We start from the raw sequence: 57,671 nt of genomic DNA on the forward strand, positions 1-57,671 counted from the left end.
GAAGGCATTTTGCTGTTTGAAGCAACAAAAAATATAGTTTGGGATCGCGCATCTGAAGATACCAGTGGCTTAAAGGTATTTTATGATAAAAATAAAGATAAATACCGTTGGGATGAAAGAGCTGTTATTCATTCTATAAATATTGATACCACGAATAAAAAATTAGCTGACGAAATTTATAAATTCGCAAAAAAGAATGCAATTGATAAGGTGATTACAAAATATGATCCGGATAAAAAATATATTTCCTATCAGAAATTTATAGCTGAAAAGAAATCTCCAGATTCTTATAAAGGAATCAACTTTTTAAAAGGATCCATTACGGACTTAACCTTAGACTCAGGACTTACCAGCTATTCCTTTAGAAAAGTAGAATCAAATCTTCCTGCTGGAATTAAATCATTGGATGAAGCCAGAGGGTATATCATAGCAGATTATCAGGATTATCTTGAACTTGTATGGGTAGATGAATTGAAAGCAAAGTATCCGATTAAAATCAATGAGGATGTTTTCCATAAGCTTATCAAAGGGTAATTCATAGAATGAATGAACAGAGATTTTTACATTTTTTTTACTGCTACCTTTTTCTAGGTTTTTCAATTATTGGTTGTAAACAATCAGAAAATTCTATACAGGAAGGTGAAGATCCGGTAATCATTAAATATGGAGGTCGTACATTGTATTATAGTGAGGTGCTTGAAAATACAATCTCTGAAATTCAAAGTTCTGATAGCGCACAAATTGTAACGAATTACGCTGAGAAATGGGTTAAAGATCAAATCATGTTAAATGAAGCCAATAAGCAAATTGGCAATCAAAAAGAAATAGAACTTTTAACAGAAACCTTTCGCAATGAGTTATTATTATTAAAATTTGAAGAAAAGTTAATTCGGGAAAAGCTAGATACCTTAATCTCAGATCAAGAACTTTCAGAATATTATAATAGTAATAAATCCAGATATAAATTAGAAAGTACCATCTTTCGGTTCATTTTCGTTAAAGTAAATAAACCTATTTCAGATTCCAGAAATCTTGAAAATTTATGGAAAAATTTAAATAATTCTAATCTTCAAATGTTAAATCTATATTGTCAAAATAATGCTGACATTTGTTTTTTAAATCCAGCTAAATGGTATAAATGGGATGAAGTAAAACAACACCTTCCTTCAAAAAATTTAACTGAGAATAGCATCCAAGCTGGTATTTCAAGAGATTTTGCAGACTTTAACTATGCCTATAAAATTAAATTTTTTGAAGTGGTACATCCAAATCAAGATCCGCCGCTATCCTTTTTTAAAGATCAGGCAACACAAGCAATTTTACATAAACGCAAAATTAAATTGTTAGATCAATTTAAATCCAACCTTTACGAGACTGAATTAAAATCAAAACGCATTCAATTTTTAAACAAATGATATTTTCAAAAATGAATCATTACATCCTTTTATGTTGTCTATTGTCTCAATCTATTTTGTTCTCTCAAAATAAAACGATTGATAAAATTATTGCAAAAGTAGGCGGCGAAGTAATTTTATATTCTGACTGGCAGGAGCAAGTTAGTTTTTTAAAAAACAAACAAAATGCATTTTCAGAAGATAACTCTTGTTCTATTTTGGAAAATATCTTGATTCAAAAATTTATGGTGAATCGGGCGAAAGTAGATAGTATTGAAATAAAAGATGAAGAAGTAGAGCAACAATTAAATGCAAGGATTGAACAAATTTTAGCATACTTTAATAATGACTATAAAAAATTCGAAGAATATTATGGACAAACTGTTTCTGAAACCAGGGATCGTTTTAAAGAAGATTTGAAAAATCAATTGCTAACTGAACGGCTCCAAAACAAAGTTATTGGGGAAATCCGAATCACTCCAGAAGAAACAGATGCTTTTTTTATTAGAATACCAAAAGATAGTGTTCCTTATTTTAATGCTGAAGTGGAATTATCAGAAATCGTTTATAAGCCCAGAATCAATGAAACCCAAAAGAAACTTGCAAAAGAAAAATTAGAAAAAATTATTTTACGATTAAAAAATGGTGAGGATTTTTCTAAAATTGCAACGATTCAATCGGATGATCCGGGTTCTGCAAAAAATGGTGGCGCATTGGGTTGGATGAAACGAGGTTCCTTAGTCCCTGAATTTGAAGCGGTAGCTTATGGTTTAGAAAAGGATTCTATTTCAGGTATCGTAGAAACTGAATTTGGTTTACATATTATTCAGTTATTAGAGCGAAGAGGGAATTCTATTTTAAGCCGGCATATTTTGGCAAAACCAAGAATTGAAGATTCTGATTTTAAATTAGCAGAAAAATATTTAGACTCTATCAGAAATAAAATATTAAAAGATACTGTTTCATTTGAAATTGCCGTAAGATATTATTCAGATAAGAAATCTGAATCTTATAATAATGGAGGGCAACTTATAAATCCTAAAACGGGAAATGCAAGTTTTGAAACTGGAGATTTAGATCCAGATGTATTTTTTGCAATTGATGGCATTAAGGTAGGAGAAATCACGAAAGCATTTTCAACAACTGAAGCGGATGGAAGTAAAACTTATAGAATTGTAAAGCTATTATCTAAATCCGCACCCCATAAAGCAAATATGAAACAAGATTATGCCAAGATTCAATTAGCTGCAAAAGAATATAAGAAAAATATTAAATTTCAAGAATGGCTTGGAAATAATGTACCCCGGGCATACATTGAGCTGGATCCATCTATAAAGGCAATCTGTCCGGGAGTTGGAAATTGGATGAATTAAATCTTCTACTTACAAGCATTTACAATTTTTATGAAAGTTCTTGTGAGCGCATAAACATCAAATTGTGTATGCATTGCCCTAAGACAATTGCTATTTATTTTAAAATTAAAAAATCTGAGAATTTATTCAACGGAGGGAACTCGGGAAATCGAAACTTTTTTGCTTGCATAAGGAAAACGCCTAGCGATAAAAAAAAGAGATCGGTTTATACCCCCCAGCAAACCGATCTCAAAAATTGTCTCGTATCCAATTCTTTGGGTACGTATCCGGTCACCCGGACAGCATTCAAAATGCATAAACCTTGCCAATTTTAATAAGAATCATAAAAATTTTACATATTTCTCAATTCTAACTAAATGCAAGAATATATTCTATTGATTTTCAATAGATTACTATTTTAGACTTTATCGTATTTTATTTATTTAAACTATGTAAAAACATGCTACTTTAATGCAATATGATGAATTTAAAATTTAATAGAAGCTCATAGTATTTTATGCAAGTATGGTTTGTTTGTATTACAGACCTTTAAAATGACAATAAATTGCTATAATATAGGTCAAAATGGCAGATTTTCCCATATGGCACAGGCTTTGACAAGCAAGTTCTAAACAATATAATCTATGCGTTCAGGTAAAATTTCAGTCAAAACGGAAAATATCTTTCCAATTATTAAAAAATTCTTGTATTCCGAACAAGAGATCTTTTTAAGAGAGCTCATTTCAAATGCTGTAGATGCAACTACTAAATTAAAAGTTTTATCGTCTAAGGGTGAGGCTAAAGGCGAATTAGGAGAATTAAAAATAGAAATTTCTATCCATAAAGAAAATGGAACGCTATCTATTAAAGATCGAGGAATTGGAATGGATGAAGAGGAAGTTAAAAATTACTTAAACCAGGTTGCATTTTCTTCTGCTGAAGATTTTATTAATAAATACAAAGGAGAAGCCAATATTATAGGTCATTTTGGATTAGGGTTTTACTCTGCTTTTATGGTTTCAGATAAGGTAGAAGTAATTACAAAATCCTATAAGGAAAATGCGGTTCCAGTAAAGTGGACCTGCTTAGGGGATACGGAATTTAATATTGAAGAGGTTATCAAAGAAGATCGTGGCACCGAGATTATTTTATATCTCACAGAAGATTGTAAAGAATATCTTGAAGATGCTAGAATTGAAGGTTTGCTTGATAAGTTTTGTAAGTTTTTACCAGTCCCTATTCAATTTGGAACCCGTAAAGAAAAAATTAAGGAAGGTGAGGTAGAAACAGAAATTGAAAAAGAGAATATCATCAATAATCCAAACCCACTTTGGAAAAAAGCACCAACGGATATCACGGATGAAGAGTATAAAAACTTCTATAATGAGTTATACCCCTATTCTGAAGAACCTTTATTCTGGATCCATTTAAATATAGATTATCCATTTAATTTAACGGGTATACTCTATTTTCCTAAAATCAAACAAAATATTGAAATTCAGAAAAACAAAATACATCTTTATTCCAATCAGGTATTTGTTACAGATGATGTAAAAGAAATTGTACCCGAATTTTTAATGTTACTACATGGTGTTATTGATTCTCCGGATATTCCATTAAATGTATCTCGTTCGTATTTGCAGGCTGATGCCCATGTGCGCAAGATTTCTGGTTATATTACCAGAAAAGTTGCTGAGAAGTTACACGATTTATTTAAAAAAGATCGAGCAGATTTTGAGAAAAAATGGTCGGATATCAGTACGTTTATTAAATATGGTTTAATTTCAGATGAAAAGTTTGCAGAAAAGACAATACCTGTAGTTCTTTTTGAAAATACAGAAAAGAAATTTTTTACAATTGATGAATATAAAGAACATATCAAACAATTGCAGACTGACAAAAATAATCGATTGACAGTATTATATACAAATGATCCTAAATTGCATTACCGCTATATTGCTGCTGCAAAAGAACAAGGATATGATGTATTACTTATGAATAATGTTCTGGATAATCATTTTATCCAACAAATGGAAATGAAAGCAGAACTGACTTTTAAACGGGTCGATTCAGATACTTTGGATAAATTAATAGAAAAAGAAGAAAAAACAGAATCTGTCTTGTCGGAAGCAGATCAAAAAACGGTGGAAGAAATCTTTAAATCCATTTCCATTAATAAAGGAAGTAATACCTTATTGAAAGCGCTATCACCCAACGATCCTCCTGTAATGATCGTGAAACCCGAATTTATGCGCCGAATGAGTGAAATGCAATATATGATGCATGCTGTTAAAGGAGAAGCTGATGATCATCCATTTTTAAATCATTACGAGAGTATAATTAATAGCAATCACCCGATTGTAGCAACTAAATTATTAGCTGAAAAGGATTCAGAAAAAAGAAAAGATATAGCAGATTATCTTTTTAAATTGGCCATGTTAGATCAACAAATGTTACAAGGCGAAGCACTTCATGATTTTGTAAAGAAGAGTTTGGAAAGTATGCATTAAGCTTTTGAGAAAGGTAATTTAAAGTCACCATTAAACTTGTTAAGAGCTTTCTTTTAAAACAAAGTTTAGCATATTCATAAAAGACCTTAAAACAATTTGTTGCTATTAACCTAATCGTCAATAAAAATTAAACAAAACAAATAATCGTCCCAACGTTTAATTCAGAATAAAAAAAAAGGAATTCCAAATTGGAATTCCTTTTTTTTTATTAATTCGCGAGCTTTTAATAAAATTGCGAATCTAAATATATTTTAATGCAAATTTATTTGCTCATTCCTTTTTGCTTATACATATCGTAAGCAGCCATTGCAGCAACTTTTGCTGACTCTAATTTATTTTTCCAACCATCTGCTTTTGTAGAAGCATCCATTACAGCACTCTTTAATTCATTAACTTGTGCCATAACATCACCTTCTAATTTACCTGCAGCTAAACCATCTTTTAAGCTCGCTAATTTACCAGACATTTCCTGCCAGCTAGTAGCAAAGGAAGTAACTTCTGAAGCTAATCCAGTAATTCCTTCAATTTGAGAGTTAAAAGCGATCTTCATGGAGTCCATAGATGCTATAACTTCTGGTTTCATTTTAGCAGCCATTTTAGGATCTACTACTAAACTATCTTTTAAAGCAGCTAAGGATGCTTGTGCAGCGCCTAACATACTGCCAGCTTCAGTAACTGAAGTTGTAGCTTTTTCCCAATCAGCTGATAATGCTTCTATTGGTGCACGAAATTGTTCAACGTTTTTACACGCGATAACAAATAAAACTGGAACAAGAATTGCAATAAATTTTTTCATTGTGTTTAAGATTTTTAATTGAGGCGACAAAATTACAACTCAAAAAAAGAATCGTTGTTAAAAGCTACTAACTTTTGGCTAATGGAACGTTAATGTTTGACTCTTTTTTCCTATGCTAACGCTTTGATATACAAATCTATATAACTTTTAATTAAAATTCTCTTGTATTGCATTACATACCTAGGATGTGCCAATGGCACAATGGTACCAAACCAATGATGACGTCCATTTAATTTTTTTAGCCATTTATAATTTTGGCCTTCACCCAAACAATATACTTCATCAAAATGCAAATTTAAATTTTTCAATCTGCCAATTTGAAATTCGATATAAGGCTCCAGTAGTAAATAAATTTTCGGATCATCATAATAATTAAAATTCTTTCCATCTTTTACAAAACCAATAGGTGAAACAGAACTAATAAAATAATTCTTATAAAATTTCTCCACACCACCATACGCTGTAATCATTTGATAAATAAATTCAGAGGAAGGTTCATAACATTGAATTTCAGTTTCAATATTACAGTTTTCAATAAGTCTTTTAGAATCTGTAAATGGCACCCCGGTCATACCTGCTCCTAATCTTCCAGGATTAATTCCTAGAATTAACTTTCTGCAATTTATATCTGAATAAAATGCATTATAGAATCTATCAGAAATAAGGCGGACAGCATCCGCTTCATAGGGCAATAAAAACTGAACGGAACTAGGTAACTTAGGCAGATTTATTTTAAACCCTTCTATATATTTAAAAATGGATTCTGAAAATAACATTTCTATAAATCGACTTCAAATTGCTATTAAAACGAATCGTTTATGCCGGATAGTTGTTGTATGCGAATTTAAAGAGATGCTTTCTCTAAGGAACTACGAAACATTCCGTTTTTAAAGTGCGGCATTCAATTGCTTAACAAACGCTTCAATCGTTTCTGATCCCTGATCACCAGATCCTTGTTTTCTTACAGAAATTGTTTTATGCTCAACTTCTTTTTCTCCAACGATCAGCATGTATGGAATTTTCTTTAATTCATTATCCCTGATCTTTTTTCCAATGGATTCAATGCGATCATCAATATCACCCCGGAATCCTGCAGCTTGAAGTTGAATCAAAACGTCCTTAGCATAATCTAAATATTTATCACTCACAGGTAAAATAGCAAATTGTTCTGGTGTTAACCAAAGTGGAAATTTGCCGGCACAATGCTCTGTCAATACGCCAATAAAACGCTCCATAGAACCGAATGGGGCCCGATGTATCATAACCGGTCGATGCTTTGCATTATCGGCACCTATATATTCTAATTGAAATCTTTCCGGTAAATTATAATCAACCTGGATGGTACCCAATTGCCAGGATCTCCCTAATGCATCTTTTACCATAAAATCTAATTTTGGTCCATAAAATGCTGCTTCACCAAGTTCAACCGTAGTTTCTAAATCAACTTCTTTCGTAGCATCTATAATTGCTTGCTCCGCTTTATTCCAATTTTCATCAGATCCAATATATTTTTCTTTATCCAATGGATCCCGCAATGAAATTTGTGCTGTAAAACTTTCGAAACCCAATTTTTTTATAACAAGCATGGTTAAGTCCAATACATTTAAAAACTCAGCTTTTACTTGCTCCGGAGTACAAAAAATATGCGCATCATCTTGTGTGAAAGAACGAACTCTTGTTAAGCCATGCAATTCACCACTCTGTTCATATCTATAAACAGTTCCAAACTCAGCGATCCGCAATGGTAGGTCTTTATAGGATCTCGGCTTATGTCCATAAATTTCACAATGGTGAGGACAGTTCATTGGTTTCAAAAGAAATTCTTCACCTTCTCTTGGTGTTTTTATTGGTTGAAAAGAATCTTCACCATATTTCTCCCAATGTCCACTCGTAATATACAAGTTTTTATGTCCAATATGCGGTGTAATTACAGGAGTATATCCCCTTTTAATTTGCTCCGCTTTGAGAAAATCTTCTAATCGTTGTCGCAATGCCGTACCTTTTGGTAACCAGATTGGAAGACCAGCACCTACTTTTTCAGAAAACATGAACAATTCTAATTCCTGGCCCAATTTGCGGTGATCTCTTTTCTTTGCTTCTTCTAAGAGCAATAAATATTCTTCAAGTTCTTTTGCCTTTGGGAAGGTAATTCCGTAAATCCGGGTAAGTTGTTTCCGCTTTTCATCTCCTCTCCAATAAGCACCGGCAATACTTGTAAGTTTTACAGCTTTAATAAATCCTGTATTTGGAATATGTGGACCTTTGCATAAATCTGTAAATTGACCTTGCTTGTAAAGCGTTATACTTCCATCCTGGAGTTCCTGAATCAATTCTAATTTGTATTCATCTCCCTTTTGCTTGAAATAATGAATCGCATCTGCTTTTGAAATAGATTCTCTTATATATGGATTATTCTCTCTTGCGAGTTCTACCATTTTTTGTTCAATTTTGATCAAATCATTGGATGATAAAACAGTATCTCCGGTATCTATATCATAATAAAAGCCATGTTCTATGGGAGGTCCAATTCCAAATTTGACACCTGGGAAAAATCGCTCAAGAGCTTCAGCCATCAAATGCGCTGAAGAATGCCAAAAGGTAGATTTTCCTTCTTTATCGCTCCACGTTAATAATTGTAGGGTGGCATTTGATTCTATAGGCCTGTTGGAGTCTACGATCTCGCCATTTACTTTAGCGGCTAGAACATTTCTCGCCAATCCTTCACTTATAGATTGCGCAATTTGAAAAGCGGTTGTTCCAATTGGATAATCTTGAATTCTTCCATCGGGGAAGCTAATTTGTATCATATGCTCGGATTTCAAAGCTCAAAGGTAAGAGTTTTGAAAAAAATAAACATTAAATTATATAATAATATATAATAATTTAATTTACAACTATTTAATACAATTAATTTAGTTAAAGTACCTCGAAGCTCAATTTTAATGAAACCCTGTATTCTTTCACTTTTCCTTTCTCAACAGTGACAGATTGATCCTGAACCCAGGCAGATTTTACATTCTTAAGGGTTTTTGATGCTTTAGCAATTCCAGTTGCAGTTGCATCTTCCCAAGATTTTTTAGAAGATGACATGATTTCAATAACTTTCAATACTGACATAAGGATAATTTAAAAATTAAATAGATATTTATAGATTGACTAACAAATAAAATCTACTAAAAGATCATTTTGAACAATTATATTTTCAAATTTTCTTATTTTGCATCAGAATAACATTTCTGGGAAACGAAATACATTATTTTATTAATTATCAACTTATGAACTTAAAATACTACGTTTCCCTTTTTTTTATGGTGCTTCTAACGATGAATCATTGTGATGAAAAAGATGCACAATGTGATCCTAATAAGCATAATAATAAAACCTATGAGATTACTGCCCCAGTTAGTGGACATGGAGGTGGTTTGACTTATGATACCTATGTAACGGGTGCTACCCGCGTTTATAAATGGTATCGAACAACTGACAATGTTTGTATTTTTAATTTGATAAGTATCAGTATTGGGGTGCGAACCTTTGATGAGTATAAAGCTTCAGATTTCAATATAAGTGCTTTCGAGCAACACAATATTCCTATTTCAACAACGACCATTCCTTTGGTAGCAGATGGAAAGCTTTTAATAGGAGCGGCAGAAGTAAATTTATTACCATCCTTTGTCGTTGGTAAGGGATCTTTTGATACTGTTGTTGAAATTAGTTTTCCAACAAGTGGAAATCCCGATCAGGACCAAATTTATTTGCTCGGTAAAGTAGCCGCTATAAGTTTCTTTTTAAAATATTCTAATAACTAAAAAACAGTTACCATCATTTTAGTTTTCGCAATGCAATTTTTGCAAGCTCCAAGGTAGAATCTAATTGCAAGGCTTGCTGGAAATCTGTTTTAGCTTGTGCATTAACTCCTTTTTGTTGATAAGCAATACCCCGTTGATAAAATCCACTGGCTTCGACAGGATTTAATTGTGTTGCTATGGTAAAATGTTCAATTGCCTTATCTAAAGAATCTAATTCCAAATAAATAAATCCAAGATTAAAAAAAAATGGCTCATAATTCGGAAATTTCAAGCAGCTTCTTTTATAAAGAGCGATAGCTTCAGCCGTTTTTCCAAAACTATATAATGCAAATGCTTTTTTATGAAATATTTCCGGATCGATACTGTCTAATAGGATAGCATTCTGATAATACGATATCGCTCTTGGATTCTTTAAATCGGAAAGCACATCACCCAATTGCACCCATGCTGCACGCATATCTGGATTAAAATCAACAGCCTTTTGATATGAATTTACTGCACGACCGGTATCGCCCATTTCATAAAATATATGCCCTGCTAAATAATAAGCCTCCGCATTTTGTGGGTCTCTTATAAAAATTTTATTCAAGGTAGCTAATGCAGCCATATGTTGTTTTAAAATCAATTTTATTTGAGACGATTTTAAAATAACAGAGATCTCATTTGGAAAATAAATCAAGGCTTTATCAATAATTTCCACAGCTTCCCTTGATTGGATATTTGCCAAATAAACATCTGCAAGTAGCTGATAATAAGCTGGCTTAAATGTTGAATCAATCGACAATGCTTTATTTAAGTTAACAATTGCGACTTCGTAAGAATCTCTTTCAAAATAATAAAATGCCTTATAAAAATAGAGGGAATCATTTTCAGGATCTTTTTGAATGGATTCATTTAATAACTGCAATTCAGGATCCACCGTTTGCAATGTATCTAATTTAGAATCTGGATTTTTACAAGAATTATAAACAAATAAATAAATTATTACTAAAAAAAAGATTCTGTATAATTTCAACATATTAAATTCTATAAACATTTCTTAAATCAAATTTTTTTAAATACCATGCAAAAAATTAAGTGCTCATTTTAAATTCTCATAAAATACAATTTAGAGAAGCAGAACACCATTTTTACAAAGTATTTATTCATGGATTGTATCAAATTATAATTTGATGTCTATTATTTTTTTAGTTTTTCTACTTCTTTCTGCAGCAAAACCTAATATATGACTTTCAATGGAAGCGTCAATTGTCGAAGTCAGTAATTGTGCATTTTGTTGACCTACAGCTTGTACCCAATCTCTCATAAGGCGGTAATCGCCACCACCATGTCCTTGATTTTTATAAACCCCTTCTTCAAACGATTGAGAATCCCAGTTTGTTACTTTTCCAGTTCGAAAATCTGAGTGAACAAATTTTTCCATATCCCCATAAAGATCACCCATACTTCCCATGACCCGAGTTCTTCTACCGTGGTAAGAAGTAAATGCTTCCATATTAAAACTAGCTGTTATACCTTCCTCAAATAACAAACTCATCACATAATGATCACACTGATCATTATCCATGCGATAAACACATTTGCCATAATTTGTAGTTTTTAAATAATTCATAATTGCATCTGGTACTAATTCTTTTTTTTCCGGAAGATCAAATACATAGGTATAACTGTGCTCCCTTAAATAAATCTTAAGTGCTGAATACGGGCAGGTAGATTCTATTGCACACCCTTCATGACAACGACCTGTGCTTCCTTCGGGTGCATTTTTTTTGGTAAACCATTTTAAATTACCAAATGCAGCAACACGCACAGATGGTTTATTTACCAACCATCTTAAAATATCAAGATCATGACAGGATTTGGCTAAAATAATAGGTGTTGTTTCTTTGCTATTATGCCAGTTACCTCTAACGAATGAATGCGCCATATGCACATGTTGAATGGGTTCGAAATGCTGGATACTTAATAATTCACCGATAGAACCATTGTGGATTAATGCTCTCAATTTAACAAAATATGGTGCATATCTGAGGACATGACATAAGCCTACAATGCGACCGGTTTTTTTCGATTTTGCTAAAATATCCCTACACTCTTTTTCAGTTTGTGCCATTGGTTTTTCCAAGAGTATATCATAGCCCATTTCAAGTGCTTTCATGCAAGGTCCATAATGCAGATGATCAGGTGTTGTAATAATAATAGCATCCGCAAACTTTGGTTTTAAAAAAACATGTTCCCAGGTTACAAACCGGTGATCCTCTTTAATGGAATGCTTTTTTGTGTATCGATCATTTCTTATTGGAATGGGTTCTGCAACACCTACGATTTTTATTTCTTCCGGATTTTCAATTGCATAATTTCCATAAACATTGCCACGAGCACCTGCTCCTAAAGTAATTGCTGTTATTGGTTTTGATAATTTGACATGCAGTGGATTCGGAGTTTCACCCAATAATTGGGACAAATCTGGAATCTTAAAAACGGATGCCCCTGCCACAAGACCAAGTGCTTTTAATGTTTCCCTTCGGGAATAAGGATTTGACATATAATTTTTCTTAAAGGTAAAAATTTATTGATACTATCAGAGCCAGATTGTTTCGTTCAATTTAAAATTAATTAGATTTATAAAATTTATTATCTTTTAAATTAAACCGGACTGAACTATGATTGAATAAGCTGGATTATAAATACAAAATACATAGTATTCCAAGCTCCAAAAGATCTTAGACCTTTTAAAATAACAAAACATTTAACATCCGGAATTATTCATCTCCCTCTAATATGCCTAATAAATTTCTTGCTTGCAAAAACCCTGCAACGTGTTCGCTGATTAATATTAAGCTGATGTTGGATTGTTTCAATGTAAATCTGGATGTTTTTGATGCTACTTTTCTTAATATTGTTTGAAAAGCTTTGGTTTCAAAAAATGGAGAAGCCGGATTCGAAATAAAATAACATTGCAATTTTTTCTTTTTCAAAACAACCCGCTCAAAACCTAAACGTTTTGCAACCCATCGCAAACGTAATCCATTTAATAATTCTTCTACTTGTGAAGGTATTGGACCAAAACGATCTTTAATTTGTTCACAAAACTTCTGGATAGCTTCTTCGTTTTCTAGTTTATCAAGAGATTGATAAAGGTTTAACCGTTCCTGAATATTAGAAACATAAGCATCCGGTATCATCATTTCGATATCACTATCAATGGTTACATCCCGGATATAAACCTTCTCTTCCTTTTTGTCATCAGCAAATAATTCTTTAAAGTCCGTTTCCTTCAATTCTAAAATTGCTTCTTCCAATATTCTTTGGTAGGTCTCATAACCAATGTCGGCTATAAAACCACTTTGTTCTCCACCTAATAAGTTACCAGCTCCCCGAATATCTAAATCGCGCATAGCAACATTAAAACCACTGCCAAGATCTGAAAACTCCTCTATTGTTTTTAATCGTTTTCTGGCTTCCATAGTCAAAACAGAAGAAGGTGGTGCAAACAAATAACAATAGGCCTTTCTATTGGAACGACCAACACGACCTCTTAATTGATGGAGATCACTCAATCCAAACTGATGTGCATTATTAATGATAATTGTATTTGCATTCGGAATATCCATACCTGTTTCAATAATATTGGTACATACTAATACATCAAACTTATTATCAATAAAATCGACCAACACTTTTTCAAGTTTTTCCGCTTCCATTTGTCCATGTGCCACTTGAATATCTACGGTAGGACATAATCGATGCAATGCTGCAGCCATTTCACCTAAAGTTTTTACCTTATTATGTACAAAAAAAACCTGGCCACCACGATACACTTCATGCATTATAGCTTCTTGAATTAGGTGGTCATTAAATACTCTGCGCTCTGTATGTATCGGTTGACGATTTGGAGGAGGCGTTTGAATGACACTCAAGTCTCTTGCCGACATTAATGAAAACTGTAAGGTTCTTGGTATTGGTGTAGCAGTCAGGGTTAAGGTATCAACATTATGTTTGAGATGTCTTAATTTTTCTTTAGAAGCAACACCAAATTTTTGCTCTTCATCGATAATTAATAATCCGAGATCTTTAAATTTAATTTTAGCACTTAAAATACTAATCGTGCCAATAATGATATCTAATTTTCCATCATTCAGATTTTTTATAATCTGATTTTTATCTTTTGTTGTCCGAAATCTTGAAACATAATCCACATCGACTGGAAACTCCTTGAGGCGTTCTTTCAAGGTCCTATAATGCTGCATTGCTAAAATTGTAGTCGGTACTAAAATAGCAACTTGTTTACCATCTTGGACCGCTTTGAAGGCTGCGCGAATAGCCACTTCCGTTTTCCCAAATCCGACATCTCCACAAACTAAACGATCCATTGGGAATGGTTTTTCCATATCGGCCTTTACCTCCAGCGTTGCTTTGTATTGATCCGGAGTATCCTCATACATAAAGGAAGCTTCCAGCTCTGCTTGTAAATAATTATCTGGATGAAAAGCAAATCCCTTTGCCGCTTTTCGCTTTCCGTAAAGTTTAATTAATTCCTGCGCAATGTCTTTAACTTTTTGCTTCGTGCGTTGTTTCAAAAGTTTCCACTGATCAGACCCTAACTTACTTAAGCCTGGCTCTGTTCCTTCTTGCCCTACAAATTTTGAAATTTTATGCAATGAATGAATACTCACATATAATATATCATCATTCCTATAAATCAGCCGAACGGCTTCTTGTAACTGTCCATTAATATTCAATTTTTCGAGCCCAGCAAATCGACCAACGCCATAATCCATATGGGTTACAAAATCTCCAGCTTGCAATTCCCGCAATACTTTTAAACTGAGGGCCTGATCTTTTGTATATCCTTGTTTTATTTTATATCCATGAAATCTTGAAAATATTTGATGATCTGTATAACAAGCTATCTTTAAATCATGATCAATAAATCCTTCCCGGATAGACTTAAGCTCCGGAAAATATTTGATATCCGCTTTTAGATCTTCAAAAATATTATAAAAACGTTCTATTTGTGCTGTGCTATTCGTACAAATAAAACAGCTATAGTTTTTTAAATTTAACGCCCGGATATCTTCAATTAATAAATTGAAATTTTTATTAAAACTGGGTTGTGCCTGACTGTGAATTGATAATGATATTGTTGGTATGCTTTTATCTGGTTTCTGATTATAAAAAATCAATTTATAATTTTCAATGCCTGAAATAAATTCGTCTCCATTGATATATTCTTTTCTGTGAATTAATTGGATAAAACGATCTTCATCATAATGTTTCATTTTATCTCCTTGTCGGTTAGCTGCTTCAAAACACTTGTTTAACGATTCGGTACATGCATGCAAATCCTTAATCCAAATCACAGTATTCATTGGTAGCAGCTCAAAAAGACTCATTTTAGCTTCTGTTTCATAATCAGAATGCATATTAGGAATAATAGAAAACCGTGCAATACTTTGTTGAGAAAGTTGCGTCAATGTTTCAAATCTGCGGATACTTTCCACAACATCATCATTTAATTCAATTCTATAAGGAAGATCCGATGCATAAGAAAAAACATCCAGAATTCCACCTCTTACAGAAAACTGTCCGGGTTCATAAACAAAATCAGTTCGATTAAATCCGAATTGATTCAATTTAATCAATATATCATCTAAATCCAATTTGGATCCAGTTGCAAATTCAACTTTTGACTTCTCAATAGCTTTTCCTGAAATCATTTTTTCAAAAATCGCTTCCGGATAGCTTACAATAATACCCTGTGCATTTTGATTTAATTTGGAAATGGCATCCACTCGTTGTTGTATCTGAAATGTATCCATTTCTTCAAATTGAGCTGGCCTTCTAAATGAATCCGGTAAAAAGTAGACTTTGGTTTGCTTTGAAAATTGTTCAAGATCGTTTTGTAAATATGCTGCTTCTTCTTTGTCTGAACAGATTATTAAAAATGGATTTGCTTGATTGAGGAAGCTAGATAAAATCAAAAAGCTATCCCTGGATCCACAAAGACCCTCTATGCTAATTTTCTGATTCTGATTTACATCCAAAAGTTGCGCTAATTCTGCCCCTTTAGGATCCCGCATAAGATAATCACTTATACGGATGATGTCCTGCTCCACGGTTCAAAGATACAGGGATATCTATTATCACCAAGCTTAATCAAGTACTTTTTGTATGTTTGTTTTTCTATGACAAGGCACAGAATATATCCTTCAAAAATATTATTAGCAGGTGAATATACCGTCTTAGCAGGCCATCCAGGGCTTGCAATTCCAAATATTGAAAGATTTGCAAATTGGAATAACAAGCAAATGATTGAAGACCCTGTTTTGAGTTCGTTTTATAAATTTCTTTTAAATACTCCTCTTTGTAATACCTTGATCCAGCTGGATGAATTCAAACATTATATTTCACACGGAGGATATCTTGAAACGAATATCCCCTTTGGTTATGGTTTAGGAAGTTCCGGTGCGCTTTGTGCTGCCGTTTTAGATAGATTCTCAACCATAGATAAATCAAATACAAAGAATGTACATCAAATTTTAAAAGAAATGGAACATTTCTTTCATGGACAAAGTTCGGGTTTAGATCCTATGATATCCTATTATAATCGTTGTATCCTATTAGATCATAATGAATTGTATGTTCTGAATTTAATTCAACAAAATATTTTATCTGAATATTCCTTACATTTAATTGATAGTAAGGTAATCCGGAATACACAATATTTAGTATCTCTTTTTAAACAAAACTGCCAACAGTCAGAATACAAATTAAAAATAGAAACCGATTTAGTACCTGCAAATAAAAAACTAATCGAGGCATTTAAAGAAAATGCTGTCCATGATTTTCAAAATCACTGGATTCAAATTAGTATTGAAAGTATAGAAATTTTCAAACTCATGATCCCAGATAATATTTTAAAATTTTGGGAAGCAGGATTACAAAATGGTGCATACTATTGCAAACTTTGCGGAGCCGGCGGTGGTGGTTTGTTTTTAACAATGGTTAAAAATGAGGAGGTTTTTAAAGAAGCATTAAGCTCACATTCTTTAAATGAATTTATTTAGACTGCTTTACAAGGTAGAAACGAAACGCAAATTTTAATTTTTTTACCTTTTGCAATACAAACTTAAAGATCTGCTTAAAAACTTGGGGAGTAGGACTCTTAGAATACCTTAAACCCAGATCCCCAGGAATTGAGTACAAATTCCATTTTGACCAGGTATTGTCAATTTTAAAAAACGATTGTTCTCCAGAAAATTAGCTTGACCCTTTTAAAGATCAAGAAATATCATTTTATTTTTTTGAATGCATTATAAAAACAGGTGGAATATTTAAAGCAACAAAATTAACTTTCGTGCTTCCAAATATTTCTTCATACATTTTCTTCTTTAAAAGTGAATAATGAATTTGAATAAAATCTCCTCCATTTTTTAAACATTTTTTGCATTCATATAAAATAGATTGTGCCAAATCATCTGGTAACATAACAAATGGAATTGCTGAAATAATACAATCAACAAAATCTATATTCATCGTATGCAAATAATCGATTAATTTTTCAGCAGAATCATGAATAACGATGATCCGATTATCATTGATTTTATTTAGAATTTCACAAAAGGGTTTATTCACTTCGAAAACAATTAAAACTGCATCTGGAAGCATCCTGTCGAGAATGTGATGCGTAATGGCACCATCACCTGCTCCCAATTCAACAATTACTTTTGCATTTTGGAAGTCGACTAAATCTGTAATTGCTTTACTTGTAAAACGGGATGTACGAATTACAGTACCTATCGTTTTCATGTTTTTTAAACTTTCCTGTAAAAATTCTAAACTTCCCATCATAAGTTAATTGTTCTGACTTTTTAAATAATTCAAATAAAGTAACAAATCAGAATCCTGTAAAACAAAATCAATAATATCTGCTCGATTTAATGGTACCCCATTTCGAAATGCCTTAATCTCAGCTTTAATACCAAATTGTAAAATTGCTTGTTTTAAAGCTGCCTCTGCTTCAGTAAAGCGCTTATAAACGCCTGCATAATATTGATAACCTGTCTGCTTTTTTTCCATAAAATATGGAGTCTCGGAATCTTGAATCAAAGGATGATTTAAAATACTGGATGAACTTCCCAAATATAAAGAATATCGAATTCCTAATCTGGAAGTTCGAAATGAACTTTCCTTTTCTTGCCTTAAAGATTCTGGTATTGGGATGCTTGAATAATTTATATTCAATAAACTTGAATCTGAATTTTCAAAAAAGAAATCAATTCTTTTATTTAATTTTTCAGAAACCGCTGATTTATTTCCATTGATTGTTCTTTTAGCAATCGGAAAAGAGGAACCAAGTCCATAACAATGAATTCTATTCGGAGCAATTTGATTTTCAATTAAATATTTTTCGATAACTTCAGCTTTTTTAATTGAATAATAAAGATTTATAGGATCTTGAGAATCTTCAAATGCATGTCCGGCAATTTCTATTCTTAACGCAGGATGCATTTGAAGTATTAAAATATATTGTTCTAATAATTTTTTATTTTTACTTTCCTTTAGAAAGTCATCATCTTTATAATAAATGGATTCAATATAATATTCCTTAAACTCTTTTGTTTCTTTTGTTTTATATCCTGTATTTGAATTGGTATTTATTAAAAGACGATCGGCATCGTTTGATTCATCCATTAAATTACTCAATGGACTTCCATTTTCTAATGTAAGCTGTTCTTCAAGATCCTCTTTGAAATAAGCCATGAAAATATCTTTTCCACCTTTATTATCTGTTTTACGGTCGGATGTAAAAATGCCAGCTAAACCATCCGGAGTCAATCTAAAATGGGTGTCATTTCCAGCAGAATTAATTGGAATCCCTAAATTAATTGGTGATCCCCATTGATTTGCTTCTGGCCAAAATTTGGTTTTAAAAATATCATATCCTCCTATTGACAATAAGTTATCGGAAGAAAAATATAAGGTTCTACCATCCTTTGTTATATAAGGATAATCTTCATTAAAAACTGTGTTGATTGTTGGACCAAGATTAATCGGCTCCATCCAATGTTCATTTCTTTTTACAGAAATATACAAATCATAAGCACCATAACCACCCAACCGACAACTAGAAAATATCATTAAGGTATCTTGAAAAATGCTCACTCCATGATCTCCAATATCGGCTATCATCGGACTGTTAAATGACGCTTGAGTAAAATTTATGAATGGATTATCCAGCGTATCCAGTAATAAGGATCCTTTTTCATCATTTAAGGTTCTGAAAAAAAGCAAAATTTTCTCATTCTCAATGATTTCCAGAACATGATCATGCATACTGGAGTTGATTTGCTTTTGAATTTTCGTTGGTGTAGTCCACCCACCATTTAATTTTTCAATTTGAAAAATATCGGATCGCAAAAATCCATTTTCTGAATCCAAATATCCTAATTCATTTCTTAGGCCCCCTTCATTTTCATCGCGAATAGCATTTAAATAAAAAATATTTGAATTTGGCAATGGAACTACTGCATATTCATCTTGAATCGTATTAATTCCTCCACTAATCGGTTCAACAATAGCAATTGGTGTTTGTCTGTTATATTTTAATCCCATGGCACATCTCAAGAGTTCATTTTTTATAAATGCTTTCTGCGGATCGTCACGGTCTGTTGCTTTTAGATAATTTTTATATTGAAAAATTGCAAGCTCAAATTGATTCTGATGCTGGTATGACTTTGCAAGATACCAAGCGCCTAATTTTGAATATTTATTGGATCTTGATAATAGTTTTTCAAAACAACGGATGCTATAATCTAAGGCATTAGATTCATAACAACTAATACCTGCTTGCAATAATAAATCAGGATCCTTCTCTACGATGTTCCAGGAAGTTTTATAAATTTCAGAAGCTTCAAAATACTTCTTCTGTTTATAATATTGATTCGCACTCTTTAGATTTTGAGTAAACCCAACACAAGAATACAAACATGCTAAAAAAATCAGCAAGAATTGATATAAGTGATTAGACTTAATTAGCATTAAATGGTTTGATTAATATCAAACTGTTCCAGATAGTCTCCAACACGTTTTAAAAAAGTTCCACCCAAAGCGCCATCAACCACTCTATGATCATAAGACATTGATAAGAACATCATATGACGTATCCCAATAGTATCGCCAGAAGGTGTTTCTATTACAGCTGGTTTTTTTCGGATTGCCCCTGTTGCCATAATAGCAACTTGCGGTTGATTGATAATAGGAGTACCCATTACATTTCCAAAGGTACCTACATTCGTAAGTGTGAATGTACCTTCCTGAATATCTTCCGGTTTTAATTTATTAGCACGCGCTCTGGCTGCTAAATCGTTTACTTGATACGTCAAGCCTACTAAATTCAAACGGTCTGCATTTTTTATAACAGGAACAATTAAGTTGCCACTTGGCAAAGCAGCTGCCATGCCAATATTTATATCCAGTTTTCGAATGATCTGAGTTCCCTGAACAGATACATTGATCATTGGAAACTCCTTAATGGCTCTTGCAATAGCTTCAATAAAAACAGGCGTAAAGGTAATTTTCTGATTATACTTTTTTAAGAAACTATCTTTTATACGATCTCTCCATTGGACTATTGGTGTTACATCAACTTCAACAAAAGAGGTGACATGAGGTGCCGTGTGTTTACTCATTACCATATGATCAGATATGAGCTTTCGCATCCTATCCATTTCAATGATTTCTACATTGCCTGAAATAGAAACTGCCGGAGCTGCTTGAATTGCAGATGACTCTTGAAAAGGCTTTACATTTTCAGCATTTGTTGCCTTTTGAGGCGTCGCATTTGAAAGATATCCTATCAAATCCCGTTTTGTTAAACGTCCATCTAAGCCAGATCCAGGAATTGATTCTAACTGGCTTACTGCAATATTTTCTTGTTTTGCAATGTTTCGTACCAGGGGTGAGAAAAACCGGTTTGATGTTGATTTTTCAACACCTGTTGTGCTCGAAGTTTGCTTTTCTATCGCTGCTTTTAATTCTGTTTTGCTTTCATTTTTAGCAATCTCTGGCTGTGTCGTTGGAGAACTTAGATTTTCAGCATTGACATCTGTTTCAATATAAGCTATTACTTTGCCAATAGCAACAACGTCATTTTCTTTAAAAAGCAATTTTGAAATAACGCCTTTAGAAGGTGAAGGAATTTCACTATCGACCTTATCCGTAGCAATTTCCAAGATTGTTTCGTCCATTTCGACAGCATCCCCTTCTTTTTTAAGCCATTTTAGGATGGTTGCTTCAATGATACTTTCCCCCATTTTAGGCATAATCAGCTCTACCTTAGCCATAGTCAAAAATTTATGCAAAAGTACAAAAATTAAAGGTCAAGATTCCAAAAAGAGAATAGACTCCCATTAAATTTAATGTATTAAACGGTCTAAATAAGTCCATTTAATGGGATATATACTAATTAGCGATCGAAATGTAATCTGCCATTTTAGGATACCCGCAACAGTGCTTTCTTACTGGTAATATCTATTTTACTTCTTTTAGATACTTCCAAAATAAAATCATTGCAAATGTAGCAGTTGCTTCAATATTCCGAATTCGATCTCTGAAAAAGCGGAGTTTCTTGGTTTTTATAATATCTTTTGTACCATATGCAATCCAAACGGTACCTACTGGTTTGTCCTCCGTACCACCCAATGGACCAGCAATCCCACTAGTTGCAATTGCATAATTAGAATCCAATTCCGAACAAGCTCCTTTGACCATTTCAACTACACATTCTTCACTTACCGCCCCAAATTTGGCTAAAACTTCTTCTGAAACCCCTAATAATTTATGTTTCATTTCATACTGATAAGCAACAATTGAACCTTGAAAATATTCCGAAGCCCCAGGTACGGAGACTATTTTATGAGCCAAGTAACCTCCTGAACAACTCTCCGCCGTACTTAAAGTCCTTTCTTGTTTAATCAATAGTTTTCCAATCTCTTCCTCTAGGCTGGTATCCCCAAAACCCAGGATATTATCAATTAAGGTATCCTTTATAATTTCTTTATAAGTCTCAATTTTCTCTTTAAGAAAGTCCAGACTTTCGTGTTTTCCAGTCAATCTTAATTTCACCTGACCTTGAGAAGGTAAGTATGCCAAAGAAAGATAGGATGGCAATTCACCAAATTTAGGTTCTATCAAGTCTGCTATTTCCGTCTCCCCCATACCTATGGTATGAATGGTTTGATGGTAAACCTGAATGTTCTGCTTGTTTTCCCGGAGCCTGGGGACAACGCCATGATTCATAATAAATTCCATTTCGTAGGGTACCCCAGGCATCGAAAAGTACATCTTAGAATGTGCCTTAATATACATACCCAAAGCAGTCCCTAATTGATTGTCTAATAGGATTGCATTCGCTGGCAAATAACATTGTTGCAAGTGATTTGGTGTAATTTTCATATTTCGAATTTGCAACATCTTTTCAAGATGAATTTTATTTTCATCACTAAAAATTAAATCAACTTCAAAATAATCTGCTAAGGTTTTCTTGGTAATATCGTCTTTGGTAGGGCCTAATCCTCCGGTCATTAAAAGAACATCCGCATCTTGTGAAGCTTCGTGCAAGGCTAAAAGGATTTGATCCGATTTATCAGCTACGGTCCATTTTTTATAAATTTCCAGTCCTTCCTTATAAAGAATCCTGGCAATACTTGTTGCATTGGTATCCACTACTTGTCCAAGTAGTACTTCATCTCCGATAATGATTAAGGCGATTTTCATGTATTCAGAAAAATTAATATTAACTTACTACGTTGCCGTATTTTATAAAATAAAAAATCACTCCTGTTTGGCCGTGGGGTGAACTTCAAAAGTAAATGATTAAAACTAAAACTTAAGGGAATCTATTCTTTACAAATCTAAAAATCAAAGAAATTAAAATTAACCGTACTATCCTTTCTAACAATATGTTTATATCCCAATTTAATCTGATAGAAACTATTTCCTAAAAATCAAAATTCATCTTATCGATTGTCATTCTAAATCCGCCACTAAACCAAACAGATGCATTTGATATCTTTTCAATTTCATTCTTTCTGTAATGAACATTAAAGTCTAACCAAGCTCTTTGAAATAACTGATAAGAAAAATTCAAACTTAAACCGATCACTTGATTCTGAATACCCTGCCCAATTGTATGATTGAAATCCGTATTTCTTGTGTTATAATTTAAGAGAATATTCCCACCATTATTGATCCCGCTACTATCTAATCCCTTTTGATAAATCAAACATTGGCCTGTAAGTTGATATCTAGGATGTGGAACATAGTGCAGCCTGAAAATAAATTCCTTGAAATTTGCACCTAAAGGATGTGCTAAAGCCTGAAAGAAATGAGTATAATTTGAAATGCTATCTCTAAAAGTATAAGTATAAGGTCTCACCAGATTAAATTCAGCTTGAAAATCCAAATTTCGAATATTAAATGCGTTTACATATTTTATACCTGCTTGAATGCCATATTTATTTCCCCACCAACCATTCTGTTTCACAAACTCTTTCAATAAAAATTCATCAATCATCAATTGACCATAAACAGAAATGCGTTTTGCAAGCAATAGATTGGAATGAAATCCTAATAAAACATTATCGGGGCTGCCTAATGCATGCTCAATGAAACGGTATAAAATAACAGGATTTAGGTATTGCAATTCAAATCCTTTAGCTCTTGAAAATACTACAGATTCAAATAAACCTACGTTCCAGTTTTTAGTAAGATTCATACTTAAATAATGCGTTGCCATATATTTTTTTGGCAGCAATCGGTTTCCTTCATCGCCCAAACTTTCCGGACTCAATTCTGCAAAAATATTTTGGTAATGTAGTCTCCAAACATTGGTATTAAACTTTAAATAAAAATGAGGAGTAGCAAAATCTGATAATAATAAACTCCGTATTCCACTTCCAATAAAATGTCTTCCATGACCAAGACTCAAAGAAACATGTTTTGCAATTCTTACTGAAATACTAGCTTCTGAAATTAAAAAGTCATAGGCTCGGTTCAATGTAAAAAGTTTACTCTTAAACGATTTAAACAAACCCGCTCCCGGAAAACTTTTATACAATTTAATGTAGTCTTCGACATATAAAGGTGTCGTCAATTGGGTCTCAATAACATCCGCATGAAATGAAATTATTTGATCTACCGTTCCTTGAAAACGAAGCCCTCTGCGATTTGTAAATAATAACTCTGAATTATGTTCTTCTTTTCCAAATTTCAAATCTAATATAGGATCTAGTTGCAACTGGAAACTTTTCTTATAAACACTTAACCAATGCGATCCGTCCTTATAAAAATATTTTAAAATAGGCTTTTTCCTGAATGAATTTCTCAACTCCATTGATTTCTCCTGGTCATTCGTATATAGATTTTCAACATTATCCAGGATTAATTTATTTAAGATTACGCTGTCGTCTGAAGTTGACTCAAATTTCAATTTAAGTAAGGTATGCATGCAATTTCCTTGATCCAAAGGAATATTCTGCAAATGATTCGCAAATAATCTACCCGATTGGATTTCCAATCGATCTAACTGAAATTTTTGATTCTGGTCTGGATTAAAATAAACTGCCTGCAAAAATGCAGTACTGGCAATGTGACCAAAAACTAAAATTAAAAGGAACCTCATATTTTAAATTCAAGTAGATAGTCTTTAATAAAATTATTGAATTCCAATTCATGATAAAATTTCACGTGTATTGGAATCGCATAGACTTCTATATTTCGCAAACTGAAAAAATCTTTAAATAAAGCCAATCGTGTGCCATCCTTTTCAGTTGTTAAAATCATTTTATTAGGATGCGATATTTGTTCATGTTTTAACAAAATTGATTTTAATTCTGATTCCCTAAAATAATGGTGGTCTTCAAAATTGATATCAACTACAGAGGCTACATTGCCTGCAAGATAATTTAATAAATAACTGGATTGTGCAATTGCACTTATTAAGGTGATATGCAAACCTGGATTTAATAAAAAGAGTTTTTGCGGATTAAAAATCTGAAAAGGTACTCCATATTCAATTTTAGAGAAAAAAAGTCTTTGATGTTTTCTTAAACTGAGATTGTTTCTCCAACTTTCAAAATGATTCTCTGTAAGGTTTTCAGGACATTTACTTACGATAATGACATCGGCTCGAGACGCCCCATATCGCCACTCGCGCAATCTTCCACTGGGCAATAGAAAATCTTTAGAATATGGGTTTGCATATTCCGTTAATAAGATATTCAAGCCAGGTTTTACAGCCAAATGCTGAAAAGCATCATCCAATAAAATTAATTTTAGATCTGGAAAATTCCGGATCAATCTTGGGATACCAAGGGATCGACTTTCTGAAACGGCAACAGGCACATTGGGGAATTTATCCTTGATCTGTTTAGGTTCATCACCAACTTGTTTTGCATTGGATTCAGAATCTACTAATAAAAATCCAGATGTATTCCGTTTATAACCTCTACTTAAAACGGCGAGTTCAATATAATCTTTTAGAAGTCGGATTAAATATTCAATATGAGGTGACTTTCCAGTTCCTCCAATGGTCAAATTTCCAATAGAAATGACGGGAAAGCTAAATTTTACTGGCTTGATTAGGCCACTAAAATACAATGCCTGGTAAATACTGACACCGATTCCATATAAAAATGAAATGGGAAACAACAGTAAAGAAATTAATTTTTGCAAAATATCGAATTAGAAATAATAGTGAAATCCCAATTGTGGCATTGCAATTGTAAAATTACTAGCTGGACTTCGTAATCCAGGTTTTTTTTCTGTTTTTTCTATATCCGTTAATGAATAATCGGGCCTAATCAATAAACTGACATTCATGTTTTCAAAATTCATTTGGATCCCGAGTGCAAGTACAATTTCAATAGGCACCGAAGCATAGCTATCTTTTACATCGACATAACCCGGACTATAGTATAAAAAGTTGCGATCTCTTGAACTTAAAGCTTCTGTGAGCAGACTAAATTGGAAACCTGCTTGTGCAATAAAAGATAATTTACCTAATGGTTTATGCGTATAGCAAAACAAAACTGGGATCTTCAAATAGCTTAAATCCGTAGTATAATTGGCATTTGTATTGCCTGCTGTTGTATACTTTTGACCTTGTTGAGAATACAGAATTCCTGTCTGTAAACCATAGTTTGGTGTAAACTGATATCCCAAATCCAAACCAAAAGCAGTTCTAAAAGTAGTTTCAAAGTCCAAAATACCTCCTTCATCAAAATCAGTAGAACAGAATATCCAAGTATTTTGAATTGCACCATTTAGACCTGCATAGAATTTCTGCTTTTGTGCTGAAACAGAAATTGTTAGAATTAATGCCAAGTTTAATAAGATAAAATGTTTCATATGTTTATATATTTTATTATAATTTGAAATCAATCTTAAATAAAATCGAAAAGCTCTGTATTTATAATATTTAGAAATAAAAATTACAGTACGCATCAATGTTTACAAATTAGTTTAATCCTTGTTTACAAAGATTAAATTGAAAGCAAGGGATGCATATTTGTAGTAGTAATTCAGAATTTACAAATATTATGTCCTGGGATTTTTCAGAATTTCATTGCCAATTAAGCAAGAGGTACATTTTTTTTCGTTACAATAACGCTGATATAATTGAATACCTCCCTGGCTATGACCTGCGTGATCAAGTGTAAAATTATAACTTTTCCACATATGTACGATATGATTTTTTTCTGTTTTTAATTTTTGAAGGAAAAACAAGGCTTTTTCTTTTAATTCTTCCCTATTTTGAATGACACCATAAGCAAATAATATAGGAACTATTACATTGATTATAAGTATATCCCGTGTTAGGGTACCAATTTTGGCATGTTTCCATTCTTTGGATGTTTTCCCGAAAATAAAATGAGAATTCCAATATTCATTTGGCGATTCATCAAAATAACCATAGATTTCAATTAATGAATCTGATTCTATAATTTTAGAAAACAATTGATGTTCTTTATATAAAAAAGCTGCTAACTGAGCAATTCTAAGGCTTGGAAAATGGGAAGGTCGCAGTCGCAAAAATTTCCATTCAATTGCATTTATAGGTACGATTCCATATTTTAACTGCAGATGTTTAAATTCACTTTGTAAACCTTGATAATAAGCATCTTGGTGATCTTCAACAAGCATACCTGCTGTGCCAAAAAGCATTGCTTCTAATATAGTGTGATCGTGATATCCCTTTATAAGCAGTTTCCAAGTCAATATTTCACATAAATGAGCCATTGCTTCACTATTCATAGGAGCTACCATATAATGGGCCAATTTTCTATACAGTAAGGCTTCCCAATCCCATTGAAGTAGCTGCAATTCTTGCTTCATTTTCTCTGTTTTATTTTCCAGGCGTTCTATCATCATGCGCTCCAGCTGAATCGACTTTAAAGAATCCGGGATATAATTTAGAAATGGGCTACAAGCTAATGAACGCTCATTTTGCATTAGTCCCTGGTAGTTTCGGACTAAAACTGGATCTACCAGATCTTTCAGCTCCAAACAAGCTAAAGGGCTTTGGTTATAGAAAATATCTATATCATGCTGCCAAACCACATGAAGGATGATATTTTGATAATTTGGATCCAACTGATGCTTGTGTAAATTCCAATCTGATGCTTTAACATGTATTTCTACATGTCCTGCCCATAGGACACCATCTAATAAAATTTTGGCAAAGAGAAAATCCGGTCCTTGATTCGTATTAAATAAACCGGGATGCAACACTTCAATAAGAGATCCATTGCTTGTAAATAGTTTGTTAGAAAGCAAGACTTTAGATCTCCAAATAAATTGAATAAGATCTTCTTTCATGATCTGAAATTTTAGGGGGTCAATAAATAGGGTGTGTGTACTTTTAGTGCTTATTTTTTCTCATAAATCAAAAATGAATAGTTCATGTTATTTTTCTCATCCTTCTCATGATCTTCTCTTGAAAAAAGGGACCATTGTTCTTTATCAATTTCCGGAAAATAGGTATCCCCTTTGCATGGAAAATCTACAAGTGTTATGTATAATTTATTCCAAAGATGCATCGATTGTTTGTAAATTTCACCACCTCCGATAATAAATAGTTCTTGTTCGCCATGTTTTTTTGCAAATAAAATGCCTTCCTCAATGGAATGCACAATAAAGCAATTAGACACTATAAAAAAAGGATCCCGGGTAACAATGATATTTGTCCGTTTTGGTAATGGAATACCAATACTTTGATAGCATTTTCTACCCATTAAAACCGTATGGTTAAGGGTCACTTTCTTAAAATATTTTAAATCTGCTGACAGGTACCATGGAATTTGATTTTCGAATCCAATAATACGGTCAGCATTTAAAGCTACAATTGCTGAAATAATCATGGTTTTGTTTTTTTGGTGATCAGATCTTTGCGCATCATTCGTTCCTGTAAGTCGGGTCTTGAGATTTTTCGTTTTAAATATTTCTCAATCATTAATGAAGCTATAGGAGCTGCCACCGTACCTCCCCAGCCTGCATTTTCAATATATACAGCAATTGCTATTTTAGGTTTATCTTTTGGAGCAAAAGCAAAAAAAACGGAATGGTCTTCACCATGTGGATTTTGAGAAGTGCCCGTTTTTCCACACGTTGCAATTTCAGGATTAAATGCCAGGGAAGCAGTTCCCGCTTGAATAGCCAATTCCATACCTTCAATCACAGGTTCGAAATATTTTTGATCAATCGGTACTTTATTTTGAATTCTAAATTTTTCTTGAATTTGGTTTTGATTTCCACTAAACGCTTTTACTAAATGGGGTGTATAAAAAAAACCTCTATTTGCCAGGATCGCTGCCAGGTTTGCCATTTGGATTGTAGATAATTGCAATTCTCCCTGACCAATCCCAACAGAAATAAAATAAGTCGATCTCCATTGATCCGTTTTATATAATCGTGTATAATATTCAGAAGTTGGTATATACCCTCCACTTTCTGTGGCTACATCTGTATAGAGAGGCTTACCCAAACCAAAATCACCAAGATATTTTACTAATAAGTCTAATCCAAATTGGGGTTTATTGAATCCTTTTATTTCAATTAAGTCTCTGAATGTTTGGAAAAAATAAGAGTTACAGGAATGTTGTAAAGCGACCGATAATTTATATGGACTCGGATGATGATGACAACCATAAGAAAGGTTTTTATAATAATATGCACCTGTGCAGGTATGTGCTGTGTTTTCATTTATTACACCTTCCTGCATAGCAATAAGCGCTAGTATCGGTTTAAATATGGAGCCCGGTGGATATTTAGCATTGGAGGATCTGTCAAAAAGGGGTTTTAGGGAATCTCGCAATAAATATGCATATGCAACGCCTCGATTATTATGAATAGATAATAAATTTGGATTATAGGTAGGGGATGTAATCTGGCAAAGGATTTCACCGGTTTCTGGTTCAATAGCTACAATTCCACCTACTTTATTTAACATGAGGCTATCTCCAAATTTTTGAAGTTCAATATCAATACTCAATTGTGCATCCAGACCAGAAACTGCTTTTCTATCTAATTTTCCAAAATCAAATTGACCTACTTCCCTACCGAGATTATCTTTCAATACAAACTCAACACCATTAACTCCCCGAATAATTTCTTCATAAAATTTTTCTAATCCAGACGTTCCGATATAGTCTCCTAATTTATAGATACCTTCTGAACGTTCAATTTCTTCTTTGGTAACCTCACTTATGTAACCTAAAAAATTGGCACCATGAGGCTCTGGATATTCCCGGATTGATCGGAGCAATCCTTCAAATCCAGGAAACCTAAATACATTCTCTTGAAATGGCAGAAAAACTTCTGGAGGAATACTTTTTAAAAATACAAATGGAACGGACTTACTGTATTTTCCAGAACGCCAATCTTTTTCTAGATTTTCCTGAAAACTGCTCATTGGAATATTAAGCAGTTGACAAAATAATGCAGTATCCATCTCTTTACTTACCTCTTTATAAGTTACATAAAGATCATAGGTTGGATAATTAATTACAAGAAGTTTTCCATTCCGGTCATAAAATAATCCTCTCGATGGATAAATGGTATTTTGATTCAGCGTTGTTGAACTTGCTTTATTAGAATAGTACGGATTGAATAATTGAATTTTTGCGAGTGTAATAACAAGAATGGATGCACATAAAATCATAAAAATTTTAACGATCCGAAATCTTAATATTTGCTTCTCTTGCATCCTTTAATTGTTATGTTTTGAAACTAAAAAATAGTTGTAACAAAAAAATAATAATACTCGAGACAAAAAAGCTAAGCATGGTTTTAATAAATATTTCTCCCGCATAAACAAATGTAAAAATTTCAAGAATAAAGTAAGCAAGGAAAAATACTAATAGCAGAGCACTTGAATATTTTGCAAACCAAACAATTCCTAAATCCCCAATTGTTGGACTCATATCTGTTTGATATCCATTCTTAGGTTCAAATATTCTAACAACTAATGGCCGAAATACTACCATCCATAAACAGGCTCCAGCATGAACGCCTGGTGACATATAAAACAAATCTACAATAAAGCCAACTGAAAAGGCAATGAGTAATACAAAAAATTGAGGTATCTGAAACGGGAGGGTTAAAATTGCAATTTGGTAAATAATAATAAAAATATAATTTTCATTCGCACCCGTAAGATTTATTTCTTTGAGTACAAACACCTGTAAGGCGATATATAAAATAAAACGGATGAAATTTGTAGTTAGGATATTACTCATATCGAACCGATTTTTTTTCTAAGTTTTCCTTTTCTCCTTTATCATGACTTAAGATTACATAAACCTGATCAATATTCGTCATGGACTGACTTAATGCAACATTTATTTTAAAGGTAAAGGAACCTTCTTCAACTTTATACATGTCTACTGTACCAATCAGAAGATTTTTTGGAAAAACGATACTATAACCGCTTGTAACAATGGTATCGCCAAGTCTAACATCTGCATACTTTTGAATCGCTTGCAAGTTCATAATCGATGGATCTTTTCCATTCCAAATAAGGGATCCAAAAAATCCGCAACGTTTTAGTCGGGCACTAATATTTGTATTACTATGTAAAACAGACATCACCAGTGAATAGTTAGAACTGGTATCCGTAACGATTCCAACAATTCCTTTATTTGTAATTACGCCCATTCCTGGTGCAATGTTATGTTTTCCCCCTTTATCCAGGGTAATCATATTATTCCTTTTATCAAGTGCATTGTTAATAACTCTTGCCGGGATCAACTGATATAATTGATCCTCTGATTTATGGTTAATCAGACTGTCTACTTTTTTTTGAGAATTTGAAAATGTATTTATTTGATTACTCCGCAATTTTGCATTTTCAACTGCAATACTATCATAGCGTTCTCTAAGATTAAAATAGCTAATTAAATATTGATATTTGGATTGAATACCGCTGGCCATTAATTGATAGGAATGCAAATAAATTTTTTGTTGATTTTGATTGAATTTTACAATCCAAAACAAACAAAGAGATTGCAAGATCACAAACAAAACCAGAGAACCATTCTGAATAATTATTTTGGCTATTCTCCACATTCCCTTTTGTGTATGCTTAATTTAGAAAAGCGATGTTGCTTTTACTAAACTCGTATAAAACTAAATACTTTTTCGGTCTATCAAGAATGAAAAACGATCTGTGTTTTTTAAGGCAATACCGGTACCTCGTACAACAGCTCTTAAAGGATCCTGGGCTACTATTACTGGTAATTTAGTTTTTAATGAAAGTCGTTTATCAAGTCCTCGCAAGAGTGCTCCGCCTCCCGTAAGATATAATCCCGTGCGATAAATATCGGAGGAAAGTTCCGGAGGTGTCATTTCCAAAGCCTTTAAAACAGCCTCTTCAATTTTCATAATAGATTTATCTAAAGCTTCCGCAGTTTCTTCATATCGTATGATAATTTGCCTTGGAATCCCTGTCATCAAGTCACGACCATTAATTGGGAATGGATCTGGCGGATTTTCTAAGGTTTTTAGTGCTGATCCAATATGAATTTTCATTTGTTCGGCAGTGCGTTCCCCAATCAACATATTGTGTTCCCGACGCATATAATCTATAATATCGCCTGTAAATTCATCACCTGCTACTCTTATGGATTGATCACAAACGATACCAGATAAAGCGATTACTGCGATTTCTGTAGTACCGCCTCCAATATCAATGACCATATTTCCGATTGGTTCTTCTACATCCAATCCAATTCCTAAAGCGGCAGCCATCGGTTCATGAATGAGATAGGTTTCCTTAGAATCTACATGGTCGGCTGAATCAAAAACGGCTCTTTTTTCCACTTCCGTAATGCCAGATGGAATACAAATAACCATTCTAAGATGTGTAAAAAAGCGACGTTTGCTTCCAATCATATTGATCATCCCCTGAATCATGGCTTCAGCAGCTTGGAAATCAGCGATAACACCATCTTTTAAAGGCCGGATCGTTTCAATATTTTTGTGGGTTTTTTCATGCATCTGCATGGCTTTATTACCGACTGCTATTACTTCTCCGGTTTTTTTATCTACGGCAACTATCGACGGTTCGTCAACAACTACTTTATCATCTTGTATTATCAGGGTGTTTGCTGTGCCTAGGTCTACAGCCAGCTCCTGAACAAATAAATTAAATACTTTCATGTACAATAATCGGTCTAGTCAATGAATCAAAAATCAATCCAAATAAGATGGATTCCTTTAAATCGGAACTAAGTTCTAGGGAAAGGTTGCAAAATTACAATAAAACTGCGAATTAAACTCAAGCACCTGCTGTTACTTGGCTCATTTCTTCTATTCTAAGATATTTTTCAGCTAAATTTTTCAAATTATTTGGTTGGACATTCAATATTTCTTCTAATAATTTATGGAATGACTCCGGACTCCCGTATTCGGTTACTAAAACTTTCAGGAAAACCATGGTTTGAAAAGGACCATCCATCATCCGCATAATATTACCACAGAGGTAGTTTTTGACTAAGTTCAACTCTTCATCTGGAATCAACTCTGTTTGAATCCTTTTGATTTCTCCTTTGATGAGTAGAATTGCATCTTCTGCCTGTTCCGGATTTAACTCTGCGCTAATGTAAAAACAACCATCATAAACTTGCGCATCTAATGCAGCATGAATATCGTAGGTATAACCCTTATCTTCTCGTATGTTTTTCATCAGCCTGGATCCAAAATAATCGCCTAATATGGTATTTAGCACATACATCCCATAAAAATCGGGATGTATCTTTTGATGCCATCTCAAGCCCATTTTAAGACTTATCTGAGCACAATTTTCAATAGAAAAATGCTTTTGTTCAGCAGGGCAATAAATATTTGGAAAGACTATACTCTTATTAGCATTTAAATTCCTGAATTGTAAAATAATTTGTTCCAAAAAGCCTTCTATGGCTGGTTTTATATCACCACAATAGAATACATACATAAAATCTGCTACATAGTTTTCTTGTTGATATTTCAATAAATCTTCACGCTGTAAGTCATCAATTAAATGCTGATTGGTATTATAACCATAAATTGAGGAACTGCCATAGATTAAGGAGGTAAATTCCCGATATGAAACATAATCTGGTTCTGTTAACTGATGGTGTAACTGAGATTTTAAAAACAACTTTGCTTTTGCCAAATCAGATTCTCTGTAAGCAGGATTTAAAATAAGATTTGTTATGAATCCTACCAAAAACTCAAAATGCTTTTGAAGACAGCTCATCGAGATCACGGTAAAATCAAGATCTGAATGAATTGTTAAATTCGCCCCATAATAATCTACCGTATCAGCAACCTGTTCCGAACTCAATATCGCAGTACCTTCTTGTAGTTGGTTAGCTGCCATCCTGGAACTCAGCTTCTTATGTTCCGTACACCGCCCATTTCGAAATACTATTTCAAAGGAACTTAAGCCCGGTTTATTGGATTGAATCTGATATAATTGGGCTCCATTATTAAAAGACTTTTTTTCATATGCTGGCAATTTCAATTTTGTCCAATCCAGCTCTACTATTGGAATTTTTAAACCGGATTTACCCATCTTTAATCTTCGAATTTATTGCTAGTTAAAATAAATGTATTTTTGTCCACCATTTAAGATGTAAACATATCAAATGGATACTAAACGCATTGCATAATTATCAATTGTATGCTTTTTAATTTAATTAATAAATAAAGGAGTTCATGAAATTCAGTATTTCTTCAGGTAGTTTGTTAGACAAACTTAATAAAGTTTCATCCGCTTTGGCCTCAAATCCTGTCATTCCAGTGTTAGAAGATTTTCTTATCACCTCGAAAGGAAAGGCTTTAAGTATTACTGCTTCTAACCTTGAATTAACCATTACTACAGAGGTTGAAGCCGAGGTAAGTAAAGGGGGTACCATAGCAATTCCCGGTAAAACTTTATTGGAAACTTTAAAATCATTGGCCGAACAACCCATTTCTATTGAAGTAAATGAAGCCTCTAATGGAATTACAATAACTTCTCAATCAGGTATTTATAAATTAGTTGGAGAAAAAGCCGACGATTTTCCAGAATTGACATTACCAACCAATGAAGATAAAATTACCATTTCTTCAGATCGTTTAATAAATGCCATTGATCGCACTGTCTTTGCTACGAGCAATGATGAAATGAGACAAGCCATGAAGGGTATTTGCCTGAATATTGATTTTAATAGCTTGACATTTGCTGCAACAGATGCCCATAAACTTGTAAAATACAGTTTATTAGATGCAACGAGTGAAGCTTCTTCTACCATTATTTTAACAAAGAAGTCTTTACTAGCGCTTAAATCGATTTTACCAAAAGATGGTGAGATTACTATACATTTTGGAAGATCTAAAGCGTTTTTTAGCTTTGATAATACGATTTTATCGACTCGATTGATAGATGCTAAATATCCGGATTACAATGCAGTTATTCCTACAAATAATCCATTTCAACTACAGGTGAATCGTTTAGAATTGTTATCTGCTATCCGAAGATTAATTGTGTATGCTAATAAATCGACGAATCAGGTAGTCTTTAATATCCAGGATAAAAGTTTAACGATTTCATCTCAAGATCCTGACATGTCAAATGAAGCCACCGAACAATTAACGTGTTCATTCTTAGGTGAACCTATGACGATAGGATTTAATGGAAAATTTTTAGCAGAAATGCTATCTGCCATGGGTAGTGAAAACATAACAATTGAATTATCCCAACCAAATAAACCAGGAATCCTGCTTCCATCAGAACAGGCAAAAGGAGAAAGTTTGTTAATGTTGATTATGCCTATTTTATCAAATTATTAATTTTAAATGAACATTGGATTGTTTTTTGGATCCTTCAATCCAGTTCATACAGGGCATTTAATAATTGCCCAACACATTGCAAACCAAGTAGAAATTGATCAGGTTTGGTTGGTTGTGAGCCCTCACAACCCATTAAAATTAAAATCTACCCTGGCCGCTGATTATGATCGTTTGCATTTGGTAAATCTCGCTTTAGAGGATAATCCTAATATTAAAAGCTGTAGTGTAGAATTTAAATTGCCACAACCTTCTTACACAATAGATACCTTAACTCATTTGAATGAAAAATATCCACAGCATCGCTTTCATTTAATTATGGGAGAAGACAATCTTCAAAGTATAAAAAAATGGAAAAACTATGAATTGATCCTTGCAAATTACCAGATTTATATTTACCGAAGGCCAGATTCGGAGCATACTTCCGAATTTTTTACACATCCCAATATCCGGATTTGTAAAGCCCCATTATTAGAAATTTCATCAACTGCAATCCGCGATTTAATCAAAGAAGGAAAATCTATTCGTTATCTTGTTCCAGATAAAGTATTTGAATATTTAGAAGGAAGCACTTTGTATAAAAAATAAATTACCGATTCATAAAACTTCGTTACTGGGTTCGCAATTTATTACTTTTATATCTACCAAGTTTTATTAACAATTATTTTTAATCCAATATAAAAAACAGGGTAAACCCAGATTGCTCAGATTTAAATTTTCAGAATCCAATCAAAAATGAATGGCTCCGTGCTCGTGACAAACTGTTCGAAATAATAATTTTGAATAATTTTAAATTTCTGCCAAATTAATATTATATAAACCAATGCAATAACTGTTGAATAAGCAATTCAAATCTAACGATAATACAGGAAGTTAAAAATTCAAATTACAAAGTGATACTTACCAGCAGAAAAAAAGTATTCATTGATTTGTTTCCGTTTAAAATGACTTTTTACTGGGATAAAAAGGAGCATTCATAAAAAATAATAATGACCTTAATATTCACAAATTGAAGGTGATTCCACCAGGCAAAAAAAAAAATACTGCTCCCTAAATCCAAAATCATGACCCTCTCGTATGTATCCATATTAGTAAAACAAAATTAATATCATACGAAATGAAAAATCCATTTGTAATTCTTTATCCGATTGCTATAGCAGCAATTATTCATATTAGTTGTAATCAAAAGACAAATCTAAGTCGGGATGAAACAAACATTCGAAAAGCATATGCAGCTTTAGAAAAAAAGGATTTCGCAACATTTGCCAGTCTTTGTTCTGATGATTATAGGGAACTTGGTTTGTCTCCGCAGCCAATCCAAGGAATTCAAGCATGCATTGCCCAATATAAAGTATTTCTGGACGCGTTTCCAGATACGAAATTTGAAATTCAATCTATCACTCCTGCAGGCAAAAATCGCTACTTTCTACAAATTCATATGACAGGAACAAATACTGAAAAATTCTTAATGTTGCCACCAAATGGTAAATCTTATGATGCCTTAGATGTCGATATTATTGAACTTAATGATGCTGGAAAATGCATATCTCATTGGAGTGCAAATGCAGATGCCCCTTTAGATCAAATTGGCTATAGTGCTATAAACAATCCAACTACCGGAATCGCTATGAGTGCTTACGAATATTTCGGTAAAGGAGCCATAAATGCGCTTTTAGAATTATGTTCTAATGATGTAGTTTTCGAAATTCATGATCGCACGCTCGATACTAAACCTCGTTGGTTTAAAGGAAAAGAAGAAGTCGCAAAATTTTTTACCGAACTGAATTCAAAAATAGTGTACTCAAAGTTTGAACCCGTAATGTTTCTTGCAGATGGTGATGATCTTGCAACAAGTGTAGATGTAGAATTCGTCCAAACAGCAACCAAGAAAAAATTTAAAGGAAATTATGCACATCGATTTAAAACCAAAGACGGCAAACTCATCTATTTTAAAGGTATGGATGATATGTGCGAATTAATTCCATAATAAATAGATTGATTTCACTCCATATCAAAGCTTTGGTTGTCATAAACACGAATTTTATAAATAAATTAAATTCTCATTTTAAAAAAAATAAATCATAAAAAATGAAAACAAAAAATGTATTTTTAATTCTCTTAAACCTGTTTGTAATACACAGCATTTCCTTTACACAGGAAAAAAAAGCAGGTAAAATAATTACAGACTATTTCACCTGGGTGGATGCAGGCAAAATTGAAGAAGTTGGAACTTTGCTTACAGAAGATTTTATTGCTACCGCACCATTCTCACCAAATTCCATGGATAAAATGGCTTGGAAAGGAATAGGCCAGGGGTTTAAAACTGCATTTCCAGACATGAAACATGAAATCATCGATTGGTTTGCAGATGAGAATAAAGTTGCTGTTAAAGGAATCTTCAAAGGCACGAATTTAGGGAGTATGATGGGGAATCCTCCTACCGGTGGAAAAGTTGCTGTTGCATTTAATTCATACTTTGAATTGAATGGGAATGGGAAAATCAAAATGATAAACATCCAATTTAATATGAAAGAATTTGAAATGCAATTACTTGCTAATGTACCAGATCTTAAAATAATAAATGAGAAAACAGTACGGGATTTATTTCAAGTAATGGATGGCGGTCAAACCAATCTGTTTTCAAACTATTGCAGCCTAGACTTTAAAATTAGCAATCCTTTTCTTCCTGCACCTTCACCAATACAGGCATTTCAATCGATAATACAAGCTCAAAAAGCTGGTTTTCCTGATATGAAACATGAAATCTTAAAAATAATTTCTGATACTTATCATGTTACTACATTTGGAAATTTCATCGGTACAAATACTGGAAGCATGATGGGTAACCAAGCAACTGGAAATAAAGTCAAAGTTGCTTTTCTAGTATTAGATGAAATGGATGGTCACGGTAAAATTAAAAACCGAAACGTACAATTTGATTCCAAAGCATTTGAAGCACAATTAATGGCAGGTATAAATCCAAATGCCCAAATTGAAAAATCATTTTTGCAAATGTTTGAAGCAGCCGATAGAGCAGATACAGCAAGTTTTATTAGTTATTGGAGTATGAAAGCGAAAAACTATTTTGCAGGAATCGAAAACTCCAATGAAGATTTCAAAAATAGATTATTATCATTTAAAAAAGGATTTCCAGATGTAAAAAGAACAATTGATGAAATTCAAATTAATAATAATAAAATTTCAGTCCGCGGTTGGTTGTCTGGAACGAATAAAGGTTCATTTATGGGAAGACCTGCAACAAATAATAAAATAAAGGTTTCCTGGTTAGGACTTTATCATTTAAATTCTAATGGAAAAATTGAATCCGGTTGGGTTGAATTTGATACAGCAACACTTGAAAAGCAATTGATGCAAAAAACTAAAAATAATTAATTGCACTTTTATTCAAAATTTTATATTGACTTCGAAATAACAGTACTAAAATTAAATTAAAAAGGGGTTTAAGCCCCTTTTTATTTAATAAAAACTTATATGACATAAAACTTTTCGTTTGACAATTTCAATTACTAAAGAGTTTATTTAAAATAGTCTCAATAAACTCTTTGTAACATATTGATTATCAATATACTTATAACGGTTTTACCAACTATTTTTGAGTATTAGACCTAAAATTCAACAATATCCCTTCGTATTCATGCTTATAAAAAGCATTTTTACATTTTTACAAATCGCTGCTTATAAGGTCTCCGGTTATTATTCTTAAATTCAACAATGTAAATTCCAGAAGTAAATTGACTTACATCCAAATTAATGAATGCTTGATCTTTGATTTCAATTTGCTGAAGTTTGTTTCCTTGCAAATCTAAAATCTGTATCAATCCATTTTTTGGTAATTCTTGCGTGCCAAAAAATATTTGAACTTGATCTGCAGCTGGATTTGGCCTGATGTAAAATTCCACTTCATGATTTATATCTTTATTAGAAGTTAAGCACTTCCATCGATTTATAAACCCTTCACCTGCAGCATACAATTCACAAGTAATTGTTCCACAGGAATCATATGTTTCTAAAGATCTTACTACTTTCTGCAAATGATTTGTTGTAAACCAATTCGTTCCATTCCATTCTGCTACCCCATTTATGAATTGATTTCCAACTTGCGAAAATTCACCTCCTACATATAATTTATTATTGTATTTTATGAAATCATTTACAGCCTCCGTAGAATTTTGAAAATCACCACCTGAAACAGGCAACCAATTTACACCATTCCAATGCGCTATATGTTGCGTCATGGGTACATTATCAGCATTTAAAAAATGGCCTCCAACAAACAATTCGTTATTAAAAACATACTGTGCATTGACTCCATTATAGGGTACATTATTGACCAGATTAATACCACTTGCCAAATTGTTCCAAATGGTTCCATTCCATCTCGAAATATTGAGATGTGGTAAGGTAAATGTTCCAGCAGCATATATTTGATTATTGAATTGTCGAAGTGTATAAATCGGTCCGTTAAAACTCGAATTAAAATTTGAATTTATCCATGAAGATCCATTCCACGCTGCAATATTATTCGTTGAGATGTTTGCAGTCTGTCCTGCAGTCTGAAAGGAACCACCAACCACTAAACCATTTAAGGTACTTAATAAACTTCCAACAAAAACAGAGCCCGTGCCAGTTACCCCATTATCCAAATGAGCCCAGTTACTTCCATTCCAAGCTGCAATATTATTTACATTGGTTAGTGTACCAGCTGCCGTAAATTGTCCACCGACATATAAAATTCCATTATGCACAGCTAAGCTTCTAACCGTTCCATTTACACCTTGATTTAAGGCTGTCCAATTTGTTCCATCCCAAGCAGCTATATTATTAACGATTGTATTTCCAATTTGCAAAAATTGTCCGGCTACGATTAATTTACATTGAAAAACTGCCATATCATATACCTGCGTTACACCACTTGCAATAGCTTGCCAAGCCATGTTTCCAGATACACACGAACTTTGATTACAGAGCGTATCCTGGGATTGCGGACAATCAAAACTATAATAAAAACTACAGGTATCTTTTAACCCACCACTATTGATAAAATAATGGATGGTAATAGTATAAACTGTTGAACCTGACACACAAAAACTTCCAGGGTTTATTGAACCCGCAGGAATAAATCCGTTGTTGGGATTTATATAAAAATCAGTCGGCCCATTGGAAACAATTGTATAACCATTCGTAGCTTGTACATTTGTAAAGCTTCCTGCACTTAATAAAACTTGAATATTTGTAAAACAATTTTGTGTTGGTACAATTCCTTTAAGTTCATAACAACAAAGTCCTGGCAAGGCAGATGTTTGATTTACAAAACTTTTAAGGGAATCACAGGTACATGTTTTTGGAATCGATGGACAGTCAAAGGTGTATTTAAATTGACAGGTATCTGTCACGCCATTATTATTGTAATAGTATGTTACAGTAATAATATAAAACGTAGATCCTGTAACACAAAAATTTGCTGGCATAATCGGTCCGGATGGTATACTCCCTGAATTGTGATTCAAGCTAAAATTTTGAAGTCCACTGGATATTGCATTCCAACCAGATCCTGCTTGTATATTTGAAAAACTTCCGGAATTCAAGGAGACTTTAATTTGTGTATAACAATTTGAGCTTGGCACATTTCCTTGTAAAGCATAGCAACATAATCCTGGAATTACAGATGTTTGTATAACACTATTCTTTAAAGAGTCACAACTACAGGTTTTTGGAATAGACGGACAATCAAATGAATATTTAAATGAACAGGTGTCTAGTGCTCCATTATTGTTGTAATAATAAATTATAGTAATACTATATAAACTTGCACCCTTCACACAAAATTCTGCAGGATTTATAGGTCCTATTGGAATATTTCCTGGATTGTGATTCAAATAAAAATTCTGTGGGCTATTGGTAATTACATTCCATCCATTTCCAGGTAAAATATTTGAAAAACTTCCTGCACTCAGGACTACCTGAATTTCCGTAAAACAATTTGCTGAAGGAATATTTCCCTGCATTTTGTAACAACAGGTACCCGGGATTGCTGAAGTTTGGAGCAGTGTATTCTTTAGTGAATCACAATTACAATTTGAGGGTGGTTGCGGGCAATCAAAACTATATTTAAACAAACAAGTATCTGAAAGTCCACCATTATTAAAATAATAAATTAAAGTTATTGTATAAAAACCAGATCCCGTTACACAAAATGAAGCTGGGGTAATAAATCCTGATGGAATGAAACCTGCATTTGGAATCAAATTAAAGTCTTGCGAATTATTAATACTAACATTATAACCAGCATTCGCAACAATATTTGTAAATGTCCCTGAACTTAAGAGTACTTGTATTTTTGTATAACAATTTCCAGTGGGTACATTTCCTGTAATATTATAACAACACTTTCCTGGAACGGTAGATTTAGGGATTACAAAACTTTTAAGAGAATCACAGGTACATGCAGGTGGAGGCTTCGGACATTCTCTTATAAATTTCTTTTGACAAGAATCTAGTTTCATTCCATTTGCATCTATAAAATCAACCGTTATTGTAAACGGATTCACAGCACTTGTTACGCAAAATGTGCCAGGATTTATAGATCCAGGCGGCACGAAGATTCCATTTGGAATAAAACAAAATCCGCTCGGTGTAATGCTACTTGTCCATCCTGCATTTGGAATGATATTACTAAAGTTGCCGGAGTTGGTTTTAAAACAAATTTGTGTAAAACAATTTGATTTAGAATTTGTAGCTCGAAAATCATAACAGCAAGCTGGTTGGGGTCCAAAAGACAAAAGTTGTGCTGTTAAAGAATCACAACAAGTTGGAATTGGGTTCGTTCCACCCGGACAATCAAAAATAAATTTAAATACACAACTATCTGTGCCTTGTGTTGTATTGAAATAATAAAGTATCGTTACGATGACCGGATTATTTGCAACAGTCACACAAAAACTACCTGGTTGACTTTGTCCTTTCGGTATAAAACCAGATACGTGTGTTAGACTAAAATCTTTGGGCCCACCAGGAATTAAATTAAATCCCTGACTCGAATTTGCAGTTACATTATTAAAGCTTCCTGAGCTTAACAACACTTTTATTTTGTTAAAATTATTGGGTATTGGATTATCCGTTTGAATATTAAAACAGCAAAATGCAGGAAGCGTATGTTGCTTTTCGAGGTATGTTATTAATGAATCGCATTTAGCGGGTCTTGGAGCTTGTGGGCAATCAAAAATATACGAAAAAGTACAGGTATCTTTCAATCCAGATTTTGTAAAAAAATAGCGCACACTGATCGTATAATTCGAAGCACCATTTACACAAAAGTTACCGGCATTAAAATTTCCTGGTGGAATAAATCCGGAATTATGTGAAAATTGTAGAATCTGAAATCCTGGTTGAGAAACTGACCAACCTTGATTTGTGTTTGCATTCACATTTGCAAAACTACCTGAACTTAAGTGAACCTGAATGGAAGTAAAACACGTTGATGAGGATACATCGCCAAGTACATCATAACAACAAGCTTGTGGAGATGAACGATTTGGCTTTATCTGATTTTTTGTAAATGAATTGCAAGCACATTCCTTAGATATCACGCATATGGTATCAATACATCGACTTATACAAGAGCCTTCCTGAACCCCAAGTTGTATTGGAAAGCATCCTGGTAGATTATAAATCACCCACAAACTATCGGTTCCAGAAAAATGCAAAGGAATTAAATTACCGATGTCAATTATCCAATCGAATTTGGTGTTTGGTCCACCATTCCCGGTATAATATATTAATGCAGTATCACCTACTGTAATCGTATCAGGAAATTTAAATGAACATGTTAAATTACATCGGAAATTTACACATACTGTATCAATACAATGTCTGTCTGAAATGACCGCACAATAACAGCCATCCTGAGGCGGTGCAAAACATTGACTTGTCGATAAAACAGTGGTTGTATTACATGCAAACCAATGATAAGTTAAATTTGGTGGTGATGCACATAATTCATTATGGATTTGATCTACGGTTGCATTTATTGGAAGATTTACCAGAACCGATTCTTTACTAATTAAATTTGTATTTGTACAAAATTGATCGGCCAAATTAGTCAATTGGTAAACGGTATTTACAACCGGACAAACCTGCAAAGAAAAATTAGGAATGTTACTTGTGTGTCTGGTGCTTACATTATTTGCAAGAATTTCAAATGAAAATGGGCCAGTTCCTGTAAATGCAATACTAAGCGTCGTACAATTTCCACGACAGATAGTATCTTCCAAGCGATTGAAACTTCCGGTTGGAATTGGAAAAACTTCTATTTGGACAGCACATGTTTCCGGAGCTTGACCTGGTTCTTGCCAAATAACTTGAATGGAACATAAACCAGGTGATAAAAAACAAGCAATATGTGGATTTTTTTGATCCGGGTTGGATATGGTTCCACAGCTTATTGACCAGGAATACGTTGCAACATCAGAGCCTGGTCCAATGTATTCAATGTTCTGGCAATCGCCAACACACGCACTGCTGATTCCTGAAATACAATTCGTTTGTCCAGTTAAAACAATACTGGTACTTAAAAAAATAATAAAACGTAAAATAAAATAAAGACTGTGTCTCATCATAGATTTTCTCATGATAGGGTTCATTAAAGTGAAAGAAAAAGCTTGACGAGGTGTTATAGATTCATTACAAATATAGTATAATTTTCCAAAATACCCAGAAAAGGAAAAAGCAAAATTGCCATTTTCCAAGTTTTTACTTTAATAAGGTATGATTTGATTAGCCAAAATAATAATTTTAAAAATCAATTTTTCGGGATCATACTTCACAACACCCATATCAATTTACAAAAAAAAACCTGACCATGTGAACATGATCAGGCAATAACACTGCATTTACTCAATCCTTATCAACGGATAAGAATTAATCTTTTTGTATCTGTAAAGTCTTCGGTATTCATTTGCATGTATAACATTCCGAATGTATTTAATTCTGTTTGCTTCAATTCAAATTCATGATAGCCTTTCGTGTAGTGCTTCGTTACCCGATGTATTACTTTTCCATTCATTTCGTAAAATATAAATTCTACTTCCTGTGCTTTTGATATCTCAAATCCTATGTTCGTAGATTCCTGAAACGGATTTGGTTTGTTCTGATATAATACGGTTGCTATTTCTCCTCCACTTCCATTGGATCCTCTACTCTGTAATGTTATCGGATGAATCTTAACTTCTGCATCATACCATTGTGCAGTTAGGATTTCCTCTTGCATCCGGATTTGATTCGTAAGTTTGATTTCTGCTTCCGATTTTACAACCAAGGTAAATAATGCTGTTTTCGGTGTTACTATTTTACCTTTGTTTTGTGTTACCGACATGACCACTTTGTTTCCATTGATTACATACTCATCGGCTGTAATTTCCAATTGTCCACTTTCTATACTTTCAATTTGTACTTTTTGTGCATCCAACTCAAAGGCCATTTGCATTCCTTCAAAACTCATCCCTTCCGTTGCATAGATCGCTATCCTTTGTGTATTGCTTGCTCCTAACATTTGCTCCTGATAATACAGGGGCATTTGATTGGCATTCCTACTGGTGCTGTTCTGCGCATTTCCTGCATCTACATCGATATTAATATCTCCCATCTTGATTCCATAAAAATCAGCATTCATTTGATTCCTATTAATCAAACTATAATTAATTGAATGTTCAAATCCACATGGGTTATCTGTTGGTACGATGCTATTCGTTGGTACAAATTTCCACGATGGACTTTGTGCAAACGCATTGATCTTTCCTAATATTAATCTTCTGATTTCTGATATATCCGCGGCTGTGATTGAACAGTTTGCATTTACATCGGCTGCCAAATATTTATACGGACTATCAAATGTTTGGATTCCTAATATATGTCTTTGGATTAATACGATATCATACGTACTTACACCATTTATAAAGCCCGTATTCTTTTCTGCTTGTATCGTATAATTCATTCCTGCCGTTAAGCTTGGAAATGTAAATACTCCATTCGCATCCGTATAGGTCGAATTCGTTCCTGCTGGTGTTTGTCTTTGCCAACTCACGATCGCATCTTTTACGGCTCCATTCGCAATCGTTACAATCTTACCTTGTACTGTCAGTCCGGTAGGACATACATGATTCGGATCCTGTATTTCTAAGGTCGCTTCGCAATAATCTGAATTGCCGGATGAATCCACTACATATACCCGCAATATATTCTTGCCAATATTCGAACAACTAAATAACATCGATGCTTCAAATCGTCCGTTTAACAAAAAGTAATAGTTCAATTTATCTTTCTGTGTACAATTGTCTTCACTATTCAAATTAAAATCTTTCGCCCAAATTTCAATACTTTGGGTACTTGGCATCACGGTCGTTACAATATGACCAATACAATAGGGCGTTGGCTTCTTTGCATCCCGTACGGTCAATAAAAATGAACACACCGATTCATTGTTGCAGGCATCCCGTACTCTGAATGTTATTTTATGGATTCCTACTGGATATATTCCCGATGCATTTTTTCCACTTCCACTATACGCTCCATCTACCGTCCCATTATTATTTATATCGACATCATGCGACCATACTAAATCTGTCGAATCCGTACAATCGTCTAGTGCAGATGCTACCAAACTTACCTGGCCTGAACATCCTGGACCAAATACATCCTCTGCTCGATCCAAACAACTCGTTTGAAATACTGGTGCTACTACATTGCTTATTTTAATTACCTGCGTCCACGTCCAATATCCTACTGGTGTTTTATCATTTGGATTATATACACACCAATCTATTACGATCCATTTTCTTAATATTTTTAAACATGCATCCGGATCTAAGGTAAATATTAAATCATCATAAGTCTGTATGATATTACTACATTTATCGGCTCCTGTTATCTCTGGTTTTCCAGTAATATCGGGTGTCAAATGCAGTTTACTCATACACGTTGTATTACTTAAATAATCCAGAGGCCATTTTACTTTTACATTATCCGGTGTATAATCATTGATCTGTATTATTTGTGTACAACTTGATACTAATCCTCCTGGATCTGTTGCTTCAAATCTTCTGTAGATTTTGCCCTGACCGCATTTCAAATCATACGTTACAAATTCTTTTATCGTCACCCCACAGCCATCGTATGCATATCCATCTATTTTGGCTCCGTTAAATGTTGCTTTAGGATCATTGATCACAATTGCTTTGCGATCGGCAGCATTGCTTCTTACCTTGCCAAATACATTTAAATCTGTATAATCATATTCACAGCTTACCGTAATATTCGGTGGACATACAATAATCGGTGCAAGTTTATCTTGTACTTCGATTTCTACCATACAGGTATTGTTATTGCCATGGATATCCCATACCCGCATCGATACCATTAAGGTCTTTCCAATATCTGCACAACAAAAATATACATAGGGACCCCACTGATCTGCATTCGATGTACCACAGGGTACTCCAAGATCCATTCGTCTGGCTTCATATCGATCAATGCCACAATTATCTAGCGAACCATCATCAAATGTTATTGCCGATACTTTTGCCGTACCATCTGAGGTCAGGGTCACTACGGTCTTTTGATCACATACTGGAATCGGTGGTACCTGATCTTCAACCAATACTTCGGTTGCACAGTCTGTATAATTTCCACATTCATCCGTTACCCGAAAAATTACCCAGCTTAATCCCAATGGCAAGCCACTGATACTATAAAACCCATTGCCTAAATAGACTATATTATTCGTATTTGCTCCATCTAAGGTCGCTGTATCCCCATTCCTTACTAATTTATAACCTACTTGTACCGTCGTCTTCGAACACTCTTCAATCACTGTTGGTGATGGTAATATTACTGAACCCGTACAACTCCAAATATCTGTACTGATCGTTACATTCTGACCACATGCTATGATCGGTCCCTTCTCATCGATTACTTTGATCACCTGATAATGCGTGATTACATTCTGACCTGATGGACGGCACCAATCAATATACGTCCATTTACGCAATACTTTAAATGTATATGGACATACTGGTAATAACTGATCTTCATACGTCAATGCAATTTTACAGACCCCCCAACTCGGATACACTGCTTCTCCGCCTGCTGTCGGTACCCCCGTATGTTGCGGACCAGGGATCGTATCAAAACAAATCTTAGACAGACTATCTCCTAAATGAAATATCGTATCGCGTGGCCATACAATATCTACCGCTGGATCGATCTTTTCAAAATATACACATTGATCACAGGTATCCGAATGATTCCCACTCGCATCCGTATAATAATAACTGATCGTCCGTTTTCCTGCCAGGATCGAATCGCATGGATATTTTACCGTCACATCACTTAATACATGACGCGTTACCGGCGAACAATTATCAATAACTACTGGACTAATCAATACATACTTAGTCCGATTACAAAATACGGTGTCATTTACCGGACATGTGAGTACCGGTGGTAATTTGTCTTCTACATAAATTGTGCCCCAACAAGAATTGTTGGTTATGGTATCTAAAACGGTTACTGTAATTAATTTTTTAATATAATTGTAAGTCACTGGATTTGGAATTTGTTTTCCATCCAGACTTAAATTTACTTTCATAGAATTTGTGCAAGCTCCATTCACCATCATATCTGGGCTAATCAATGCTTCGCAATCTTCATCTAAAGAAACATTTACAAGATTATTACATGCAATGGAACTTCCTAAAACCCGAATGCTAAAATTACAATCATAGGAATTTCCATGACAATCCGTAGCTTCATAATCAACATTATAAATACCGGGTCCAAGTGGATTATTTAAATCAGGACCTTGTGTTTGTGATAGAATAACAGAATCTGCGGTAAAACTAAAATTATAGATGATGAAGGTATCTTCCATTGACATATTCGTAGACCTTACATAAAAACACAATGGATCCATTCCATTACTATGAATTGATACAGAACCTAATGCAAGCGATGCGCCTGGTGGATCTGCTAAAATACTATCTTTTCCATTAAATATAATTCCTGCTTCATCTCTTCTAAATCCTCCAAATCCAATAGATGCCATCCAATCGAAGGTAAAAATACCAGGGCAGCTTGGTTGAATGCATGTGCTTAATACGGAAGTATCATTTCGATCATTTCCAGGAGTACCATTATTAATACCAACCATAATCAATGAATCTTTTCCCGGACTTAAATACACATATCCATCTGTACCTACAATTCCATCTCCATTTCCAACTTGTGCTTCTTCTGTCCTATTTATTCCATTGATTAAAGGATCTAAACCATTGTTAAATCCGGCAATATGCTGACATGGATCGTTGATAATTGGAATTAAATAATCTAATAAGATATCGCAATTTGCAGGATCATTAATTGCAACTGTAATATTATCTGGACAGCTAATTACAGCTCTTGGATCTTGCAAAAGTACATGTGCAATAAAACTACAAATGGAAGTATTCCCAGCACAATCTGAAGCTATGTATTCAACTTGATAATCTCCTGGTGCTACTTCATCTCCAGGTTTAGGACCTTTGGTTTGAAAAACATTAATAGCATCAGGAGAAAAAATAAAATCCCGAATCGTTATACTATCGACTCCTTGTGTATTATCAGATTGCACTTCTAAGCAAAACCGATCGCCTTCTTGAATAAGTGTAGACGCAAAAATTCCTTCGGAGATTGCACCATTTCCAGTTGTAAGACTAGCATTTACATTTGCACCGTGAACCATATGTGTTATGGTCAATCGCACCCGGTCATTTGCAAATCCATCACCATTATTCATTCGTGCACGCCAATTAAAGCTTAGTTGCCCTGAACAGGTTGCATAAAAGCAAACATTAAAAACATTATTTCCATTTCCAGGAGTGCCATTTGTAGTACCTACAATCGTTAATGAATCTGTGCCGTGAAGAATTAGCTGACCATTAGATCCATTTCCCATGCCTTCATGAAAACTAAAGAAGTTTACTGCAGAAATTGCATTTGTTGTAGTACAATTATCAGGATCGGCAAAAGGGTTTGGCCAAAATACTGTGGTGGCACATTCATTTGGAAGGACCGTAAATGTCAGGTCTGACGGACAGTTATTAATAACCGGCGCTATGATATCCGGGTTGCAATAAATTTGAGCTTTTGATATTTCTGGCCTTAGTGAAAGGCTTACAGTTAATACCATGAAGCCCAGTAAGGTAGATTTACTCACGGGTTTTTTTTTCTATAGAGCAATAAGCTTGCCAAATTATTATGAGGTGGTGAAGCTGGCTTTTAATGAAACGCCAAGATTTTGCAAAACATAGCTAATTATAATCTGCAACGATTGCATGAAGAATTGAATTTAAGTAAAGGTTTTTGACAATTCAAAAAACTTCAGCTATAAAAAATGCTATACTAGAATTGTATAAAATGGAGATCGAAAAGTTATTTCTCAAAAAAAAATTAAAAAATTATTTCTATGCTAAAGGCTTACCCTTTTTTGTGGTCAACTAAAAAACAGCTTATCTTAAAGGTTAAACAATAAAAATATCAAATAATTCAAAGCTTAATAGAACCACGTTATAAGGTTTAATACTAAAACTAAAAAGCAAACTAGAATTGGAAGAAATTAAATAATATCACAATGATTTTACTTGTTTCATTTTTTTCAAAAAAAAATGGGGCCATTTACTGCCCCATTTTAAGAATTTAATCATTCATTTTTTGAATGAAAAAACAGCATTCAAAAAAATAAGAATATTAGTTTTGGATCATGAGCTGTTGTGTTTTTTGTTTTGTGCTATTTGCAACACGAACTAAATAAACACCCATACGAACTTGTAAAGTTTTTAAATCCAACTCAATATTATTTTGATCAGCTGTAAGTTTTACTCTAAAAATTAATTTACCATATAAATCGATCATCATAATTTCTTTATCCGTTCTTTCGAAGCCTTGAATTTTTACATCTGCAAAATCAGTAGCAGGATTTGGCATAATTTGCAAATCAGATGGTAATTCTTCTAAACCTTCTAAATTAGTTTGAACATCTGAAATCTGATGTTCTTCACCGATAAGATTGTTTCCACCACCAAGAGTATGGAACCAACCATTTATTTCTGTAGAAGTTTGACCTGGGCCACATTTTGTACGAATTTGGTAATGATAAAAACTTCCACTTAATAAACCTGTAAAATTATGTTCTAAGGCAGGTCCTGTTTTATTTGCCCAACTCGTCCAGGGAGACCAAACTCCAGGAGATAATTCATATCGATTTCTCAATTCGTATAATCCACCTGTTGAACAGGTTGCAGATTGTGCTTTCCATTTAATTTTAGCTGAATTTGTAGTAGTATCTCTGTGATAAACCTGGATAGGATATTTACAGGTAAATGCTAAAACATTTACATTAAAACTGCAAGTAGTGGTATTGCCATTTACATCTGTAGCTTTATAAGTATTCACGGTTGTACCTACAGGATATGAAACTCCTGAAGCGAAACCAGCGGTTTGCATTATGGTAGCACCAGGATCATTGTCAACTGCACAAAGTGCAGGATAATTAACGATGGCTGTGCATACATTGGCTGCAGCAGTAACTGTAATATCCTGACAATCTGTTTGTCCGCATCCGACTACTAAAACTGCAACAGGGTTAGAAGCATTTCTAGAATAGCTTGGAATTCCAAATTGATTACATGAAAACCACCAGGTAGCTGTTGGGTTTATATAATAGACACCAGGATTAGAAGGTGCTGTAAAATTTATGGAATGTGCGCCACCAGAACCGCCTGTGGTACTAAATAAACAAGATGAAAAAACAGTTCCAATCCCATCATTCATACCTACATAATGTTGTGTAATGCAGCCACAACAACCTCCACAACCTCCATTCACAGAAGTACTTCGGTTAAATGAAAGATTAACAGCAGCACCAGGATTTACGACTGCATAATTTGTACCCGTTCCAGCAAGATTGATTGCACTAAATATAGATGTCCTACCGAGTGCATCATATGATTTTGGATTTGGAGCACAAATAACAATATTAGGATTTCCACCAATTACTGTAACTGTTTGGTTACAAGTTGCAGTTGCACCATTAAAATCTGTAACCGTCCACTTTACGATAGTGACACCATTTGGATATGAATTTGGAGCATTGTTTACAATAGATAGAATATTACAGTTTGGAGTTACCGTTGGAACTCCTAAATTTACCTGTCCTGAAGAAATTTCACAGGTTCCAGGGTTTGCATTAACAACTACATTTGCAGGACAACTAATCATTAAAGCATTACTGCACAAGATCGTTGGAGCTGTTGAACCACTAATGGTAACCGTGTAGGTACCACTTCCACATAACCAGGAATCCAATTGAAGGCCATATTGTGTAGTCACACTAGCATTAAATGAATAATTATAGCCGTTAGATCCAGCACCATTCTGGCTCAACAGGGTTAATGTTCCATTTCCTGAGTAATCACAAAGATTTACACAACCATCTGTAGATCGATAGTTCCACATTGTGCTTCCACCTGACCAATTGGTAGTGACCATGACATTAATGATATCTCCAGCATTTGCATTAAAAATAAACCAAACATGGTCTGCACTATTATCCGTATAAGAACCACTAAAGGTCCCCATGCCTGAATGATCATAATCTGATACCGGTGCTTGTGTATGGCAGGCTTTTACCTGGCTTGGTAGATTTAAAACTAGCAAGAACAGCATGAAGCCTAAAAACTTCATTGGTGAATGGAACTTACTGAATAGAGCAACATTAGTTTTCTTGCAGCTTTCTTGGGATCCTAGAGTAGAAATTTGGTTTTTCATTTAATAAAATTTTGAGTTTGAATTGAAAATTAAGCTTTTAATAAGTATAATCGTACTACCTATTTATAATTCTTTGATGCATAGTGCATTATATTATAAGTTTTAATCACTAATCGTTTTTGGGAAAACAAGAAATCCTTCCAGATTGTATCGATATATTGGTACCAACCATCTTTTTAATATAAAAATCTCTAAATTAAATGGTTTTCAAAATAATTGTCCAAATGTAGAAATTTTTAATATCATATGCAAGTTTTTTTTCAATTGTCTTTAGGAGTAATTTGTTGTTTTTCGCTTAATAAAAATGGAGTGGGTTTATTCTAGAATTGTTCGCCGCATGCTTTTGTTGAGATTCATCGAGGATATTGGATTTCTAAAATTATTGATATTGAGGCATGAATCGAGATCCATTCTTCATTTACATTGCCCGTTGGCTTCATTTTACAAGATTGAAATTAAGATAGAATTTACCACCATTAAAAAAGGGTTTACTCAAGCGAGAAACAATAAGTTCAAGCATAAAATTTACAAAAAACCAAACTAAAAAGATATATTTTTTGCCATTGTAGAATCCAAGATTTTAGCCTTTCTTAAATAAAAAATGGGGCCATTTCCAGCCCCATTTTTTAATACTTATACTTAAATATTTTAAGAATAATATACGATTTTAAACTATTACAGAAAGCGCTACCTTTCTATTATTAACTGCTCAGTTTTTTGATTTTTACCATCAGATACCCGGATTAAATACACCCCGTTATGAACTTTCAAGGTTTTTAAATCCAATCCCAGATTATTCTGATCTGCTGTAACCCGCACTCTAAAAACCAATCTTCCATTCAAATCATACATTGCCACTTCTTTATTGGATTTCTCAAATCCCTGAATGTATAATTCTGTAAAATCATTTGCAGGATTTGGAGCTAGGATTAATTTTAAAGGAAACTTTTCGAAGTCCTCAAGATCTGGTTGAAGGGATTCGAAACGTCCATTTTCAGCAATTAAATCCGGATTATCTTTTCTCAATGGCAAAGGTAAGGTGTGGAACCATCCATTGATTTCTGTAGAATTGGTATTACCACATATAGTACGAATTTGATAATGATAAAATCTACCAGCTCCTAAACCTGTAAAATTATGTTCCAATGCTGGTCCGGTTTTAAATACCCATGCTGTCCATGGTGACCAAACACCGGGAGATAATTCATATCTATTGCGCAACTCGTATAATCCTCCAGTTGCACAAGCTCCAGACTGTGCTTTCCATTTAATTTTTGCAGCGTTGGTTGTAGTATCCCGATGGTATACTTGAATCGGATAAAGACATCCTGTAATTGTTACAGTGAAACTGCAAGTTGCTTCACTACAGCCATTATTTGCTTTAAGGTTAACTGTAGTCGTCCCTACTGAAAAAGCCGAACCACTTCCATTACCACTTCCACTACCGGTAGTTGCACCACTAAATGCATAGGTAATGGTCGGTGTTGGATTTCCGGATGATGAACTTGTATATGTGACAATTTTAGTACAGCTACCTGGCGTTTTAGCCATCGTTATATTTGAAGGACAACTTATCGTTGCATTACCTGGGAAGGAAATAATCACTAAACCATTACCAAGTCTAACACCAGAAGTCGTGGTACCACTTGTAACTCCCCCTAAATAACTTGAACCACCGCCTGCGCCACCACCTGCTACTCCAGATCCAGAGGATGCTCCACCACCGCCGCCGCCGCCATAATAACCACCGCCGCCGCCGCCGCCTGCAACATCATAATCTCCATTAGCTCCAATTCCTCCTATACCTAAAGCACCCATAGCACCAGAGTTTCCACCACCATCACCGGTTCCACCTACTCCACCGGCAGCTCCTGATGCTCCTTTGCCATTATTAACTCCACTTCCATTATAAGAAAACCCACAATCATAGGCTACTGCTCCGTTTGTACCATTTAATCCTCCGGCTCCGCCGCCGCCGCCGCCGCATCCACAAGGCTGACAGCTTCCATTGCAATAATCTCTGCCCGAACCTCCACCACCGGCTCCAACAATTACCCGATCCGTTAACGCTGTACCTCCCAGTCTAATATCTGAAGCTCCTCCTCCTCCACCTGCTGGTCCACCAAAACAACTACTTCCAGCATTACTATTACCACCTTTTCCGCCTCCATTGAAACCACCTGAACCATTTGTATTTCCAACACCACCAACATAAATATTTAATACTTGTCCTGGTGTCACCGCCAACTTACCCTTTGAATATCCTCCTAAACCGCCGGTTGCATTCGTAGTCAGCCGATCTAATGCGTTTGCACCTTCAGCACCCCAGACTTCAACATCCACACTAGTTACTCCAGATGGCACTACCCAGGTTTGTAATCCATTCGTAAAATTAAATGTTGCAGCAGTACTTGAACATTCTTTTACAACCTCATAAACCGTATTGGTAATCCGATCAACAAAATAAAGACTGATACCCGATCCCGAAGATGCTTTTCCAGAATAGATATCCGTAATACCTGATCCACCACTAATGAAAACGGTACTTGCGCCACCACTACCGCCAGTTAAAATAATTTTATCATTACCACTACCTCCATTATTAATGGTCGTATAAACATCTCCATTTAAAGGATCAACTGTTCCTAAAGAATATTGACAGCCTGTCATTATGGAAAATATATCTGTAGTACCTGTCCAGGATAAGCTTGGATAAGGAGTACCATTTACATGTCCTGCCGTACTAATTGCATAATTATTTTGTCCTCCACAATCAGTATAAACCACATAATCACCATTCGGAAGAATTCCAAAACCATCTCCATGGTTTCCATTAGGAACAGGTGCTGTAACATTACCCAAATAGACCGGTCCTCCGGCAGTAACCCAAATAAAATCAAACATCGATTCATATCCAATGATCAGCCTACCCGCGGCATCAAAATTTAAACTATGACGTGGAGAACCTAAAACAATACCACTTGAAAAAAGGCTAGAAGTTCCGGTTGTAGGATCAATACTATAAACTGTATTTGTATTACTATTATGCGTGTAAATCTTACCATCTGGACCCCAAGCCATTTTTACTGCTTGAAAATAACCAAAAGGGTAATTTGCAATAAACGTAACGACTCCGGCAGGTGTAATTTTATACAAATTAAAATTATTTCCAGTAAAACCTGAAACTCCTGCAACAAAAACATTCGCTGTTACCGGATCTACAATAACGCCAAAAAGTGTCTGTCCTGCTAAAAGTCCACCAGTAGCTACTACCCGAATCGTATTTCCAGGAGGGGCAACAGGGGCAGCGAAGCTAAACTGTAATGAAACAGATGCAACTATTAATATAAATATTTGAAGTAATTTTTTCATTATTTTATTTTTTAAAAAATTAGAAAGTAGCTACGACATATAAATTCGCCGCATCATAATTTGTTGGTAACACAATTTTTAAGGCACCCGCTGAGCAATCGCCTTTGAGCTCTTGTGATTTTAATAAAGCCACATTCAGCTCTTTAGAAAAACGGAGTCCACTTTTTATATCGATTACATCTAATTTAAATTTTGCACTTCGGCTTATTGTTTTCTTATTTAAAATTTTCAAACTTATTTGGTTGACATTGTTGCATTTTGCAACACTGTATGAAACAACCAATTCCAGATTGCTATCATAAATTTTTTGCCAGTCCTTAATGGTTGTGCCATTGCCTGAAGGCTGTGTTTGTGCAAATGATTGTTGATTGATAAAGGCTACCATTGAAAATACAAGCAGCAAAAGTGCTGATTTGATAGCTGGAATTCTGTTGGTTACCAACCAGGAACCGCCAGATTTTTGATTGCGGTTCTTTACAGGGAGAATTTTGACCAGTTGTTTTGCAAGCCGCTGGTCTGAAATTACGTTTTTCATTGAATAAAATTTTGAGTTTTTTGAATTAAAAGCTTGATAAATATAAAAAATTATGACAATTTAATGTATTGTAGTTTAATCATTTAGATCAAAAATTTGATCATACTATGCATTCGTCAGGAATTTGGGAATCCAATTTATAAGAATCTATTTGTAAGCGTATTAATTAAAGATTGCTCATAAAAAAACTTAAACAAGCTTTAACATAATATTTTCAAAAGTAGTCATTTCTAAGAATGTATTCAAATTAAATTGATATAATAAAATTATAAACTTAAAACATTGATAATCTGATAACTATAATGATATTACCACTTGGACTGAAATAGGACGTCCATTTTGCAATGCTTCCAATAATTTCAAATGATTTTCAATAAAAGCAAGCCTTTCAAGCTAGATTCTGACAAGCTTAATTATTAGATTGGACGAATTTTGAAATCACCGTATCTGGCTGGAGTTTCTTAATATATGGACTTATCATATCAATCCAAAAAGCTTAAAATTGGAATACTAACAATGATATTAATTTATTGCTTTTAAGATTCTTATATAAAAAAATGGGGCCATTTACAGCCCCATTTTTTTATTAATTGTTCTTAAATATTTTAAGAATAATATACGTTTTTAAAACGCTTTATTCCGTTCTATCTTTCTATAATTAACTGCTCCGTTTTTTGATTATTACCATCTGAAACGCGAATTAAATACAATCCGTTATAAACTTTTAATCGCTCTAAATCTAATCCTAAATTATTTTGATTAGCACTTATGCGCACCCGGAAAACCAATCTTCCATTAAGATCAAACATCATCACTTCCTTGCTCGTTTTTTCAAATCCCTGAATATACAATTCTGTAAAATCAAATGCAGGATTTGGTGCAAGTTGTAATTTTATTGGAAGTTTTTCTAAACCATCAACTTCTGGTTGAGCTTCTTCAAAACGTCCATTTTCATCTGCTATATCCGTATTCTCTTTTCGCAATGGTAAAGGCAAGGTATGGAACCAACCATTGATATCTGAAGATGTTTGACCAGGGCCACAAATTGTATGAATTTGGTAATGATAAAATCTACCAGCACCTAAACCTGTAAAATTATGTTCGAGAATGGCTGTGTTTTTATTTACCCATGCTGTCCAAGGTGACCAAACTCCAGGAGATAATTCATATCGATTTCTCAATTCATAAAGTCCTCCTGTAGCACAAGTACCCGACTGCGCTTTCCATTTTATTTTAGCAGTGGATGTAGTTGTATCCCGGTGATAAACTTGTATTGGATATTTACATGTTGACGCAAGTACATTAATACTAAAAGTACAGGTCGTCATTTTACCGGATGCATCGGTTGCTTTAAATGTATTCATCGTTTTACCAACTGGATATGAAACACCGGATGCTAATCCTGCCGTTTGAGCAATAGTAGAACCTGCTGTTTCATCAGACGGACAATAACTTGGATAACTTACAATAACATTACAAACATTTGGAGCTGCAGTTACTGTAATATCCTGACAATCTGTTTGTCCACAACCTACAACTAACACTGCAATTGCTTGCGCTGCCGCTCTGGAGTAAGTTGGTACGCCAAACTGATTACAAGAAAACCACCAACTAGCAACAGGATTTATATAATAAATTCCCGGTGTTGAAGGTG

General features: G+C 33.9%; 37 protein-coding genes (2 of these 37 cut by a window edge). 10 read left to right on the forward strand and 27 right to left on the reverse strand.

What is annotated here, in order from left to right:
• From IPO86_01565 to htpG, 4 genes are all read left to right on the forward strand, one after another.
• Positions 1-534, forward strand: partial view of a peptidylprolyl isomerase gene (locus IPO86_01565; GenBank protein MBK9726783.1) — the 3' portion only. Its footprint begins 1,428 nt before the window's first position; 534 of the gene's 1,962 nt are visible here — the last part of the coding sequence; its start codon lies off the left edge, out of view; it ends in the stop codon at positions 532-534.
• Between the two features lie 8 nt (positions 535-542).
• On the forward strand, positions 543-1,415 hold the full coding sequence (locus IPO86_01570) for a hypothetical protein (GenBank protein MBK9726784.1): 873 nt from the start codon (positions 543-545) through the stop codon (positions 1,413-1,415).
• A gap of 11 nt (positions 1,416-1,426) precedes the next feature.
• Complete coding sequence (locus IPO86_01575; protein MBK9726785.1) at positions 1,427-2,767, forward strand: peptidylprolyl isomerase; 1,341 nt, start codon at positions 1,427-1,429, stop codon at positions 2,765-2,767.
• Between the two features lie 623 nt (positions 2,768-3,390).
• Positions 3,391-5,256, forward strand: a complete 1,866-nt coding sequence (gene htpG, locus IPO86_01580; GenBank protein MBK9726786.1) for a molecular chaperone HtpG — start codon at positions 3,391-3,393, stop codon at positions 5,254-5,256.
• Between the two features lie 262 nt (positions 5,257-5,518).
• Here the strand turns inward: htpG and IPO86_01585 are convergent, their stop codons facing one another.
• The 4 genes from IPO86_01585 to IPO86_01600 all read right to left on the reverse strand — a co-directional run bounded on the left by IPO86_01585 (position 5,519) and on the right by IPO86_01600 (position 9,169).
• The gene (locus IPO86_01585) at positions 5,519-6,052 is read right to left on the reverse strand and encodes a hypothetical protein (protein ID MBK9726787.1); all 534 of its coding nucleotides are present in this window, start codon (positions 6,050-6,052) and stop codon (positions 5,519-5,521) included.
• A 110-nt stretch (positions 6,053-6,162) separates the two neighbouring features.
• Entirely contained in the window at positions 6,163-6,828 is a 666-nt protein-coding gene (locus tag IPO86_01590; GenBank protein ID MBK9726788.1) for a DUF4918 family protein, read from the reverse strand.
• A 111-nt stretch (positions 6,829-6,939) separates the two neighbouring features.
• Positions 6,940-8,859: a threonine--tRNA ligase gene (gene thrS, locus IPO86_01595; GenBank protein ID MBK9726789.1), complete on the reverse strand. Its 1,920-nt coding sequence runs from the start codon at positions 8,857-8,859 to the stop codon at positions 6,940-6,942.
• A gap of 109 nt (positions 8,860-8,968) precedes the next feature.
• Complete coding sequence (locus tag IPO86_01600; GenBank protein MBK9726790.1) at positions 8,969-9,169, reverse strand: dodecin domain-containing protein; 201 nt, start codon at positions 9,167-9,169, stop codon at positions 8,969-8,971.
• 158 nt (positions 9,170-9,327) lie between these two features.
• On the opposite strand from IPO86_01600, the gene IPO86_01605 reads away from it, so the two are divergent.
• On the forward strand, positions 9,328-9,861 hold the full coding sequence (locus IPO86_01605) for a hypothetical protein (protein MBK9726791.1): 534 nt from the start codon (positions 9,328-9,330) through the stop codon (positions 9,859-9,861).
• 13 nt (positions 9,862-9,874) lie between these two features.
• Here the strand turns inward: IPO86_01605 and IPO86_01610 are convergent, their stop codons facing one another.
• From IPO86_01610 to mfd, 3 genes are all read right to left on the reverse strand, one after another.
• Positions 9,875-10,879 carry a tetratricopeptide repeat protein gene (locus tag IPO86_01610; protein ID MBK9726792.1) on the reverse strand — a complete coding sequence of 335 codons (1,005 nt, stop codon included), beginning with the start codon at positions 10,877-10,879 and terminating at the stop codon, positions 9,875-9,877.
• A gap of 144 nt (positions 10,880-11,023) precedes the next feature.
• Complete coding sequence (locus tag IPO86_01615; protein MBK9726793.1) at positions 11,024-12,406, reverse strand: Gfo/Idh/MocA family oxidoreductase; 1,383 nt, start codon at positions 12,404-12,406, stop codon at positions 11,024-11,026.
• 217 nt (positions 12,407-12,623) lie between these two features.
• On the reverse strand, positions 12,624-15,944 hold the full coding sequence (mfd, locus tag IPO86_01620; protein ID MBK9726794.1) for a transcription-repair coupling factor: 3,321 nt from the start codon (positions 15,942-15,944) through the stop codon (positions 12,624-12,626).
• Positions 15,945-16,049: 105 nt separating this feature from the next.
• Here mfd and IPO86_01625 point away from each other — a divergent pair, with 105 nt between their 5' ends.
• Positions 16,050-16,931, forward strand: coding sequence for a hypothetical protein (locus IPO86_01625; GenBank protein MBK9726795.1), 882 nt, complete (start codon positions 16,050-16,052; stop codon positions 16,929-16,931).
• Positions 16,932-17,160: 229 nt separating this feature from the next.
• Here the strand turns inward: IPO86_01625 and IPO86_01630 are convergent, their stop codons facing one another.
• The 14 genes from IPO86_01630 to IPO86_01695 all read right to left on the reverse strand — a co-directional run bounded on the left by IPO86_01630 (position 17,161) and on the right by IPO86_01695 (position 33,979).
• Positions 17,161-17,715: a methyltransferase gene (locus tag IPO86_01630; GenBank protein ID MBK9726796.1), complete on the reverse strand. Its 555-nt coding sequence runs from the start codon at positions 17,713-17,715 to the stop codon at positions 17,161-17,163.
• Between the two features lie 3 nt (positions 17,716-17,718).
• On the reverse strand, positions 17,719-19,872 hold the full coding sequence (locus IPO86_01635; protein ID MBK9726797.1) for a PD40 domain-containing protein: 2,154 nt from the start codon (positions 19,870-19,872) through the stop codon (positions 17,719-17,721).
• A 32-nt stretch (positions 19,873-19,904) separates the two neighbouring features.
• Entirely contained in the window at positions 19,905-21,209 is a 1,305-nt protein-coding gene (locus tag IPO86_01640; protein MBK9726798.1) for a 2-oxo acid dehydrogenase subunit E2, read from the reverse strand.
• Between the two features lie 187 nt (positions 21,210-21,396).
• Positions 21,397-22,641 (reverse strand): CinA family nicotinamide mononucleotide deamidase-related protein, encoded by a 1,245-nt coding sequence (locus IPO86_01645; protein MBK9726799.1) that lies wholly within the window; start codon positions 22,639-22,641, stop codon positions 21,397-21,399.
• A gap of 223 nt (positions 22,642-22,864) precedes the next feature.
• The gene (locus tag IPO86_01650; GenBank protein ID MBK9726800.1) at positions 22,865-24,547 is read right to left on the reverse strand and encodes a hypothetical protein; all 1,683 of its coding nucleotides are present in this window, start codon (positions 24,545-24,547) and stop codon (positions 22,865-22,867) included.
• Complete coding sequence (gene lpxK / locus IPO86_01655) at positions 24,544-25,599, reverse strand: tetraacyldisaccharide 4'-kinase (GenBank protein MBK9726801.1); 1,056 nt, start codon at positions 25,597-25,599, stop codon at positions 24,544-24,546. The genes IPO86_01650 and lpxK overlap by 4 nt, the downstream gene beginning before the upstream one ends.
• 9 nt (positions 25,600-25,608) lie before the next feature.
• On the reverse strand, positions 25,609-26,274 hold the full coding sequence (locus IPO86_01660) for a PorT family protein (GenBank protein MBK9726802.1): 666 nt from the start codon (positions 26,272-26,274) through the stop codon (positions 25,609-25,611).
• Positions 26,275-26,463: 189 nt separating this feature from the next.
• Positions 26,464-27,744: a DUF2851 family protein gene (locus IPO86_01665; GenBank protein ID MBK9726803.1), complete on the reverse strand. Its 1,281-nt coding sequence runs from the start codon at positions 27,742-27,744 to the stop codon at positions 26,464-26,466.
• 50 nt (positions 27,745-27,794) lie between these two features.
• Positions 27,795-28,283, reverse strand: coding sequence for a dihydrofolate reductase (locus IPO86_01670; protein ID MBK9726804.1), 489 nt, complete (start codon positions 28,281-28,283; stop codon positions 27,795-27,797).
• On the reverse strand, positions 28,283-30,130 hold the full coding sequence (locus IPO86_01675; protein MBK9726805.1) for a penicillin-binding protein 2: 1,848 nt from the start codon (positions 30,128-30,130) through the stop codon (positions 28,283-28,285). Before IPO86_01675 ends, IPO86_01670 begins: the two co-directional genes overlap by 1 nt.
• A gap of 10 nt (positions 30,131-30,140) precedes the next feature.
• Entirely contained in the window at positions 30,141-30,662 is a 522-nt protein-coding gene (locus IPO86_01680; GenBank protein MBK9726806.1) for a hypothetical protein, read from the reverse strand.
• Complete coding sequence (mreC, locus tag IPO86_01685) at positions 30,655-31,491, reverse strand: rod shape-determining protein MreC (GenBank protein ID MBK9726807.1); 837 nt, start codon at positions 31,489-31,491, stop codon at positions 30,655-30,657. Before mreC ends, IPO86_01680 begins: the two co-directional genes overlap by 8 nt.
• Positions 31,492-31,551: 60 nt before the next feature.
• On the reverse strand, positions 31,552-32,583 hold the full coding sequence (locus IPO86_01690) for a rod shape-determining protein (GenBank protein ID MBK9726808.1): 1,032 nt from the start codon (positions 32,581-32,583) through the stop codon (positions 31,552-31,554).
• A 118-nt stretch (positions 32,584-32,701) separates the two neighbouring features.
• On the reverse strand, positions 32,702-33,979 hold the full coding sequence (locus tag IPO86_01695; protein ID MBK9726809.1) for an insulinase family protein: 1,278 nt from the start codon (positions 33,977-33,979) through the stop codon (positions 32,702-32,704).
• A 143-nt stretch (positions 33,980-34,122) separates the two neighbouring features.
• Between IPO86_01695 and dnaN the strand changes: the two genes are divergently transcribed.
• The 4 genes from dnaN to IPO86_01715 all read left to right on the forward strand — a co-directional run bounded on the left by dnaN (position 34,123) and on the right by IPO86_01715 (position 38,628).
• Entirely contained in the window at positions 34,123-35,238 is a 1,116-nt protein-coding gene (dnaN, locus tag IPO86_01700) for a DNA polymerase III subunit beta (protein MBK9726810.1), read from the forward strand.
• A gap of 6 nt (positions 35,239-35,244) precedes the next feature.
• Entirely contained in the window at positions 35,245-35,823 is a 579-nt protein-coding gene (locus tag IPO86_01705; protein ID MBK9726811.1) for a nicotinate-nucleotide adenylyltransferase, read from the forward strand.
• A 529-nt stretch (positions 35,824-36,352) separates the two neighbouring features.
• Positions 36,353-37,222: a nuclear transport factor 2 family protein gene (locus tag IPO86_01710; protein ID MBK9726812.1), complete on the forward strand. Its 870-nt coding sequence runs from the start codon at positions 36,353-36,355 to the stop codon at positions 37,220-37,222.
• Between the two features lie 101 nt (positions 37,223-37,323).
• Positions 37,324-38,628, forward strand: coding sequence for an ester cyclase (locus tag IPO86_01715; GenBank protein ID MBK9726813.1), 1,305 nt, complete (start codon positions 37,324-37,326; stop codon positions 38,626-38,628).
• Between the two features lie 281 nt (positions 38,629-38,909).
• Here the strand turns inward: IPO86_01715 and IPO86_01720 are convergent, their stop codons facing one another.
• From IPO86_01720 to IPO86_01745, 6 genes are all read right to left on the reverse strand, one after another.
• On the reverse strand, positions 38,910-43,883 hold the full coding sequence (locus IPO86_01720) for a T9SS type A sorting domain-containing protein (protein MBK9726814.1): 4,974 nt from the start codon (positions 43,881-43,883) through the stop codon (positions 38,910-38,912).
• A gap of 275 nt (positions 43,884-44,158) precedes the next feature.
• On the reverse strand, positions 44,159-49,501 hold the full coding sequence (locus IPO86_01725; protein MBK9726815.1) for a hypothetical protein: 5,343 nt from the start codon (positions 49,499-49,501) through the stop codon (positions 44,159-44,161).
• A 530-nt stretch (positions 49,502-50,031) separates the two neighbouring features.
• Entirely contained in the window at positions 50,032-52,110 is a 2,079-nt protein-coding gene (locus IPO86_01730; GenBank protein ID MBK9726816.1) for an HYR domain-containing protein, read from the reverse strand.
• A 687-nt stretch (positions 52,111-52,797) separates the two neighbouring features.
• Entirely contained in the window at positions 52,798-55,482 is a 2,685-nt protein-coding gene (locus IPO86_01735) for a T9SS type A sorting domain-containing protein (protein MBK9726817.1), read from the reverse strand.
• Between the two features lie 19 nt (positions 55,483-55,501).
• Positions 55,502-56,017 carry a hypothetical protein gene (locus tag IPO86_01740; protein ID MBK9726818.1) on the reverse strand — a complete coding sequence of 172 codons (516 nt, stop codon included), beginning with the start codon at positions 56,015-56,017 and terminating at the stop codon, positions 55,502-55,504.
• Between the two features lie 644 nt (positions 56,018-56,661).
• Positions 56,662-57,671, reverse strand: partial view of a M36 family metallopeptidase gene (locus IPO86_01745; protein ID MBK9726819.1) — the 3' portion only. Its footprint extends 3,010 nt past the window's final position; only the last 1,010 of its 4,020 coding nucleotides appear in the window; its start codon lies off the right edge, out of view; its stop codon occupies positions 56,662-56,664.

It is taken from the genome of Saprospiraceae bacterium (assembly GCA_016717265.1).
Taxonomy (GTDB): Bacteria; Bacteroidota; Bacteroidia; order Chitinophagales; family Saprospiraceae; genus Vicinibacter.

What these genes read in the sequence shown, in the direction of transcription:
- IPO86_01650 (MBK9726800.1), bottom strand. Translation starts at nt 24,547, where the DNA reads ATGAGGTTCCTTTTAATTTTAGTTTTTGGTCACATTGCCAGTACTGCA.
- dnaN (MBK9726810.1), top strand. Translation starts at nt 34,123, where the DNA reads ATGAAATTCAGTATTTCTTCAGGTAGTTTGTTAGACAAACTTAATAAA.
- IPO86_01730 (MBK9726816.1), bottom strand. Translation starts at nt 52,110, where the DNA reads ATGAAAAACCAAATTTCTACTCTAGGATCCCAAGAAAGCTGCAAGAAA.
- IPO86_01570 (MBK9726784.1), top strand. Translation starts at nt 543, where the DNA reads ATGAATGAACAGAGATTTTTACATTTTTTTTACTGCTACCTTTTTCTA.
- htpG (MBK9726786.1), top strand. Translation starts at nt 3,391, where the DNA reads ATGCGTTCAGGTAAAATTTCAGTCAAAACGGAAAATATCTTTCCAATT.
- IPO86_01720 (MBK9726814.1), bottom strand. Translation starts at nt 43,883, where the DNA reads ATGAGAAAATCTATGATGAGACACAGTCTTTATTTTATTTTACGTTTT.
- mfd (MBK9726794.1), bottom strand. Translation starts at nt 15,944, where the DNA reads ATGCGGGATCCTAAAGGGGCAGAATTAGCGCAACTTTTGGATGTAAAT.
- IPO86_01675 (MBK9726805.1), bottom strand. Translation starts at nt 30,130, where the DNA reads ATGCAAGAGAAGCAAATATTAAGATTTCGGATCGTTAAAATTTTTATG.
- IPO86_01695 (MBK9726809.1), bottom strand. Translation starts at nt 33,979, where the DNA reads ATGGGTAAATCCGGTTTAAAAATTCCAATAGTAGAGCTGGATTGGACA.
- IPO86_01740 (MBK9726818.1), bottom strand. Translation starts at nt 56,017, where the DNA reads ATGAAAAACGTAATTTCAGACCAGCGGCTTGCAAAACAACTGGTCAAA.
- IPO86_01610 (MBK9726792.1), bottom strand. Translation starts at nt 10,879, where the DNA reads ATGTTGAAATTATACAGAATCTTTTTTTTAGTAATAATTTATTTATTT.
- IPO86_01585 (MBK9726787.1), bottom strand. Translation starts at nt 6,052, where the DNA reads ATGAAAAAATTTATTGCAATTCTTGTTCCAGTTTTATTTGTTATCGCG.
- IPO86_01710 (MBK9726812.1), top strand. Translation starts at nt 36,353, where the DNA reads ATGAAAAATCCATTTGTAATTCTTTATCCGATTGCTATAGCAGCAATT.
- IPO86_01735 (MBK9726817.1), bottom strand. Translation starts at nt 55,482, where the DNA reads ATGAAAAAATTACTTCAAATATTTATATTAATAGTTGCATCTGTTTCA.
- IPO86_01605 (MBK9726791.1), top strand. Translation starts at nt 9,328, where the DNA reads ATGAACTTAAAATACTACGTTTCCCTTTTTTTTATGGTGCTTCTAACG.
- IPO86_01590 (MBK9726788.1), bottom strand. Translation starts at nt 6,828, where the DNA reads ATGTTATTTTCAGAATCCATTTTTAAATATATAGAAGGGTTTAAAATA.
- IPO86_01715 (MBK9726813.1), top strand. Translation starts at nt 37,324, where the DNA reads ATGAAAACAAAAAATGTATTTTTAATTCTCTTAAACCTGTTTGTAATA.
- IPO86_01705 (MBK9726811.1), top strand. Translation starts at nt 35,245, where the DNA reads ATGAACATTGGATTGTTTTTTGGATCCTTCAATCCAGTTCATACAGGG.
- IPO86_01600 (MBK9726790.1), bottom strand. Translation starts at nt 9,169, where the DNA reads ATGTCAGTATTGAAAGTTATTGAAATCATGTCATCTTCTAAAAAATCT.
- IPO86_01645 (MBK9726799.1), bottom strand. Translation starts at nt 22,641, where the DNA reads ATGAAAATCGCCTTAATCATTATCGGAGATGAAGTACTACTTGGACAA.
- IPO86_01575 (MBK9726785.1), top strand. Translation starts at nt 1,427, where the DNA reads ATGAATCATTACATCCTTTTATGTTGTCTATTGTCTCAATCTATTTTG.
- IPO86_01630 (MBK9726796.1), bottom strand. Translation starts at nt 17,715, where the DNA reads ATGATGGGAAGTTTAGAATTTTTACAGGAAAGTTTAAAAAACATGAAA.
- thrS (MBK9726789.1), bottom strand. Translation starts at nt 8,859, where the DNA reads ATGATACAAATTAGCTTCCCCGATGGAAGAATTCAAGATTATCCAATT.
- IPO86_01665 (MBK9726803.1), bottom strand. Translation starts at nt 27,744, where the DNA reads ATGAAAGAAGATCTTATTCAATTTATTTGGAGATCTAAAGTCTTGCTT.
- IPO86_01640 (MBK9726798.1), bottom strand. Translation starts at nt 21,209, where the DNA reads ATGGCTAAGGTAGAGCTGATTATGCCTAAAATGGGGGAAAGTATCATT.
- IPO86_01680 (MBK9726806.1), bottom strand. Translation starts at nt 30,662, where the DNA reads ATGAGTAATATCCTAACTACAAATTTCATCCGTTTTATTTTATATATC.
- IPO86_01660 (MBK9726802.1), bottom strand. Translation starts at nt 26,274, where the DNA reads ATGAAACATTTTATCTTATTAAACTTGGCATTAATTCTAACAATTTCT.
- IPO86_01615 (MBK9726793.1), bottom strand. Translation starts at nt 12,406, where the DNA reads ATGTCAAATCCTTATTCCCGAAGGGAAACATTAAAAGCACTTGGTCTT.
- mreC (MBK9726807.1), bottom strand. Translation starts at nt 31,491, where the DNA reads ATGTGGAGAATAGCCAAAATAATTATTCAGAATGGTTCTCTGGTTTTG.
- IPO86_01625 (MBK9726795.1), top strand. Translation starts at nt 16,050, where the DNA reads ATGACAAGGCACAGAATATATCCTTCAAAAATATTATTAGCAGGTGAA.
- IPO86_01690 (MBK9726808.1), bottom strand. Translation starts at nt 32,583, where the DNA reads ATGAAAGTATTTAATTTATTTGTTCAGGAGCTGGCTGTAGACCTAGGC.